The 57,671-nt window shown below is 57.0% G+C and carries 52 protein-coding genes and 1 pseudogene (1 of these 53 running past the window's edge); 32 read left to right on the top strand and 21 right to left on the bottom strand.

All coding sequences use genetic code 11. The features are described 5' to 3' along the window. On the top strand, window positions 1-53 hold the 3' end of the coding sequence (locus BN874_RS13955; RefSeq protein ID WP_081756405.1) for an adenosine kinase. 937 nt of this gene lie to the left of the window's left edge; the window shows 53 of its 990 coding nt (coding positions 938-990); its start codon lies beyond the left edge, outside the window; its stop codon occupies window positions 51-53. Window positions 54-156: 103 nt separating this feature from the next. On the opposite strand, the gene BN874_RS13950 is transcribed toward BN874_RS13955, so the two are convergent. Beyond that, the gene (locus BN874_RS13950; protein WP_034434535.1) at window positions 157-453 is read right to left on the bottom strand and encodes a hypothetical protein; all 297 of its coding nucleotides are present in this window, start codon (window positions 451-453) and stop codon (window positions 157-159) included. Here BN874_RS13950 and BN874_RS13945 point away from each other — a divergent pair. The 4 genes from BN874_RS13945 to BN874_RS13930 all read left to right on the top strand — a co-directional run bounded on the left by BN874_RS13945 (window position 433) and on the right by BN874_RS13930 (window position 6,696). After that, entirely contained in the window at window positions 433-2,463 is a 2,031-nt protein-coding gene (locus BN874_RS13945) for an acyl CoA:acetate/3-ketoacid CoA transferase (RefSeq protein WP_051497856.1), read from the top strand. The genes BN874_RS13950 and BN874_RS13945 overlap by 21 nt on opposite strands. A gap of 136 nt (window positions 2,464-2,599) precedes the next feature. Further along, on the top strand, window positions 2,600-3,997 hold the full coding sequence (locus BN874_RS13940; RefSeq protein ID WP_034434533.1) for a sigma-54-dependent Fis family transcriptional regulator: 1,398 nt from the start codon (window positions 2,600-2,602) through the stop codon (window positions 3,995-3,997). Between the two features lie 128 nt (window positions 3,998-4,125). Beyond that, entirely contained in the window at window positions 4,126-5,625 is a 1,500-nt protein-coding gene (locus BN874_RS13935) for an MBOAT family O-acyltransferase (protein WP_034434531.1), read from the top strand. A gap of 6 nt (window positions 5,626-5,631) precedes the next feature. Beyond that, window positions 5,632-6,696, top strand: a complete 1,065-nt coding sequence (locus tag BN874_RS13930; RefSeq protein WP_034434529.1) for a hypothetical protein — start codon at window positions 5,632-5,634, stop codon at window positions 6,694-6,696. Between the two features lie 20 nt (window positions 6,697-6,716). On the opposite strand, the gene queG is transcribed toward BN874_RS13930, so the two are convergent. After that, complete coding sequence (queG, locus tag BN874_RS13925) at window positions 6,717-7,802, bottom strand: tRNA epoxyqueuosine(34) reductase QueG (RefSeq protein WP_034434527.1); 1,086 nt, start codon at window positions 7,800-7,802, stop codon at window positions 6,717-6,719. Window positions 7,803-7,885: 83 nt separating this feature from the next. Then, window positions 7,886-9,046, bottom strand: a complete 1,161-nt coding sequence (hemW, locus tag BN874_RS13920; RefSeq protein WP_034434525.1) for a radical SAM family heme chaperone HemW — start codon at window positions 9,044-9,046, stop codon at window positions 7,886-7,888. 112 nt (window positions 9,047-9,158) lie between these two features. On the opposite strand from hemW, the gene BN874_RS22720 reads away from it, so the two are divergent. Next, complete coding sequence (locus BN874_RS22720; RefSeq protein ID WP_051497855.1) at window positions 9,159-9,995, top strand: hypothetical protein; 837 nt, start codon at window positions 9,159-9,161, stop codon at window positions 9,993-9,995. Window positions 9,996-10,029: 34 nt separating this feature from the next. Here BN874_RS22720 and rdgB read toward each other — a convergent pair whose 3' ends face one another. Together rdgB and rph are read right to left on the bottom strand one after the other, a co-directional pair. After that, window positions 10,030-10,662, bottom strand: a complete 633-nt coding sequence (gene rdgB, locus BN874_RS13905) for an RdgB/HAM1 family non-canonical purine NTP pyrophosphatase (protein WP_051497854.1) — start codon at window positions 10,660-10,662, stop codon at window positions 10,030-10,032. A 4-nt stretch (window positions 10,663-10,666) separates the two neighbouring features. After that, window positions 10,667-11,389 (bottom strand): ribonuclease PH, encoded by a 723-nt coding sequence (gene rph, locus BN874_RS13900; protein WP_034434523.1) that lies wholly within the window; start codon window positions 11,387-11,389, stop codon window positions 10,667-10,669. Between the two features lie 179 nt (window positions 11,390-11,568). On the opposite strand from rph, the gene BN874_RS13895 reads away from it, so the two are divergent. After that, complete coding sequence (locus tag BN874_RS13895) at window positions 11,569-12,435, top strand: YicC/YloC family endoribonuclease (protein WP_034434520.1); 867 nt, start codon at window positions 11,569-11,571, stop codon at window positions 12,433-12,435. A gap of 230 nt (window positions 12,436-12,665) precedes the next feature. Here BN874_RS13895 and BN874_RS13890 read toward each other — a convergent pair whose 3' ends face one another. From BN874_RS13890 to BN874_RS13850, 9 genes are all read right to left on the bottom strand, one after another. Further along, entirely contained in the window at window positions 12,666-15,641 is a 2,976-nt protein-coding gene (locus BN874_RS13890) for a type III restriction-modification system endonuclease (RefSeq protein WP_034434519.1), read from the bottom strand. Then, the gene (locus BN874_RS22715; protein WP_081756404.1) at window positions 15,625-16,293 is read right to left on the bottom strand and encodes a retron system putative HNH endonuclease; all 669 of its coding nucleotides are present in this window, start codon (window positions 16,291-16,293) and stop codon (window positions 15,625-15,627) included. The genes BN874_RS13890 and BN874_RS22715 overlap by 17 nt, the downstream gene beginning before the upstream one ends. Window positions 16,294-16,358: 65 nt before the next feature. Continuing rightward, entirely contained in the window at window positions 16,359-17,717 is a 1,359-nt protein-coding gene (locus BN874_RS13880; protein WP_034434517.1) for an AAA family ATPase, read from the bottom strand. A 37-nt stretch (window positions 17,718-17,754) separates the two neighbouring features. Then, window positions 17,755-19,782: a site-specific DNA-methyltransferase gene (locus BN874_RS13875; RefSeq protein ID WP_420886137.1), complete on the bottom strand. Its 2,028-nt coding sequence runs from the start codon at window positions 19,780-19,782 to the stop codon at window positions 17,755-17,757. Between the two features lie 109 nt (window positions 19,783-19,891). Beyond that, the gene (locus tag BN874_RS13870; RefSeq protein WP_034434514.1) at window positions 19,892-20,110 is read right to left on the bottom strand and encodes a hypothetical protein; all 219 of its coding nucleotides are present in this window, start codon (window positions 20,108-20,110) and stop codon (window positions 19,892-19,894) included. After that, complete coding sequence (locus BN874_RS13865; protein WP_034434512.1) at window positions 20,100-20,624, bottom strand: ATPase; 525 nt, start codon at window positions 20,622-20,624, stop codon at window positions 20,100-20,102. The genes BN874_RS13870 and BN874_RS13865 overlap by 11 nt, the downstream gene beginning before the upstream one ends. A 9-nt stretch (window positions 20,625-20,633) precedes the next feature. Beyond that, a complete protein-coding gene (locus tag BN874_RS13860) occupies window positions 20,634-21,407 on the bottom strand; it encodes a DUF4391 domain-containing protein (RefSeq protein WP_034434511.1) in 774 nt (257 codons plus the stop codon). Further along, window positions 21,404-24,613: a helicase-related protein gene (locus tag BN874_RS13855; protein ID WP_034434509.1), complete on the bottom strand. Its 3,210-nt coding sequence runs from the start codon at window positions 24,611-24,613 to the stop codon at window positions 21,404-21,406. The genes BN874_RS13860 and BN874_RS13855 overlap by 4 nt, the downstream gene beginning before the upstream one ends. Before the next feature lie 468 nt (window positions 24,614-25,081). After that, entirely contained in the window at window positions 25,082-25,459 is a 378-nt protein-coding gene (locus tag BN874_RS13850; RefSeq protein ID WP_034434507.1) for a hypothetical protein, read from the bottom strand. A 240-nt stretch (window positions 25,460-25,699) separates the two neighbouring features. Here BN874_RS13850 and BN874_RS13845 point away from each other — a divergent pair, with 240 nt between their 5' ends. Next, entirely contained in the window at window positions 25,700-25,924 is a 225-nt protein-coding gene (locus tag BN874_RS13845) for a hypothetical protein (protein WP_034434505.1), read from the top strand. A gap of 36 nt (window positions 25,925-25,960) precedes the next feature. On the opposite strand, the gene BN874_RS13840 is transcribed toward BN874_RS13845, so the two are convergent. Further along, window positions 25,961-26,278 carry a hypothetical protein gene (locus BN874_RS13840; RefSeq protein WP_034434503.1) on the bottom strand — a complete coding sequence of 106 codons (318 nt, stop codon included), beginning with the start codon at window positions 26,276-26,278 and terminating at the stop codon, window positions 25,961-25,963. Between the two features lie 9 nt (window positions 26,279-26,287). Continuing rightward, window positions 26,288-26,584 (bottom strand): hypothetical protein, encoded by a 297-nt coding sequence (locus BN874_RS13835; RefSeq protein ID WP_034434502.1) that lies wholly within the window; start codon window positions 26,582-26,584, stop codon window positions 26,288-26,290. 385 nt (window positions 26,585-26,969) lie between these two features. On the opposite strand from BN874_RS13835, the gene BN874_RS13830 reads away from it, so the two are divergent. After that, entirely contained in the window at window positions 26,970-28,370 is a 1,401-nt protein-coding gene (locus BN874_RS13830; protein WP_230314444.1) for a class II 3-deoxy-7-phosphoheptulonate synthase, read from the top strand. Next, window positions 28,360-29,055, top strand: coding sequence for a glutamine amidotransferase-related protein (locus BN874_RS13825; RefSeq protein ID WP_034434500.1), 696 nt, complete (start codon window positions 28,360-28,362; stop codon window positions 29,053-29,055). Before BN874_RS13830 ends, BN874_RS13825 begins: the two co-directional genes overlap by 11 nt. On the opposite strand, the gene BN874_RS13820 is transcribed toward BN874_RS13825, so the two are convergent. Beyond that, a complete protein-coding gene (locus BN874_RS13820; protein ID WP_034434495.1) occupies window positions 29,052-29,855 on the bottom strand; it encodes a HalD/BesD family halogenase in 804 nt (267 codons plus the stop codon). The genes BN874_RS13825 and BN874_RS13820 overlap by 4 nt on opposite strands. A 300-nt stretch (window positions 29,856-30,155) precedes the next feature. Between BN874_RS13820 and cysM the strand changes: the two genes are divergently transcribed. From cysM to rlmD, 3 genes are read left to right on the top strand one after another with little or no spacing between them, the layout of a single operon-like run. Next, window positions 30,156-31,055: a cysteine synthase CysM gene (cysM, locus tag BN874_RS13815; protein ID WP_034434493.1), complete on the top strand. Its 900-nt coding sequence runs from the start codon at window positions 30,156-30,158 to the stop codon at window positions 31,053-31,055. Between the two features lie 2 nt (window positions 31,056-31,057). Beyond that, window positions 31,058-31,891, top strand: a complete 834-nt coding sequence (locus tag BN874_RS13810; RefSeq protein ID WP_051497852.1) for a 3'-5' exonuclease — start codon at window positions 31,058-31,060, stop codon at window positions 31,889-31,891. Next, window positions 31,891-33,231 (top strand): 23S rRNA (uracil(1939)-C(5))-methyltransferase RlmD, encoded by a 1,341-nt coding sequence (gene rlmD, locus BN874_RS13805; RefSeq protein ID WP_034434492.1) that lies wholly within the window; start codon window positions 31,891-31,893, stop codon window positions 33,229-33,231. The genes BN874_RS13810 and rlmD overlap by 1 nt, the downstream gene beginning before the upstream one ends. Window positions 33,232-33,524: 293 nt before the next feature. Here rlmD and BN874_RS13800 read toward each other — a convergent pair whose 3' ends face one another. The 3 genes from BN874_RS13800 to map are packed head-to-tail and all read right to left on the bottom strand — an operon-like array spanning window position 33,525 to window position 37,342. Next, a complete protein-coding gene (locus BN874_RS13800) occupies window positions 33,525-33,764 on the bottom strand; it encodes a hypothetical protein (protein ID WP_051497851.1) in 240 nt (79 codons plus the stop codon). Window positions 33,765-33,769: 5 nt separating this feature from the next. Then, window positions 33,770-36,520 (bottom strand): [protein-PII] uridylyltransferase, encoded by a 2,751-nt coding sequence (gene glnD / locus BN874_RS13795; RefSeq protein WP_081756403.1) that lies wholly within the window; start codon window positions 36,518-36,520, stop codon window positions 33,770-33,772. 24 nt (window positions 36,521-36,544) lie between these two features. After that, window positions 36,545-37,342: a type I methionyl aminopeptidase gene (gene map / locus BN874_RS13790; protein WP_051497850.1), complete on the bottom strand. Its 798-nt coding sequence runs from the start codon at window positions 37,340-37,342 to the stop codon at window positions 36,545-36,547. Window positions 37,343-37,634: 292 nt separating this feature from the next. Here map and rpsB point away from each other — a divergent pair, with 292 nt between their 5' ends. The 19 genes from rpsB (at window position 37,635) to secF (ending at window position 57,372) form a co-directional block, all read left to right on the top strand. Continuing rightward, window positions 37,635-38,387: a 30S ribosomal protein S2 gene (gene rpsB, locus BN874_RS13785; protein WP_034434490.1), complete on the top strand. Its 753-nt coding sequence runs from the start codon at window positions 37,635-37,637 to the stop codon at window positions 38,385-38,387. Between the two features lie 130 nt (window positions 38,388-38,517). Continuing rightward, on the top strand, window positions 38,518-39,417 hold the full coding sequence (gene tsf / locus BN874_RS13780; protein ID WP_034434488.1) for a translation elongation factor Ts: 900 nt from the start codon (window positions 38,518-38,520) through the stop codon (window positions 39,415-39,417). A gap of 94 nt (window positions 39,418-39,511) precedes the next feature. Continuing rightward, window positions 39,512-40,243: a UMP kinase gene (pyrH, locus tag BN874_RS13775; RefSeq protein WP_230314443.1), complete on the top strand. Its 732-nt coding sequence runs from the start codon at window positions 39,512-39,514 to the stop codon at window positions 40,241-40,243. Window positions 40,244-40,247: 4 nt separating this feature from the next. Continuing rightward, window positions 40,248-40,805, top strand: coding sequence for a ribosome recycling factor (gene frr, locus BN874_RS13770; RefSeq protein WP_034434486.1), 558 nt, complete (start codon window positions 40,248-40,250; stop codon window positions 40,803-40,805). Between the two features lie 52 nt (window positions 40,806-40,857). Beyond that, on the top strand, window positions 40,858-41,622 hold the full coding sequence (gene uppS / locus BN874_RS13765) for an undecaprenyl pyrophosphate synthase (protein ID WP_034434484.1): 765 nt from the start codon (window positions 40,858-40,860) through the stop codon (window positions 41,620-41,622). Continuing rightward, window positions 41,615-42,424, top strand: coding sequence for a phosphatidate cytidylyltransferase (locus BN874_RS13760; protein ID WP_034434481.1), 810 nt, complete (start codon window positions 41,615-41,617; stop codon window positions 42,422-42,424). The genes uppS and BN874_RS13760 overlap by 8 nt, the downstream gene beginning before the upstream one ends. Beyond that, a complete protein-coding gene (ispC, locus tag BN874_RS13755) occupies window positions 42,421-43,620 on the top strand; it encodes a 1-deoxy-D-xylulose-5-phosphate reductoisomerase (RefSeq protein WP_034434477.1) in 1,200 nt (399 codons plus the stop codon). The genes BN874_RS13760 and ispC overlap by 4 nt, the downstream gene beginning before the upstream one ends. Before the next feature lies 1 nt (window position 43,621). Further along, window positions 43,622-44,986, top strand: coding sequence for a sigma E protease regulator RseP (gene rseP / locus BN874_RS13750; RefSeq protein ID WP_034434475.1), 1,365 nt, complete (start codon window positions 43,622-43,624; stop codon window positions 44,984-44,986). 36 nt (window positions 44,987-45,022) lie between these two features. Then, on the top strand, window positions 45,023-47,311 hold the full coding sequence (gene bamA, locus BN874_RS13745; protein ID WP_154724942.1) for an outer membrane protein assembly factor BamA: 2,289 nt from the start codon (window positions 45,023-45,025) through the stop codon (window positions 47,309-47,311). Between the two features lie 198 nt (window positions 47,312-47,509). After that, window positions 47,510-48,007: an OmpH/Skp family outer membrane protein gene (locus tag BN874_RS13740; RefSeq protein ID WP_051497861.1), complete on the top strand. Its 498-nt coding sequence runs from the start codon at window positions 47,510-47,512 to the stop codon at window positions 48,005-48,007. A 5-nt stretch (window positions 48,008-48,012) separates the two neighbouring features. Then, window positions 48,013-49,044 (top strand): UDP-3-O-(3-hydroxymyristoyl)glucosamine N-acyltransferase, encoded by a 1,032-nt coding sequence (gene lpxD / locus BN874_RS13735; protein WP_034434469.1) that lies wholly within the window; start codon window positions 48,013-48,015, stop codon window positions 49,042-49,044. A gap of 21 nt (window positions 49,045-49,065) precedes the next feature. Then, window positions 49,066-49,506, top strand: coding sequence for a 3-hydroxyacyl-ACP dehydratase FabZ (fabZ, locus tag BN874_RS13730; protein WP_034434467.1), 441 nt, complete (start codon window positions 49,066-49,068; stop codon window positions 49,504-49,506). After that, the gene (gene lpxA / locus BN874_RS13725) at window positions 49,503-50,276 is read left to right on the top strand and encodes an acyl-ACP--UDP-N-acetylglucosamine O-acyltransferase (protein ID WP_034434466.1); all 774 of its coding nucleotides are present in this window, start codon (window positions 49,503-49,505) and stop codon (window positions 50,274-50,276) included. Before fabZ ends, lpxA begins: the two co-directional genes overlap by 4 nt. 13 nt (window positions 50,277-50,289) lie before the next feature. Further along, a complete protein-coding gene (gene lpxB, locus BN874_RS13720; RefSeq protein ID WP_034434464.1) occupies window positions 50,290-51,432 on the top strand; it encodes a lipid-A-disaccharide synthase in 1,143 nt (380 codons plus the stop codon). A gap of 101 nt (window positions 51,433-51,533) precedes the next feature. Continuing rightward, complete coding sequence (argH, locus tag BN874_RS13715; protein WP_034434462.1) at window positions 51,534-52,934, top strand: argininosuccinate lyase; 1,401 nt, start codon at window positions 51,534-51,536, stop codon at window positions 52,932-52,934. An 11-nt stretch (window positions 52,935-52,945) separates the two neighbouring features. Continuing rightward, on the top strand, window positions 52,946-54,073 hold the full coding sequence (gene tgt, locus BN874_RS13710) for a tRNA guanosine(34) transglycosylase Tgt (RefSeq protein ID WP_034434460.1): 1,128 nt from the start codon (window positions 52,946-52,948) through the stop codon (window positions 54,071-54,073). A 74-nt stretch (window positions 54,074-54,147) separates the two neighbouring features. Next, complete coding sequence (gene yajC, locus BN874_RS13705) at window positions 54,148-54,495, top strand: preprotein translocase subunit YajC (protein ID WP_034434457.1); 348 nt, start codon at window positions 54,148-54,150, stop codon at window positions 54,493-54,495. A 46-nt stretch (window positions 54,496-54,541) separates the two neighbouring features. After that, window positions 54,542-56,413, top strand: coding sequence for a protein translocase subunit SecD (gene secD / locus BN874_RS13700; RefSeq protein WP_230314442.1), 1,872 nt, complete (start codon window positions 54,542-54,544; stop codon window positions 56,411-56,413). A 14-nt stretch (window positions 56,414-56,427) separates the two neighbouring features. After that, entirely contained in the window at window positions 56,428-57,372 is a 945-nt protein-coding gene (gene secF, locus BN874_RS13695) for a protein translocase subunit SecF (RefSeq protein WP_034434454.1), read from the top strand. 57 nt (window positions 57,373-57,429) lie between these two features. Here secF and BN874_RS25155 read toward each other — a convergent pair. Next, a pseudogene (locus tag BN874_RS25155) lies at window positions 57,430-57,671 on the bottom strand (hypothetical protein); the annotation flags it as partial.

Below are 57,671 nucleotides of genomic sequence, written 5' to 3'. Positions count from 1 at the left end.
GGCCACGCCTGTCAGCGACGGAGACCCAGGCGATTCTACAAAGCATCCTGTGATGGCAATATGGAACAGTGGTGTGCAGCGATTGTGGCAATGACCTGAGCGTGTTCGCCATGCTTTAATTATCCTGGAAGATTTGCCATGTCCGGTCCCCGTCACTTAATCAGTTTTGATTGGGCTATCAAGCGCCTGCTGCGGAGCAAGGCCCATTTCGGAATTATTGTCCTTGCAATTGATTCTTCGAGGGTTCTTATGGAAACCGGGGCTTAATGTCTCATAGATAAGACTATCAGTGGATCGCTCATCAGGAATAGATTGATTTTCATCGGTATCCACCCCGCCACGAGCCGGCGCAGCGGGCCACAATCGGTATTGAGAGACCCGCTCCATAGCAACCCTCGAAGAACCCTCTTTTTTATCGGAGTCTCTGTATTCATGCCTGTCCAGCACCCCCATCCTATCCTCTCCTCCCAGCCGTTCACCAGCAAGGGCAAGATCGTCAGCGCCGAAGAAGCGGTACGGCTGATCCGCGACGGCGACACCGTCGCCACCGGCGGCTTCGTCGGCATCGGCTTCGCCGAGCATCTCGCTGTGGCGCTGGAGGATTATTTTCTGGAAACTGGCCGGCCGCGTGGCTTGACTCTGGTGTATGCCGCCGGTCAGGGCGACGGTAAGGACCGTGGCTTGAACCATCTCGGCCATGAAGGACTGGTGCGGCGGGTGATCGGGGGTCATTGGGGACTGGTGCCCAAGTTGGGCCAATTGGCCATCGCCGGCAAGATCGAAGCCTACAACTTGCCGCAGGGCGTTATTTCTCATCTGTTCCGCGACATTGCCGCGCACAAACCCGGTACCCTCAGTTCGGTCGGGCTGGGCACTTTCGTAGACCCGCGCTTCGGCGGTGGCAAGATGAACGCTATCACCACCGAAGAAATCGTCGAACTCATGCCCATCAGTGGACATGAATATCTGTTTTACAAGGCATTTCCGATCCATGTCGCCCTGATTCGCGGCACCACCGCCGACCCTGACGGCAATATCTCGATGGAACGGGAAGCCTTGATCCTGGAAGTGCTGGCGATTGCCACTGCCGTTCACAACTCCGGCGGCGTGGTCATCGTTCAGGTCGAGCGCCTGGCCGAGCGCGGCAACCTGCACCCGCGCAGTGTCAAGATTCCCGGCGTACTGGTGGATTGCGTGGTGATTGCACCGCCCGAACATCACTGGCAAACCTTTGCCACCCCCTATAACCCGGCGTTCAGCGGCGAAATCCGGGTGCCGCTGCAATCCATCGACCCGATGCCGATGAGCGAGCGCAAGCTGATCGCTCGCCGCGCCGCCTTCGAGATTCTGCCCAACAGTGTGGTCAACCTCGGCATCGGGATGCCGGAGGGTATCGCCAACATCGCCAACGAGGAAAAGATCATCAGCCTGATGACCCTGACCGCCGAGCCGGGGGTGCTGGGCGGGATTCCGGCGGGCGGACTCAACTTCGGCGCGGCCAGCAACACCCAAGCGATCATCGATCAGCCCTCGCAGTTCGATTTTTACGATGGCGGCGGGCTGGACATCGCCTTTCTCGGCATGGCTCAAGTGGATCAGCAGGGCAACGTCAACGTCAGCAAATTCGGCAATAAGCTGGCGGGTGCGGGCGGCTTCATCAACATCAGCCAGAACGCCAAGCGGGTGGTGTTCGTCGGCACTTTCCTGGCCGGCGGCGCGGTCGCGGTCGAACACGGCCAGCTTAAAATCATCAACCCGGGTGCGGGCCGCAAGTTCATTGCCGAAGTGGAGCATCGCACTTTCAGTGGCTCGCATGCGGTCGCCAAGGGCCAGTCGGTACTCTATGTCACCGAACGCTGCGTGTTCCAATTGACCCGCGATGGCATGGAATTGATCGAAATCGCGCCGGGCATGGATTTGCAGCAGGATATTCTGGCGCAGATGGACTTTCAGCCGGTGCTGAAACAGTCGCCACGGCTGATGGATCAACGCATCTTCCAGACCGAGCCGATGGGTTTGCGCCGCGCCTTGCTGCGACTGCCGGTCGAGCAGCGCTTCACCTACGATGCCGAGGAAGATTTATTCTTCGTCAATCTGGAAAACTATGAAATCAAAACCCTGGCTGACGCCGAGGCGATCCGGCAGCAGGTGGAGCGCAATCTGGCGGGGCTGGGCCACAAGACTTACGCGGTGGTCAACTACGATAATTTCACCATTGACCCGGATTTGCTGGACCCGTACACCGACATCATCAAGGATTTGATGGATCGCTTCTATTCCGGTGTGACCCGTTACACCACCAGCGCCTTCCTGCGGATGAAACTGGGCGATGCTCTGGAGCAGCGCGCCGTAGCGCCGTACATCTACGAGAGCGTCGGCGAGGCCCGCCGCCATGTCCGCGAAGCCCAATCGGGTTTGACCGAGGAAGATTTGGAGATCGCCAGCTACGGCGGTACCCACTGATCCCCATCAGGCATCGAACGGGCATCCTGCCGGTTCACAATTCAACCTCCCCACGATTGTTCTGCTAGGCAAAGAGGTCATTGCCGACGACAATTAGACTACTATGAACAAGTCAACAATTCCTCCGGTGGTTGAAATGTCCTCATTCGTTCCGGCCAGCGATGGCACCGAAATCATCGTTGCTTCCTCCCAGTCCCAGTTACGGGTTCAGTTTGAAGCGATTGAGCTGCGCGCAATCACTGGGCCAGACGCCGGTCTGGAAGCCAGCTTCGGTCTACCCACCGTGCGCATCGGCACCGCGCCAGACAACGATGTGGTACTCACCGACCGTGCGGTTTCGCGGCGGCATGCTGAAATCCACATGACCCCGAACGGATTGCTGCTGCGCGATCTGGGCTCCACCAATGGCACCTTCATCAATGATGTACGCATCACCGAAGCCTATGTGCCGGCGGATGCCGAATGCCGGCTCGGTTATTCGCACTTGCTGATTCGCCAGCACACCGAAGAGCGAAAGGTGGCGGTGCCACGTCAGGATCACTTGGGCGAACTGGTGGGATCGAGCGAACGGATGCGCGAATTGTACGGTCTGATCCGAGCGGTGGCGCCCACCCCGACCACGGTGCATTTGCATGGGGAATCCGGCGCCGGCAAGGAATTGGTCGCCCGCACGCTGCATACCTTTTCCGGCAGAACCGGACCGCTGGTGGTATTCGACGCCTCGGTGGCCGATCCGGAAATGGTGCGCAACGACCTGTTCGGCCACATCAAAGGCGCGTTCACCGGCGCGACCGGTTCACGTGAGGGGGCGTTCCGTCAGGCGCACACCGGCACGCTGTTTATTGATGAAATCGGTGAACTGCCGCTGGATTTGCAACCGCGCCTGCTGCGGGTGCTGGAAACCCGCGAGGTAACGCCAATCGGTTCCGACAAGGCGATCCGGGTGGATGTGCGGGTCATTACCGCTACCCACCGCGATCTGGAAGCCATGGTCAAGGCCAACACCTTCCGCGCTGACTTGTTCTATCGGCTGTCGGTGGTACCGATTGATGTGCCAGCGTTGCGGGAGATGCGCGAGGATATTCCACTGATCGCCCGCAATCTGTGCCAGCGGTTGCAACTGAATTGCCGGATGTCGGCTGCGGCCATCAGCGCATTGCAGAGCTATGCGTGGCCTGGCAACGTGCGGGAACTGCGCAACGTGCTGGAACGGGCGGCAGTAATGTGCGGCGATAGGGAAATTCAGCCAGAAGATTTGCGGCTGCCCAAGGAACCACGAGGGATCGGAGAATCGGTGCCGGTTCCAGCGCCCGCGTTCACTGCCGCGCCAACGCCCAAGCCCGCCGCGCCGGCCACCACCGCGACCAACACGGCGGACGCCCGCACCCATCTCAAGGACATGGAGCGGCAGATGATTCTGGACGCTTTGGCGCGAACTCAAAATAACAAGGCCGCCGTCGCCCGCGAGCTGGGGATTCCGCTGTCCACCTTGAAGCGCCGCCTCAAGGAATATCGGATCGGCGACGAGGATTAAATGGGGGGGTCTCCTGCACCCCGTCCTCTTGAGAGAGCGTGGGGCTGAAAAGCCCGGCATACGCTGTAATGCCGGTTAGGCGATGGAACGTTCCAAGAATCACGAACCATATTGATTGCTAAACTCACATGCTTTTTACCAGTGCTCTTTTCGCATTCCTTTATCTGCCCGTAGTGTTTGCAGGTTTTTTCGCCTTGGGGCGGCGCTCAGAGAGTGGCGCGGCAGCGTGGCTTTTCCTAGCTTCGACCGTGTTCTATGGCTATTGGATGCCGGAATTTACTCTTTTGCTATTCAGCTCCGTCGGCTGGAATTTCTGGGTGGGAACACGCATCAGCAACGTGTTACAAGCCAATATTGCGGGGGGTAGAATAATCGCCAGACGCTGGCTCATCGCCGGCATCACCGTAAATCTTTTACTGCTGGCCTATTTTAAGTACGCGAATTTCCTTGTTGACAACCTGAACGTGCTTTTCGGCCAGCGCTGGAGCTTCGATAAAGTTATCCTGCCCATTGGTATTTCTTTTTTCACCTTCACCCAAATTGCCTTTTTGGCCGATACTTTCCAAAAGGGTGTGCGTGACTACGCTTTTATAAATTACGGCTTATTCGTCACCTATTTTCCACATTTGATCGCAGGCCCGGTGTTGCATCACGCTCAAATGATGCCGCAATTCGGAAAATCAAAGACTTATCGGATCGACTTGGCTAATGTTGCTGGCGGTCTGACCATTTTCTGCATCGGGCTGTTCAAAAAAATCATTCTAGCGGATGGGATTAGTCCCTACGCTGATGCTGTGTTTAATGCCGCAGAGACAGGCGTAATGCCAAATTTTACCGAGGCTTGGATTGGCGCGCTCGCTTATACCTTTCAGTTATATTTTGATTTTTCTGGCTATTCTGATATGGCTATTGGATTGTCGTGGATGTTCAATATCCGCATACCTTTCAATTTTAACTCACCATATCGGGCAACAAACATTACCGATTTCTGGCGTCGATGGCACATGACGTTATCAGCATTCTTGCGCGACTATCTGTATATCCCACTCGGAGGAAACCGCAAGGGATCGATCCGCCGCTACGCCAATCTTCTTATTACCATGCTGCTAGGTGGTCTCTGGCATGGGGCGAACTGGACCTTTGTGTTTTGGGGCGGATTGCATGGGTTTTATCTGATAGTGAATCACGCTTTTGATGCGCTTATTAGTATGTACGGCTCCAGATGGATGGCAAACCCGCTATTCAAATTTTTGGGTTGGGCGCTGACATTTTTGGCGGTCATCGTCGCTTGGGTCTTCTTCCGTGCAACCAGTTTTAGCACTGCACTACGGATATTGGAGGCGATAGCAATGCCAGGACTTGCGCTACCGCTCGATGCAATCCATCCACTGCTGTGGAACCAGGGCTTACATCCACAGACCGGTTTGCTGCTTTGCGCGGGGCTTGGCGCTGTCGCGGTCTTAGCGCCGAACAGCAACCATATCGGCGAACACATCCTGATTCTTTCCCACAAGTATGCTTTTCTGCGCTCGATGCTCATTGGCGCAGCGCTGACGCTAGGGGTATTGCTGGTCGTCATCAACAGCGCCCGCGATGCAGCCAGCGCCTTTATCTACTTCAATTTTTGAACCACGATGATCCGATCTTTGATCCACAGTCTATTCGGCGTTCTGCTCGCCCTGTTAGCGGTTGAAGCGGTGTTGCGCCTGCTGCCGGTGTCAACATCCACCAAAACGGGTTACTACATCCATCCGCTGATCCTGAATTATCCGCCCTATCATGAATTTATCGTCTCGACCGGTTGGAATTTGCGCAACGCACAGCGGCATCGAGCAAATAATTATGGGTTTCTAACCCATCGTGACTTCGTGCCTGATCCACAGGCGGTTGCGCTGATTGGCGACAGCTTTGTCGAGGCCAACATGCTGGCGGAGGGAGATCGACTGAGTGGGCAATTGCAGTCCCAGTTGGCACCACGACCTGTGTTTGCGCTTGGTGAACCAGGAACAAGCCTGCTGGACTATGCGGTACGGGCGCGTTTCGCGCGCGAGCACTTTGGTGTACGCGATTTTGTCTTCGTAATTGAACGCGGCGATGTGCGTGAAACTCTTTGTGGCTCGGGCAATATCCACGGACCTTGCCTCGATCCCGATACGCTCGAACCTCGTACTGAGCTTCAACCTCCTGCTGGGTTAACAAAGCGCATCCTCCGTGAATCGGCGCTGGCGCAATACCTATTCTCCCAAATCAAGATTGACCCCGCCGCCCTGCTCCGACCGCTGCGAACCGTACCGCTACCGCAAATCAATTCCTACCGACCCAACGGCCCAGAGGATGTGCCGCTTGAGAAGGTGGATCGGATAGTTGAGAGGTTTTTCTCCAGCTTGCCGCGCGGTAGCGGCGAGCGCCTATTGCTGGTATTCGATAGCGACCGTGACCATTTGCTCGAGACGCCAACTATTGGCGCACCAGTACGCAATCGCTTCATGCAGCTTGCTCAACAAACTGGCATTGAGATTGTCGACACTGCACCCTTATTCCGCGATTTTCTACGCAAAACAGGCCTCAGCTTAAATGTTGGTCCTTTTGACAAACATTGGAATCGAGAAGCAAATCGCCTGGTGGCTGAAGCGGTTGCGATCAAGATTGAAGCTATCAAGGGAGCGTCTGGCGTCGTTATGATTTCTCACCCTCATTGAAAGCAGAGTAGGCGTCTCGCTCACACTAATTCCAGCGACTTGTCGACCTTTTCCGCCAGCGCCCATTCCACATGCTCCCGCACCAGTGCGGAAGGATGTTCCTGCCGCATCCGCAACGCATCAATGACAGCCGGTGCCGGCGGTGCGTTGCCCAAAGCCACGGCGACATTGCGCAACCAGCGTTCATGGCCGATCCGGCGGATGGCGCTGCCTTCAGTCCGCTGTAGAAACTCCGCCTCATCCCAGCCAAACAGATCAATCAATCCTGGCGCATCCAATCCATGCCGGGCGCGGAAATCCGGCTCGGCAGTCATTGTTGCAAAATGGTTCCACGGACAGACCAGTTGGCAGTCGTCGCAGCCATAAATCCGGTTGCCGATGGCGCGGCGAAATTGCAGCGGAATCGGCCCGTGTAACTCGATGGTGTGATAGGAAATGCAGCGACGGGCATCCACTTGGTACGGCGCGACGATGGCCTGAGTCGGGCAGATCTCCAGACAGGCGTTGCAGCGCCCGCAATGAGCAGTCACCGGCGCATCCACCGGCAGCGGCAAATCCACATAAATCTCGCCAAGGAAAAACCACGAACCCGCTTTTCGGTCCAGTAGCGTACTGTGTTTGCCAATCCAGCCCAAGCCGGCTTTTGCTGCCAGCGCCTTTTCCAGCACCGGGGCGCTGTCCACGAATACCCGATAACCGAATGGGCCAATCGCGGCGGTAATCCGCTCGGCCAGTCGTTGCAGGCGTTGCCGTAAAACCTTGTGATAATCCCGGCCCAGTGCATAACGCGACACATAACCAAGTTCCGGGCGGTTCAACACACTCCACGGTTCAGCAGCGTCCGGTGGTCCATAATCCATCCGTGCCGCGATCACCCGAACCGTGCCGGGCACCAGTTCCGCCGGTCGGCTGCGCTTGACCCCGTGCCGCGCCATGTACTCCATCTCACCGTGAAATCCCGCCGCCAGCCAGTCGAATAACCATGCCTCGGGTTCGCCGAGATCAAGATCAGCGATGCCGACCTGCTGGAATCCCAATTCCCGCCCCCACGTTTTAATAGTGGCAGCGAGTTCGGCGAGTTTGGAAGTGGAAAGGGCAACGGTCATAGCGATGGGTATCAAGCGGCTAATGGCATAAAATCCATGCAGGACTGGTATGAATCTGCGCATTTCGCTGCAATCCGATTGCGCTATTCCGACATGAATCCTTGCAGCAGATCGTTCAGGAACCGCAGACCGTGGTCGGTGGCTTGCAAGCGTTCGCGGTCCACTTCCAGCAACCCGCGTTCCCGCGATTGGCTTAATGCCGGTTCCAGCGCGGCCAGCGGTAACCCGGTGCGCTCGGTAAACAGCGCCGCCGGTACTCCTTCGATCAGCCGCAGCGCGTTCATCAGGAACTCCACCGGCAGGTCAGCCTCGCCGATCACCGCGTCGCCACCGATACCGGCCCGCATTCCGGCAGACGCCAGATAATCGCGGGGCTGTTTCAGTTTCCACAGCCGATGGATTTGTCCAGCAGCGGGATCCGTCAACTTGCCGTGCGCGCCCGCACCGATGCCCAGATAGTCGCCGAATTCCCAGTAGTTCAAATTGTGCTGGCAGCGCCAACCTTCGCGGGCATAGGCCGACACTTCATATTGCCGATAACCGTGCCGAGCCAGTTCCGCTCGCGCCCGATCCTGAATGACGTCGCTCACTTCATCATCCGGCAATACCGGCGGCGCGTGGTGAAACGCGGTGTTTGGTTCGATAGTGAGCTGATAATAAGAAAGATGGGTTGGTCGCAAAGCCACCGCATTGGCAATATCGGCCAGGGCTTGGTCTACCGTCTGTCCTGGCAGGCCGAACATCAGGTCCAGATTGAAGTTCTCCAGCCCAGCGGCATGAGCGGCTTCGGCGGCGGCGAACGCGGCGCGGCGGTCGTGAATCCGTCCCAACTGCTGCAACTGTCCGTCGTTGAAGCTCTGCACTCCGATGGACAGCCGGTTGATACCGATGGCACGAAATTCAGCGAACCGGTTTTGTTCCACCGTGCCAGGATTGGCTTCCAGGGTGATTTCCAGATCCGGGCGCAACGGCAAGCGGGCACGCAAGCCCGACAGCAGCCGATCCAGCGCCTCGGCGGAGAACAGGCTGGGGGTACCACCGCCAATGAACAGGCTGCTAATCCGCCGCCCCCATACTCGTGGTAAATCCTGCTCCAAGTCCCTCAGCAGCGCATCGACATAAGCCGATTCCGGTAACGGGCTGTGCGCCTGATGGGAATTGAAATCGCAGTATGGACACTTGCGGACACACCACGGGATGTGGAGGTATAACGCCAGCGGAATCGGGGAGAAAAATGCCAACATCACCTCTCTCGAACTAGAATTATGTTGACACCCATTAAAAATTTGCGAGTCATCCCTTCTCCTGACCGCAACCGGTTCACCGCAACGTTTTCCAACCTTCTATGGAAGCGATATGCAACTCAATAAAATTTACGCCAAAACTGCCAAGGGGCTTGAGGAAATCCAGACCCGCATCCATAAACTGCCAGCCAACCTGCGCCGGCTGCTGATCATGGTGGATGGGCATTCCACCGCTGCTGAGATGATCAATCGGCTGACCACCCTCGGCGAGGTCGAACTCGCGCTGGATCAATTGGCGACTGGTGGATTCATTGCGGTCCCTGCGTCCAAATCAGCGGCTCCCGATCCGGCGGCTCCACCTGCGCCACCCGAATTCGATCTTGACCAGGCTAAGAGCCTGATTCACTCCATCCTGCTGGCTGCCATGGGGCCTACCGCTGCCCACCGGATCGAGTGTGTCGAAGCCACCACTACACCTGAGCAGCTCCGCATCGAACTCGAGGTGATCCGCGACATTCTGTCCAAGGTACTTTCCCAGTCGCAGGCCGAACAGGTTTGGCAACAGTTGGCACCGATCATGCCCCCGCTGGAACAGCCGGCATCGATCCCCACTCAGAGTACAACACCCGTAGCGACGGCTGTACCCACCTTCAATCTCGATAAAGCCAAAGGCTTCATCCGCTCCATTTTGCTGGGCGCCATGGGTCCCACGGCGGCGCGTCGGATCGAGCGGATCGAAGCGACCACCACGCCCGAGCATCTCCGGGTCGAACTCGACGCCATCCGTGACATGTTGCCCAAAGTGATCTCCAAACGGCAGGCCGAACAGACCTGGCGGCAACTGGAACCGATCATGATTTCGCTCGGCGCACCAGCGCCTGCTCCCGATGCGAAGACATCAGCGTCAGCGCCAGTGCCAGTGGTACCCCATACCTATATCGGGCCATAAACCGACGGGATACCGCTCTAATTTTGCGCTTTGCTCAATGCGCCGTTGCTGTAGCCCGCACCCAAAAATCCGGATCATTCCGCAACTGTCGGCACAGTAGCACTAACGCCTGGCCGCGATGGCTCAGACGATTCTTGGTCACCAACTCTAATTCAGCCGCAGTCTTCCCCGCCTGATCGGGCGGCAGAAATACCGGGTCGTAGCCAAAGCCGTGAGTACCGTGCGGCTCAAGCGTGATCACGCCCTCCCAACTTCCCTGGCAGATCAGCGGTGTCGGATCAGTGGGATGGCGCAACAACGCCAGTACACACTGAAAGCGGGCGGTGCGCCGTTCTTTGGGCACTTCGCGCAATTCAGCCAGCAGTTGAGCGAGATTGGCGCGGTCGCTGGCTCCAGGCCCAGCGTAACGGGCGGAGTAAATGCCCGGCGCTCCACCCAGCGCATCCACCATCAGCCCGGAATCGTCGGCCAACGCCGATAATCCGCTATGCAAGGCCGCGTTGCGGGCTTTGAGAATAGCGTTCTCGACAAAGCTCAGTCCGGTTTCCGCCACTTCCGGCACGTTGAAAGCCGACTGCGGCACGACCTCCACCGCCAGATTCGCCAGCAGGGCGGCGAATTCCCGCGCCTTGCCGGGATTGTTAGTGGCCAGAACGATTTTAGGCATGGTTTCAGCCCGGCAATCCCAGCACGTCCCGCTGCTTGCGTAACAGGTGCTCAATCCCGCCCCGCGCCAGATCCAGCATCGCCTGCAATTCCTCGATGCGGAAGGCGTGACCCTCAGCGGTGCCTTGGAGTTCGACGAACGCGCCGGCGTCGTTCATCACTACGTTCATATCAGTTTCCGCCTCCGAATCCTCAGCGTAATCCAGATCCAGCACCGGAACGCCCTGATAGATACCCACTGATATTGAGGCCACCTGCCCGTGCAGCGGATTCTTTCTGACTTTCTTGCGCTCCAGCAGATAACGCACGGCATCGGCCAGTGCGACGAAACTGCCGGTGATCGCCGCAGTGCGGGTGCCGCCGTCAGCTTGGATCACGTCGCAATCCAGCGTCACGGTGCGCTCGCCCAGCGCTTCCAGATCCACCACCGAGCGTAGCGCCCGCCCGATCAGTCGCTGGATTTCCATGGTCCGTCCATCCTGGCGGCCACGGCTGGCCTCACGGCTGGAACGGGTATGGGTAGCGCGGGGCAACATGCCATATTCTGCGGTCACCCAGCCTCGCCCCTTGCCCTTGAGAAAGGGCGGTACCCGCTCCTCCACGCTGGCAGTACAGATCACCCGGGTATCGCCGAACTCTACCAGCACTGAACCTTCGGCGTGCTTGGTAAATTGGCGGGTGATCTGAATCGAGCGTGTTTCATCGGCGGCGCGGTGGCTGGGACGCATGGGCAGTTCCTGTGGGCTAAATCGGGATGAAATGATAGGGCGCGGAACTATAACAGAACCGGTGAGCGCCACGAGAGTACCCCCGCAGGTTCGGCGCCGGACGAAAAAATGGCGTGGTATCGCGCTAATACGGCGAATACCACCTAAGATAAAAAAACACTGAAAATGAGGATAGACCCATGTTACGCAGCATGACCGCCTTTGCGCGCCAGGAACAGTCCAGCGCGTGGGGCACGATTACCTGGGAGTTGCGGTCGGTGAACCACCGCTATCTGGAAACTGCCCTGCGCCTGCCGGAAGCGCTGCGAGGCTTGGAAACCCTGGTGCGCGAGCGGATTGGCGCGGCGCTCAGCCGTGGCAAGGTCGAAGCCACACTCAAGCTACAAGCCGCCAGCGCCGCCCCGTCCGCCATTGCCTTGAATTTGCCGGTCGTTGAGCGGTTGCTCGAAGTGGCGGCGGAACTGGAACACATGATCGGGCCGGGCACGGGTCTACGGCTGATCGACGTGCTGCGCTGGCCGGGGGCGCTTAACGAAGCGGAACCCAACCTCGATGACATCCGCGCCGCTGTTCTCAGTGGTCTGGACGCGGCGCTGGCGGAATTGATTGCGACGCGGGAACGGGAAGGTCAGCGCACCGCCGAACTGCTGCAACAACGCTGCGAGGCAATTCGGGTTCAGGTCACGCGGGTACGCACCCGCCGCCCCGAAGTGTTGTCCCGCTGGCGTGACCGGTTGCTCAGCCGGTTGGCGGACATTTCGACCGATAGCGATCCCGGTCGGTTGGAACAGGAGCTGGTTTTGATCGCCCAACGGCTGGATGTGGATGAAGAGCTTGACCGGCTCGACACCCATCTTGACGAGATTCAGGCGGTGTTTGCCCGTCCCGAACCGGTTGGGCGCCGGCTGGATTTTCTAATGCAGGAACTTAATCGCGAAGCCAATACCCTGTCCTCAAAATCTGCCGATACCGATACCACTCGCGCTGCGGTTGAACTCAAGGTGCTGATTGAACAGATGCGCGAACAGATTCAGAATATCGAGTAGATTTTCACCGGGTTTCACCTCATCTTATGCGTCTATTTAAGCCGCTATTTCAGCGGCTTTTTTAGTGTCTTACGGCTGCATTGCATATCTTGAAGTCGCGTAATGTTCGTGTACCCAACAGTGTACCCATAGTTATAGCACTTCTATACAGCTTGTGGAATTTATAAACACCATTTTAATTTACTAAAATCAAGAATTTTCATCACCTATATCTTTTCCTGATTGCCCCATCAACAATGCGCGACGAGATCATTGATATTTCTGGCAACGATGTATTGAGCAGACGTAGCATCCACTCGCAACGCCTCGAAATGAGCTTTACCACACTCGATTTTTGCGCTTTCCTTATCGCGCAAGTCGTCAGTAAACAGGCCACCCTTGGTCTCTACCACGAAGTAAAGCCGTTCCGCGCCGTCCTTCTCGATGAGTACCGCCCAATCCGGGTTATAACTGCCCAAGGGCGTCGGGACTTTGAACCAGCCAGGGAGTTTTGCGTATACCTTGACGGATTCGTTCTTCTCCAACTGTTCGGCAAAGGTGCGCTCGACTCCGGCTGAATCGTAAACGATGTGTTCGTAGACCGATTTCTTAACCGCTAACATGTTTTTCAGGTAGCCGGTTAATTCCTCTTGCTCAAAGAGTTCCTGGGCGTAATAGCATTCGTCGCCGAGGCGCTGGTATTTGATGCCGTCCACTAGGGCCAGCCGTTTACTGCGGTTGATAACCTCAGTGGTGAGTTCGATAAACTGCTGCGGATTACGGCTAAAGTCATTCAGTCGCCCGCTGTCATTGAGAATCCGTACCAAACTGCGGCGAGTGAGTTGGGTCTTGTCCTGCAAGTCGGTGAGCAGATCGGGTAATACGATGTCGCGTTCATCCAGGGTGATGCCAAAAGCGGTCGCGGTCTCTGCGGCACTGACTCCGCCCCGCCCGATGGTGAGATCGGCTTTGCGGATATTGACCCGCGTTTTGCTGATCGGTGGCGCGTCCTGTAGCGCCTTGGCGCAATCCGTCAGTAGCTTGTCGTTATCGAACTGCACCCGATAGGTCGTCTTGTGCTTGATGCGATCCCACAGCGCCTTGAATTCAGCACTGTGCAAAATCGCCTGCCGGGTCTTGATCGGCTGTCGTTCATTGGCGTCCTTGATGTCCAGTTTGCCCGCGAGCTTGTGCAGGATCGCCTGCACTTGGGGAAGCTGGGCCTGGAATGATTCAGGCAAGTGCAACGTCCCGTCCTTGAGCGCCCGCCGTAGCGAATCCTGCACCTTGCCGTTTTTGTCCACATAGCCTGCTTTCTGGAGATGGTTCCACAGGGCTTCGGACTGAACGACGCCTAATGCGGTGGTGCGTCCGGTCGCATCCATGACCGGGATGGCCGCGAATTGGTGTTTTTCGACGATGCCGAAGCGAATGCCGGTGTCGGTTTCAATCTCTTTCTGCAAGTTCTCGGCGAATTGTTCGTAGCTCTCGGTGGCGATGACGGTCAGGGTGTTAATGGCAAAGCCGCGCAGCCGTTCGCCCTGCTGGTTCACGCACAAGCGCAGGCCGCGCCCGATAGTCTGGCGGCGTTCGCGTTCACTGCCGATGTCGCGCAGGGCGCAAATCTGGAAGACGTTGGGATTGTCCCAGCCTTCGCGTAGCGCCGAGTGAGAGAAGATGAATTTCAGAGGGGTGTCGAAACTGAGGAGCTTCTCTTTTTCCTTCATGATCAGGCTGTAAGCGCGTTCGGCACTGTCGCGGTTGCCCTGATTATTCTCGGCGGTATCCGTCCATGCGCCTTTCTTGTCGATGGAAAAATAGCCGTCGTGGACTGCGGAAGCCTCTATGGTCAGGTCGATTTCTTTGAACAGGCTTTGATAATCGGGATGGTTCGCCCAGCGCCGATATTCTTCCTCGAACATCAGCGCATATTTTCCCTTCTGTGGTTGGCCGCTGGCGTCGTACTGGCGGTAATGCGCCACAGTGTCGATGAAAAACAAGGACAGCACCTTGATCCCTTGCGGGCGCAAGCGCAGTTCCTTGTCCAGATGCTCCTTGATGGTGCGGCGGATCATCAGCCGTTTGAGCGCATCGCCGTCTACGTCGCCAATCGCCTGACCGAGGGACAGCCAGTGTTCGCCGCCGGGGACTTTGACTTCGACCAATTCCTGACCTTTGGCGCAGCGAATTTCGCCGATCCGGCAATCGGCGTACAGGGCGCGTCTGGTGGTCTGCTCCAGATCATCGCCGTCCTGCACTGTCATGGTTTGGCGGTGAATGGTGGAGCCGCGCTGCACATCCAGTTCGACTTTCGCGGTAATGGTTCCACGCTGATTCTGTGTCGCCAGCAGTTTCACATACGCTTTGTTGTGACCGCCTTGCACATCCAGGGAAGCGACTTCAATCTGCTTCACCAGTTTGCGTTCGTAGGCGTCCACCGCATCGAGCCGATAGAGCATGTGGTGTTTGTCGGCATGGGTTGCGGAGTAACGCAAGGTGCAGAGTGGATTCATCTCGCCGAGGGCTTTCCTGCCATGCCCTTCCAAGCCGCCATCAACGCTTTGCGGTTCATCCACAATGACGATAGGTTGCGTGGCGCGAATCAGGTCAATCGGTTTCTCACCGCCGGTTTTCTCAGTGTCCTTGTAGAGATTATTCACATCCTTTTTGTTAATCGCCCCGACCGTGACCACCATGATTTGAATATGCGGGCTGGTGGCGAAGTTGCGCACTTGGCCGAGTTTGGCGGAATCGTAGAGGAAGAACTCGAAAGGGGTGTTGGCGTAGAGAGGCCGGAAGTGGTCTTCGGTGATCTGGAGGGTTTTGTAGACGCCTTCCTTAATCGCGACCGAGGGCACGACAATGACGAATTTGGTAAAGCCGTAGCCTTTGTTGAGTTCAAAGATCGTGCGCAGATAGACGTAGGTTTTGCCGGTGCCGGTTTCCATCTCGACGGTGAAATCGCCGGACGCGAGGGATGCAGAAGGTTTCAGACCGTTGCGGAGTTGAATGTCGTTGAGGTTGGTGTGGAGTTCATCATCGAGCAGGTGCAGGCGATTACCGATGCCCAGGTCGCTTTGGGCGAAGGTCAGGGTTTGTTGCGCGTCGGGATCGTTATGGGTAACGGTGAACTCGGAGCGGCAAATTTCCTGACCACGAAACAGGTCGCAGACGGATTCGATAGCGGTGCGCTGGTAATCAAGATTGGGTTCAAAGTGGAGTTTCATGGTCGCTCGTAATGTGGATGCAATGCTGCCGGATGACCCGTTCGCCCAGTGCGCCGAATCGTTCCCGCACGGCGCTATGGAATGGACGCAGTTTATTGTTAGTCAGGCACAGCTCCGCCTCGGCAAAATTTTCCAGCGCAGCAGGCATTTCCAGCAGTTGATCGATTTCCTCTTCAAGTGTTTCAAGCCAGCGCCGACGACTGTTAATCAATAATGGCGCATTGAGATTCAATATCGCAATCGTATAAACCGCTTTGCGCTTATTGCTTTCAGAAAGGGTCAACGCCGGTTCAATTCGACCATCACTGGCATAGTGAAAGAAACGCTGACAATCGGGCCGGATTGGGTGAATAAAATCTGATTTTGAATAGTGATTGCTACGCGCATGTCCGCCAAATACATCCCGCTTGATCAGTTTGCGAAAACTAATATCATCAATGGCTGACAGCAACAGGTTATGGTGATCAAAAGTATCGGCAGGAAACTTCGATCTAGGGCGTACATGATCAAGATGCATCCCTAGATCATTAGCATCGAGCAGAGTTTCGCTGTAAGCGCATAAACCAAATTGCTCAAGTAAGCATAGGTCGCGAGTGTCTCGGTTAGCGCGAAAATTTTCCCATGCTTTCGGTGATGCCGTTCCATCGCGCAATTCCTACTGATGCCGAATCTGGCGCTGATTCAATGAGTAGTGTCCACTGGTTTTCTGTATGGCCCTCATTGCCCCAGCGCCTCACGACGGCGCATGATCAGTTCAGCGCGACGAAGCAGGGGATGGTCATTACCCAACGCATCGGTCAATTTGGATCGCAATGCCTGTATCTCTTCAGTGCGCCAATCTCCTTGTTCCACAACCGCTAAATAGTTGCGCAAATCTTTGCTTTCATGAATTTCCGGTTCTGGGGAAACGCCCATCACGGATTGCATGACGTCGGCATTGCTACGGCCATAGGTACGAGCCGGAGGGATCGCGGCAATGGCATCACCTTCCTGGTTTTCACTCAATACGCGCACATGTTCCCGTTTTACTGTTGAAATTACTTGTGGGCTGTGAGTCGTCACGACAAACTGTATTTGCGGAAACGCAAAGGTCAGGTCTTGTAGTACCACTTGTTGCCATTCTGGATGCAGGTGCATATCGACTTCATCAATAAGAATCAGGCCAGGTGTTTGTTTTGCAGCGTTGCGGCCAAAATCAGAATTAAGTCGCGCCATTCGATAAGCAATATCGGCGACTAATGCGATCATATTTCGCACCCCGTCTGAAAGCTGATTAACTTCCAGGACGCCCGATTCCGGGTGTTCCATCACGACCGTTTGGTGCGTAAAGCTGTAGCGCAGATTGCGCCAGCCGGTGGTGGTCATCAGGCATTCATCGACGGCTTGGCGGACAGCGGCGATCAAGGGGGTGTAAGGCGTATCCGTTTCAGCATGGTTATTTCCTAAACGCTCGCGTTGCTGATGGCGCCAATCGAAATCTGCTTGTGCGGTATAGCGAAGCCAATCTTCAAAAAACTTGTAGCTTGAGGCCGGATCAAGGCAGTCCTGATAACCCACTGTTCGCGAATAAAATTCGCTCTCGAATACCTTTTTTTCAGTCTTTTTCTTCTGGTTCCACAGTCTTCCAGTGCCATAATAAGCAACCAGTGGTAATACAACAGATTGTTTTTGCGTTACTGCGTACTGCATTCGTTCGCCAATAGCGGTTAATGGTTTAGCTTCCTTGATCGTTGTACCCGATTTTGGGGTATTGAGCCAACGCGCCCATTCGATAGACTCGCTATTTACTTCACCGCGTGCGTTGATAACTACTGGAAACTGTGGCTCCATCTCGCGCAATTCAATCTGGGTCATTCGTAGCCGTACATCCTCACTATTGATACCGGTGCGTTTCCCCGTATAAAAGCTACCGACAAAGGTGCCTAACGCGACGGCTAGAGCGTCCAGCACTGTTGTTTTGCCGGCGCCGTTGTGGGCAATGAGTACCGTCAACCGCTCATCAAAATCGATGGTCAGATGAGCAAAGCAGCGATAATTTTTTAGCTCCAGTCGTTTAATCCAAGTGCGGTGAGGCATGATCACGCTCTCCGTCAGTAATTGGGATCATGGATTTTTACAGGCTCCGCACGTTATCCAGCCCGTGCTGCTGGAGAATGGCGGTGAGGTTGGTCTTGGCGACATCATCGGCAAAGGCGCTATCGCGAAACACGAGTTGAGAATCGCCAACCGGGGCCAGTTGTTGATGCCAGTCCACCAGCCCCAGGGCCAGCGGTTCGACTTCGGCAGCGGTAATCTGCGGGGCCAAGCAGACCAGCAATACACCCGCGCCGATGTTGTGAACGGTCTTACCCGCGATGGTTTTTTGCTCAATGGGAATGGTGAGGTCGAGGCCGAGCTTGAGCAGCAATTCAAACAGGATGTCCTGTTCGCTGCGGTCGGTTTTCAGGTGGTCGGTAGCGTCGAACAGGGATTGTGGAAGGTTATCGCGGTCGGGTTCCCAGGCGCGGATGTTGGAGGAGTCGAGTTTAAATACGCGGAAGCCGAGATCAAGATTATTTGAACCACGAAAATCACGAAGATCACGAAAAGAATCTTTATCAGCATTACTCAATAAATCTTCGCTTATCTTTTCTTTCGTGCTTTTCGTGTCTTTCGTGGTTAATTCGTTTTTGATTTTAGCAGCAGCACGGCGCAGGCGTTCTTTAGTCAGTTCGGCAATGGTGGAATGATCTATTCGTCCAGTTGGTTCTGGAAGTTGAATAATAACAAAGCGGCGGGTTCCATTATCTTTTGCATTTTGCGCTATTACTGCATTTCCGGTTGTCCCGCTACCGGCAAAAAAATCTACAATAATACTTTCTTTATTAGAACCAATTTTAATAATTTCTTCGATCAATCCACACGGCTTAGGATTTTCAAAAGCCGTCATGCTACCTAGTAGTTCTGCCATTTCAGATGAGCCTTCAGTATTCAAAGGTACAAAATCCCAAATCGTTGGATAGGTAACACCATCTTTAACGTCAATCAAAAATCTTTTTAATTTTGGGCGTCCCTTTCCATTTTCTCCAAAGTAAATCTCATTATTTTCAAGTAACTCAGCTACACGATCTTTACTAAATCGCCAATTCCCGTTAGATGATGGATAGTGTTCTTCACCTGTATTAGGGTTGACAATTGGAAAATACAGGGAAGTCACATAACGACCACCTTTTACATTAGCCATAAGGTCGCCAGGAGTCCAATCACCTTTTACATGATTATCAGGATTTCTGTATCGCTCAATTTGCTCCTGAGACCGTTCACGCAAATTTAATTGTAGTGTTTCAATATTTTTAGAAAACCCAAGTATATAATCATGATTAGCACCAATTATCTTATCGTTTGGTGGTGTACTTCTTTTTTTCCAAATGATCTGCTCAATAAAGTTTTCTTCTCCAAAAATCTCGTTACAAAGCATACGCAAATTTTCAACTTCATTATTATCAATTGAAATAAAAATCACTCCATCATCCCTTAATAAATTCCTCGCCAGTTTCAACCTCGGATACATCATATTCAGCCAATCGGTATGAAACCGCCCACTGGCTTCAGTATTACTGCTAATTTTCCTGCCGCCTTCGACTTGCCCGGTTAGTTCCAGATAATTCCTGATATTGTCCCGGTAATCATCCGGGTAAACGAAATCCTTGCCGGTGTTATAAGGCGGATCGATATAAATGAGCTTCACCTTTCCGGCGTAACTCTTTTGCAGCAACTTCAACACTTCCAGATTGTCGCCCTCAATCATCAGATTCCGAGTCGTATCCCAATCCACGCTGTCCTCCGGGCAAGGGCGCAAGGTGCCGGTCGAGGGCGTCAATGCCAGTTGCCGGGCGCGGCGCTTGCCATGCCAGTTCAGGCCGTATTTCTCCTCGCGTTCTTCCACCGCCCCGCCCAACAGTTGCTTCAACACCTCGAAATCAATCTTGCCCTCGGTGCAGGCTTCCGGGAACAGCGCCTTGAGTTGCTGAAGGTTGTCAGCGATCAAATCAGCGGATTGGGCTTCGGGATCGTGGGCGGTGAGCTTGTGCATGGTGGTTGCAGGCGTTCCAGTCAAATAGCCGTCAAATAAGCCAGAGTTTGAGAAAATGAGCCAAGCCAATGAAAATCATGGGGTTCTGTGAACAGCGATAAGGCAAAAGGTCTTCGCTGGGCATCGCCAGTCAAATAACCATCAAATAAGAAATTCATCGGGTTCCGATCCTCAACACTCAACATAATTTTCTATCTGCGTCATCTGCGTCATCTGCGGAAAATAATTGATCAGTAAACGCTATTTGCTCCCTCACCATTTGCCCATCACGCATCACGATAATCGCGGTTTGCGTTTGGGCAGCGATCTGTCTCGCCCGTTGCGCTGCTCGTTGTAAGGCCGGTATCGCATTGCGCAGGTCTTCATCCTTTGCTTCTTGTAGTGATTTAGCGTTCATTTTCGCTCCAATCAATCAAAGTGATTTCATCCCCGGAACTATCAAAATGCAGCCAAGAATCGACCAAGGTTTTATAGAAAAAATGGAAATTATTGAGTCCTGCTGCAAATCGCCGCCGTATGGTCAATTCAGGAACATCATGTCCTCCTTGACGCACGCGCTCCGCCACTCGCGCAATGGCGATTTCAGCATTAGGCAATTCCAGAAAAACCAGTTTGACCCGATAGCCTTGCGCTTGCCATTCAGGAATAGCACGAGCATAAGCAATGCCGCTCAACGTCGTTTCAAACGCGAAACTTTCTCCATGAGAGACGGCCTCTTTCATCGCTTGCACCATCAACCGCCCCGCTTTCACCGCCGCCCGTTCAGGGGCAAAAGGCGATAAACCCGCAGCGATTAGATCAGCATTGATAAACGTCAAACAATGCGCTTCATTCGGCAAAAACTCGCGGGCAAAAGTGGTCTTTCCTGCACCATTTGGCCCGGCAATCATGACAATCTTCTTTTGCTCCATCGTAGACGCCTATGATTCTTTATAACCCAAGCCACGCACGACCACCGCCCGCTCAGATTCCAACTGTTTAATTTCCAGATTCAGTTCCACCCGTCGCCCCATTTGTTTCTCTTTCGCCGCCTGAACGCGCAACGCCGCTAATTTACATTGAAGCCGGGCATGATTTCCTAATCCCTCCCGCAACGCCTGCGAATGCTCGGCACCATCAGGGAGGACGAACTGTCCGGTGATCCGCGCCGCCTCCAGCGCCACCGCTCGATCCAGCCAGCCCTGATAGAGCGTCCACAAATCGCCACAGGGCAGTCCTGAGAGCGCCAAGCTATCCAGGAACGCCGTTTCTTCCTTCGTGGGCGCATCCGGGCGAAACGATGCCGTTCGGCGCAAGTCTTCAATGACCACCTTGCCCGTTTCACCCTGCGAACCGCGCAGATGCGCCAATGACAGGCTGACCGTTTCCCCGTGTCCCGTCACCAGCACCAGCGGATAGGGAATCGCCCGATGGATCAACTCCACCAGTCGCGCCGTCTTCGCTGCCGGACGCAACACCACGGTCAACACCGCGATTTCCAGATACTCCCGCACCTCGTCTCGAAACGCTGGAACTCCTACCCCACTTGGCTTGAGCGCCGCGATCCAGAACAACTCATCAATGCCCTCCTGAATCTGGCGTTTATCGGCAGTCGTCGGCGCGCCCTGTTCCAACAACAATTTCTTCGGCACTCGCTGATCAACGCGGGCATTGACCGGCAATGCCAAGGCATCAATGACCGGAGCAAACCTCACGCGCCTGCGGCCTCCGGCAACACCACCAGAAAGGCGACCACCTCAAAGTCATTGATTCCCGCAAACTCGCCTTTCAGCGCATGAGTCCCGCCCGCACTGAACAGGCTGGCTACCGCCCGTTCTTCTTTCTTGCCGACGATAGAAGCAATGGCCTTGGCGAGAAGGTCTTGCACCGCCCGCATCTCCTGACCGTCGCGGGTGGCTTTATCGAAGCGGGCGCAGGCCCCAGCATCGGGCAGATCGCGGCCCATACCGAGTTTCTTCAAACAGTCGAGCGCCTGCTTGGCTTGGGTGAAGGATAGCAACACCGTACCCTCTTCACTGAGATGCACCAGATAATGCGGAGCGAGCGGATAGCCCGGTTCACCGCTTTTAAGCGCCACATCCCCCACGGCACGCAGACAGAAGACCACCCCCGGTGGAATTGCAGCATCACCATTACCGGACGGGGTGGTGACGGCAAACGTGCCTAACGGCAGGGTATCCAGTTGGCCGGGATGTTCCCGGAGAAAGCCCGCCAAGTCCATCCGAAAGTCATTCAAGGTCAAATCCGCAATCGAAACGCCGCTACTCAGGTCTTCCAAATCAATCACGGCATCCTGGAGCTTGAGTAATTGCTGGCGGCGGTATTCCAGATCATTCATCGGATCGCCGGATTTCTGTTCAATCAGATTCTCTTCACCGGTGGCGGAAATATCCAGCAACACCATTCGCCCACTGACCCGCTGTTCGAGGTTAATATATTCCTCCAACTCCAGATTAGGCCAGAAGTTAATCAATTGAATTTGGGCATTCGGCGAACCAATGCGATCAATTCGCCCAAACCGCTGAATAATCCGTACTGGATTCCAGTGAATATCATAGTTAGTCAGCGCATCGCAATCCTGCAAATTCTGGCCTTCGCTAATGCAATCCGTAGCAATGAGTAAATCCAATTCCCCTTCATCCGCGCACTCAACCGGGCGTTCCTTGGATTGCGGTGAAAAGGCAGTCAGGATACTGGCAAGGTCTTTACGCAAGTTGGGTAATGTAGTCTGGTTGCGGCCAGCCCCGGTGACCAGCGCGGTGTGTAATCCCAGTTGTTGCAATGCCCACGGATTCAACTGCTGATAAAGATACTGAGCCGTATCCGCAAATGCAGTGAAGATAATCATTTTACGATTGCCGGGGTTAATCGGCTGGTGACACTTACGCTCAATGACTTCTCGCAACTCGGCAAGTTTGGCATCACGGGCCGGATCAATATCCTTCGCCGCTGACAGCAGCGTCGCCAGCCGGTTGTGATCTTCCAGTAAATCCTGCCGCCAACGAACCCGGTCTACATCCTGAAGCAATACTTTAACCTTACGCCCCACCCATAAGCTTTCGAATGCAGGGTCTTCCGCATCCACTTCTTCAATATCGATCTCCTCCACTGCTTCCGCGTGGGTCTCAATCTTGGCAATCGTCGCATCTACATCAGCGAGTTGACGTTGAAGGGTCAATACAAAAGAAACCACTGAACTCTCCATTCGTTTCAGCAGATTCACTCGCAATAGATGGATCAGGCTTTCCTCACGATCCACCTGTCGAAAAATGGATTCACCGCCACGAATCCGAGTGCTGTATTTCTCATCATAAGCGCGTTGTTTATTCGGCAACACATAGCGCAATGGCGCATAGGCTGCGAGATTCAGACGGCGAATCTCATTGTTAATCGTGCGGATGGAGGGAAACTCTTCAGCCAGGTCTACATTTGACTTGATATTGATCGGCTTGAGGCGTTCCGGGAAGCGTCCAGTTTCGTGAATCCCATAATACTTTTCGATGTGTTTGCGCGAACGGGCGATAGTCAGCAAATCAAGCAGCTTGAAATAATCGAAGCCCAGCATATCCATCAATCGGGTGGGACGGCGTTGAACATCCTCCAAAGCGAGCCAGCGGTTAAACTGAAGCTGCGCTTGGCGAACGGTGGCTTCAATACTGGGTATGCCGTGCGCCGCCAGCGCCAGATCATTGCCTTCTGTGACAAAGGAAATCTGATTCTTGAGGTCAGCCAAACGATTATTGACCGGCGTAGCGGAGAGCATCAAAACACGAGTCTTGACTCCATCCTGAATAATTCGCCGCATCAACCGGTCATAGCGAGTTTCATGATCCTTATGCGTTGCTTTATTACGAAAGTTATGCGACTCATCGATCACCACCAGATCGTAGTTGCCCCAATGAATATGCGAGAGATCAATATCGCCGGACAAGCCATTATCACGAGATAAATCCGTATGATTGAGTACATCATAATGAAAACGGTCGGCGGCGAGGATATTGCGCCGGTCATTGGCTTTATAAATCGTCCAATTATCCCGCAAGCGCTTCGGGACTAAGACCAGCACTCGATCATTACGCAATTCGTAATACTTGATAATTGCCAGCGCCTCAAAAGTCTTACCGAGACCCACGCTATCGGCAATGATGCAGCCGCCGAGCCGCTCCAGCTTATCAATCGCGCCGATCACACCATCGCGCTGGAACTTAAACAGCTTCTTCCAAACTGTCGTTGTGCGAATACCGGTCGCAGATTTAACAATTTGCTCTTCATCCAATGAATCTCCCAAGTCCTTGAACAGGTGATAGAGAATGAGGAAATAGATCAATGATGGTGCATGGTGCGCGGTTAGTTCCTGAAGTCTCGACAGCAGAATCCGCTTCGGTTCGGGAGAGCTGGGCAGGCTGTGCCAAAGGTCGTTGAACCACCCACCCAGCAGGACACACTCTTCGTTGCTCTCCGCTGCCTGGATCAGACTGAATGGATGGGCCGGAGTGATTCCCAACCCCTCGGTAGTCAATGGACAATGCCCGGTAATCACCCGGTTCAAGATCGCCTTCGCATCGCTAACCATCAGGGCTGCCTGCGGAATGATGCCCGGAGCGTTCTTGACCTCCACTCGTGCCTCAAGCCAAGCGGCACACTGCCGGGCCAACCCACGAACCTGTAGTTGATTCCGGTAGAGACGATCCGTATCGGCACCGAGTAACGCCAGATCGTTCGTCGCAACGTCAGGAATGACCAAGCGGCATTTCGCCAACTGAGCCAGCCGCTCCTGAAGTTCGCCAAAAGCGAAGAGCGAAAATTTCGGTGTGGCTATGTCCAAAGTCCCCTGCGGGGTTAAGCATCGCCGTAGTTCATCAACGACTCGGTCGCTGCCACTGTTCCTGATGAGCTTCATCGAGTACCCATACTTTGTTAATTTTTATGGGGATATTGCTTAATTACTATAGCGCATTTGAGACCAATTTCTTTAGAGGTGTGGCTCCAGGAGGGGTCCAAATCGGGAGCAAAAACCGCTAAGTTAATTCACTGAAAAGACAACTTATAATATATAATCAACAAGTTAAAGATATTCATTCCAATTCAAGAGTCTCAACAAATGGTTGCCACAAGGAGCGTGTCAGTACCAAGCCACATTATTTCGACAAAAAGGACGAATCATGGGCGGAATCGGTAGCGGCTGGTATGAACATCAGCGCACGAAGGGGACGGTGACGAGCGACCGGGCGTTGGATATCCGATACTGGCAACGCGAAGGCGTGATGAAGCCTGGGCTGTGCTTCGAGGTGCGGTGGGGACAGCAAGACGCATTGACCCTCGGTGTTGCGGTACGGGTCGAAGAACAGCAGGTGGTGCTGACTTACCGTCATTCACGAAGCGATGGCTCCCTGACGCGGGTGGAATACCCCAAACCAAGCGCGTTCAGCGGCGCGATGAAATCCTGAAGGATGCCCGCGCCATCGCGGTGATCGTCGCCGTAGCGAATCCAGCCGCCTTTCCGCGCCGCATCGTCGAGCGCGATGGTCTGCCGGTCATAGGGCGGATTGCCCAGACAGACCAGCACCGCCGTATCCGCCTTCACTTTTTGCGCCCGTCGATGCTCCTCGCCCAGCACCCTGTAGGCCAACGGCAAATGGCCGGGCGGCGCGGCGTTGGGCGGCTCCAGCGTGTTGCTGCAATTGACCTTGAACGGGACGGCGGGGGATTTGTGTGCGAATGAACCGATTGTCGATGAATTGCTCACCGATAGTTATTCTGCACGGGCACGAGCGGAAACGGAATTGGCCAGCGCCGGGCCTGGATTTCAGGTGACGGTGGAAACGATGCTGGGGGGAAGTGCTTCAGTCCCGCTGATTCGACCGGGCTATCTGTGCAGTTTCGCCGGGATTCGGGGATTGGTGCGGTCGTGCAGTGTCAGTGCCAATCGCAGCGGTGATGGTCTTGCAGTACGGCAATCCCTTACTTTAGAAAGGAGAATCGGGCCATGGCTGTGAACTTGTGGCGACGTTGGAAGGATTTGCAGTCGGCTGATCCGATTCTGGTGGCCGACGTGGTGGCCCTAGACAGCGGACGGGTGTTAGTGGAGTTTCCGGGCGGATCAACGACGTGGATACTAGGAACGAGGACTATCGGAGGAAGGGTGTTCGTACAGGGCGGTAAGGTTCAAGGCGATGCGCCGTCCTTGGCGCTGGTGGTCGATACTGTTTAATCTATCTACCACACCGTGAAGGTTGTCTACTTATTTTTAGTCTAACTGTTCTAAACCAAATATCCTAACCACTTCACGATTGTTATTCATCATGCAGATGTATGATTTGTATCCTGTGTATCCGCCATAAGCATTCTTTGCATTGATAACGGCATACACATTTATTTCTTCACTATTCTTTTTTAGTACAGAAATATCTTTCATCTTGGCGGATTCTTCATCCCTCATTTTTGACTTGATTTGAGATAAACACGAATCAATAAAGGGTTTTGCAACCGATTCGTTGGTAATCAATTCCCCGCCCTGTGCAGACAGAGAAAGGGTCAGTAATGCAAGTACAGTGATTTGTTTCATGATGATTCCTTAAAACCCGTTTTGGATAGGGTGGTCACGAAAACGCTTTCGTGACCTGACGGTAAATGCCAATAAAATCAACATATATACCCTATGTTCACGAAACAGATTTCGGGAACATCGGCAATAAGCATGGGCCTGATGCCACGTCGTTTCCGTAACATCATTATTCTTGACGTTGTCACGGTAAACCTGGGACTCCGCTTCACGCAGTGCTTCCATTGGTGATGCGCCTAGGGAGAGAAAATAGGCTTCCGATTGCGCGACAAGCTGCGCGTATTTGCGATTGATTTCATTGAGTGTCATCTTTATTTATCCTCTTCAGGTCCATCCTTGGTCGCCCCACTGCCCGTTTCTCGGTGCCGTGCTGTTTAAGAGCGATTCGCAGAGTCCGGGACTGATGAAGCATCGCCGGAGTGCCTATCAATACCGCCCGAAGGCGGATTCACGGGTAACGTCTTGCCCTTTCGGGGGGCTGGTTGAGTCGCGCCGCCCAACAGTGCAGCGCCAATCAACGCTAGGCGTCATCATGGAGGATGACGATTCAGCGTTGAAGCCGGGGACTCAACTGGAGGATCAGGGTCAGCCTAATCGGTTATTCTAGGATCAAGCCCGCAGCATTGATTCTGTTAATTGTTCTCGAACCCCGTTGTCCGTTTGAAATCCTCCGCAATTTTTCCCGGATACCCCGATGTCACAACCCATGCAATACGCCACCGTCCCCTGGACGCCCAACAGTTGGCGACAACGACCAGCGGCGCAACTGCCGGTTTACGACGACCTGCCGGCGCTGGCTGAAGTAGAGGAACGGCTGGGCACCTCGCCGCCGCTGGTGTTCGCTGGCGAAATCCGCACCCTGCGCCAACAACTGGCCGAAGTCGCCGCCGGGCGGGCGTTCCTGCTGCAAGGCGGCGATTGCGCCGAGAGTTTTGCTGAGTTCCGCGACCACACCATCACCGACACCTTTCGGGTGCTGTTGCAAATGGCGGTGATTCTGACCTTTGCCGCCGCCTGTCCGGTGGTCAAGGTCGGACGGATGGCCGGCCAGTTCGCCAAGCCGCGCAGCGCGCCGATGGAAACCCGCGACGGGGTGGAACTGCCGAGCTATCGGGGCGACATCGTTAACGATCTCGATTTCACCCCGGAGGCCCGCCACCCCGATCCGCGTCGGCAACTGCGCGCCTATGCGCAATCGGCGGCGACGCTGAATTTGCTGCGGGCGCTGGCGCAAGGCGGCTTCGCTGATCTGCATCGGGTGCAGCAATGGAATCTGGACTTTTTGCAAGCCAGCCCGCAGAGCGCCCGCTATCACGATCTCGCCAATCGCATCAGCGAAACCCTGGGATTCATGCGCGCCTGTGGGCTGGATGCGGTGACCGATCCGCAAGTGCGGCAGGTGCAGTTCTACACCTCGCACGAGGCGCTGCTGCTGGGCTACGAGCAGGCGTTGACCCGGCGCGATCCAGCGACTGGCGACTGGTGCGACGGTTCGGCGCATTTGCTGTGGATCGGCGAGCGCACCCGGCAACTGAACGGCGCCCATGTCGAATTCCTGCGCGGCGTCGCCAATCCCATCGGCCTCAAGTTGGGGCCGACCGCCGACCCGGATACGGTGCTGCGCCTGCTGGACGCGCTGAACCCGGATGACCAGCCGGGCCGCTTGACCCTAATCAGCCGGATGGGCGCGGACAAAATTGAAGTCGCGCTGCCGCCGCTGATTCGGGCGGTGCAGCGGGAAGGCCGCCATGTGGTGTGGTCGTGCGATCCGATGCACGGCAACACCCAGGAAGCCAGCACCGGTTATAAAACCCGCCCCTTCACCCGCATTCTCGACGAGGTGCGGCGCTTCTTCGTCATCCATCGCGCCGAGGGCAGCATCCCCGGCGGAATGCACTTTGAACTGACCGGACAGGATGTCACCGAATGTCTGGGCGGCGCGCAGGCGATCACCGAACAGGGCTTGGCCGACCGCTATCACACCCGTTGCGATCCACGGCTGAACGCTTCACAAAGCCTGGAGCTGGCGTTTTTGATCGCCGAAACTTTGAAGGATTATCGGCAGGCAATGTTGGAGGATCGCCATGATGGATGAAGCGTCGCGTCTGTTGCTGGTGATGCAGACCCGCGACGCCAGCGCCGGACGCTGTGGCCGCAAGCTGCGCGAGCGTGGTTATGCGCTGGAAGTGTGCTGTCCGCTGGCCGGCGAGCCGTTGCCGGCGGCAATGGACGGCTACGCTGGGGCGGTGGTATTCGGCGGGCCGATGAGCGCCAACGACGACGCCAAACTGCCGGGACTCCGGGCGCAACTGGACTGGATTCCCCAGGCGCTGGACTCCGGGCGACCCTTTTTGGGAATTTGTCTGGGCGCGCAACTGCTGGCGCGGGCTTTGGGCGCGACAGTCCAGCCGCATCCGGCGGGGCTGGCGGAAATTGGTTATTTCGCGGTGCAACCGACCGAGGCTGGCCAAACCGTGTTTGAGAAACCGTTGCAGGTTTATCACTGGCACCGCGAAGGCTTTGCCTTGCCGGCGGGCGCAGAACTGCTGGCGACCGGCGCGAATTTTCCCCATCAAGCCTATCGTTACGGCGCGAATGCTTTCGGCTTGCAATTCCACCCGGAAGTGGATCAGGCCATTCTGGAAAACTGGCTGCTGGAAGGTGCGAAGGAATTGACCGCGCCCGGCGCGCAATCCGCCGCTGAACAGCGCGTGCGCCATGCCAATCATGATGCGGCGCTGGATCGCTGGTTCGATGGCTTTTTGGAACAGTGGATTTAGCTCCACAGCGCCCGGATACCGAAATAGGCGATGTCCTTGCAGCGACGGATAGCATCCTTGAGCAGCGAGGACTGGGGGTGGGTGCAAAACGTCATGCTCAGGATGACTCGCAGCTCATCCTCCTCCAGCCGGGTCACCTGGTGATAGACCCGCGCGCCCTCGAATGCGATGAGGGTATTGGGCGGGGTGGGGATGGCGACTTCCCGACCGTCCTGCTGGATCACCAGTTGCGCCGAGGACAGCCGGTTCGCATGAAGATGGCGGTTGACCAGCGGCAGCAATACGGTGAAATGGCGACCGTTATAAAAGTTGTAGTCGTAATGCCAGCCGATATGATCGCGGGGCCGGTCGTAGAACAGCAGTGAACAGGAACTCTGGTCATTGATCGGAGTGGGAACCACCGCTTCGCCGATGATCGCGGAACACAGTCGGCGCAGGTCATCCGACTGATAGAACGCGACGATCTCCGGGGCCGTCTGATGCAAGTCCTCATACGCAATCGTGCCACCCTGCTTGTGAGTCGGAAAATAGCTGCGCTCGGTGCGGCGATGACGCAACGCGGCTTCGCGCAACAGGGTGAAAGCGGTCTCCGGCAGCGGTTCCGGCATTACCGCAATGCGCCGGCTGAAGTCGGGCAGCGCATCTGGCGCTGGTTCGGACAGACGCAGCGCGGCACCATAGCGAGCGATGAAGTCGCGCTGGCGCATTTGCAGTTGGCGGTATTGGCGCTGCTTGCGCAGCTTGAGGCCGGTAAAAGCCAGCGCGCCAGCGGCGGGAATCAGCAGAATCTCCTGAAACATGAAGCGACCCGGTAGCAATGGAAGTGAAAGAGATACTCCGACTGGATAGCAGTCAGGGTTGATGCTCTCAGCCTAACCGGGTGTTGTTAAAAATGGATGAAGGGGCTAGAAACATAAGCAACCGGAATCCGTTGCGGCAAGAGGAAGCACGATGCAACGCCGGTGATTACTCCATCGCCGGTGGCAGGCGCGGTTACAGGTTGGGTAACAGCTATCATCGTTGGGAAGCCATTGAGTACACTTCGCCACTTTAGCAAATGCCCGAAAGCCGTAATTCCCAAAGACCGCCTGGATTTCACGATGCCGCATTCCGATACTCCCACCCTCGAAGCCTTCATCGGTAACACCCCGCTGGTGCGCCTGCAACGCCTGCCGGGCCACACCTCAAACCAGATTCTCGGCAAGCTGGAGGGCAATAATCCCGCCGGTTCGGTTAAGGATCGTCCTGCGCTGAGCATGATTCAGCAGGCGGAAGCAAGCGGAACCATCCAGCCCGGCGATGTACTGATCGAAGCGACCAGCGGCAACACCGGTATCGCTTTGGCAATGATCGCAGCGATAAAAGGCTACCGGATGGTGCTGATCATGCCGGAGAACCAGACGGCTGAACGCCGCGCCGCGATGCAGGCTTACGGTGCGGAACTGGTGTTGGTCAGCAAGGAGGAAGGTATGGAAGGCGCTCGCGATTTGGCGGCGCGGATGGAGCAGGAAGGGCGCGGTCGGGTGTTGGATCAGTTCGCCAATCCCGATAATCCGTTGGCACATTATGCAACCACTGGCCCGGAAATCTGGCGCGACACCCGCAGCAGCGTCACCCACTTCGTCAGCGCCATGGGCACTACCGGCACCATCATGGGCGTGTCGCGCTATCTCAAGGAACAAAATCCAGCCGTGCAAATTATCGGAGTGCAGCCGACCGAAGGTTCCTGCATTGCCGGGATTCGGCGCTGGCCGCTGGAGTATTTGCCTCGCATCTACGAACCGGCACGGGTAGACCGGATCATGGATGTGACTCAGGCCGAAGCCGAAACCATCACCCGCCGGCTGGCTCGCGAGGAAGGCATCTGTTGCGGCGTTTCAGCCGGGGGTGCGGCAGCGGCGGCGTTACGTTTGTCGCAGGAAGTTGAGAACGCGGTGATCGTCACCATCATCTGCGACCGGGGCGACCGTTATTTATCCACCGGGCTGTTTGCGGATTGAGCATGAGCGAAACCACCAAACCCTCCAGTTCGGCGCTGCCCGGCACCGTATTCGTATTCGACATTGAAACCGTGCCCGATATCACCGGGGGACGCCACTTGTTGGGGCTGGAAAATCTGGCCGATACCGAGGTTGCCGAAGCCCTGTTTTTCAAGCGCCGCCAGGAAAATGGCGGCGAACTGCTGCGGGCGCATTTGCAACGCATCGTCGCAATTTCGGTGGTGATGCGAACGGTGGATCGGCTCAAAGTGTGGTCGCTAGGCGGGCCGGAAGCACCGGAAGAAGAATTGATCCGCCGTTTTTTCGCCGGAATCGAGGAATATCGCCCGACCCTGGTGTCGTGGAACGGCGGCGGTTTCGACCTGCCGGTATTGCACTATCGCGCCCTGCTGCACGGGGTCAGCGCGCCGCGCTATTGGGATACCGGCGATCAGGATCAGAGTTCGCGCTGGAATAATTATCTGAGCCGGTTCCACTGGCGGCATCTGGATTTGATGGATGTGTTGTCCGCCTGGCAACCACGGATGGTTGCACCGCTGGCCGAAATCGCGGTGCTGCTGGGATTTCCCGGCAAACTGGGCATGGATGGTTCCAAGGTTTGGGCGGCCTTTCAGGCTGGCGATATTGCCGGCATCCGTCATTACTGCGAGACCGACGTGTTGAATACCTATCTGATTTATTTACGGTTTGAGCTGATTCGTGGCCGATTGAGCGCCGACGGTTATCAGCGTGAAGGCCAGCGCCTGCGCGAGCTGTTGACTACCGACAGCGCCACGAAACCGCACTTTGGCGAATTTCTGGCGGCATGGCGCCCAACAACAGGGGAAGACAACTAATGGGCAAGGCCCAGGCGAAAAGACAAAAACTGTTGGCAGAACCGCCTTTTACTGTCCGCATCGAGGATTTGAGCCACGAAGGGCGTGGTGTGGGACGGCGGGAGGGTAAAGCGGTGTTCGTCGAGGGCGCGTTGCCGGGTGAGGAGGTGCGCTGCGTCTATACCGCTCGCCGGGGTCGCCACGACGAGGCCCGCACTATTGAAGTATTGCAAGCTGCACCGGAACGGGTTGAACCGCGCTGCGCTCATTTCGAGATTTGCGGTGGCTGCGCCCTGCAACATCTGGATCCGACCGCCCAACTGGCGCTGAAGCAACGCGGGTTGCTGGACAGCCTGACCCACATTGGCAAAGTGCAACCGGAGCGGGTATTGGAACCGATGACCGGGCCGTTGTGGAGTTATCGGCGCCGGGCACGGCTGGGGGTGAAATGGGTGGCGAAAAAGGGTCGGGTGCTGGTGGGCTTCCGCGAGCGCCACAGCGCATTTTTAGCCGATTTACACCGCTGCGAGGTGCTGGATGAGCGCGTCGGCGGCTTGCTGGAAGCACTGGCGCAATTGATCGAAGCGCTGTCCATCCGCGACCGCATCCCGCAGATTGAAGTCGCTGGCGGCGACGAAGTAATGGGTTTGAATTTCCGGGTGCTGGCGCCGCCCAGCGCGACCGATTTGGTGCAATTGCAGGCATTCGGTGATCGGCATGGTCTGGCTCTCTATCTGCAATCGGGCGGACCGGACAGCGTTCGGCCACTGAGAGCGGAACCGCTGGAGCTGAGCTACCGCTTGCCGGACTTCGACCTGAATCTGGAATTTCAACCCTGGCATTTCATTCAGATTAACGCCGTGATCAATCGGCAACTGGTCGAACGCGCCGGTCAGTTACTGGAAATTGGGCCGGAGGATCGGGTGCTGGATTTATTCTGCGGGCTGGGCAATTTCACTCTAGCCTTGGCGCGGCGGGCGCGGGAAGTGGTCGGCGTGGAAGGCGATGCCAGCCTGGTGGAGTGGGCCAAGCGCAATGCCGCCCGCAACGGTATCGCCAATGCCGCTTTTTACGCTGCCGATTTGACCGGCGATTTGTCGGCGCAATCGTGGACAGCGGGCGGTTACGACCAGGTTCTGCTCGACCCGCCGCGCTCCGGCGCCTTGGAACTGATGCCGCAAATCGCCGCCTGGGGGGTGCAGCGGGTAGGGTACGTTTCCTGCCATCCTGCAACCTTGGCCCGTGATGTGGGCGAACTGGTGCATCGTTTCGGCTACCGGCTGCTCGGTGCCGGCGTACTGGATATGTTTCCGCATACCGCGCACGTTGAGTCGGTAGCAGTGCTGCAACGTCAGCGGTAAGCGATGCGGAAAAAAGAGGACAGCTATAGCAATTCCAGACCGGTTGTGGAGGTGGCACGGGCTTCCTGCCTGTGATACCAATTCTCAGTAGGTTTTCGCATTCAGGGTTCCCGTTTCCGTCATTCCCGCGAATGCGGGAATCCAGTAAGCCGCTGAAAAACTCGATACCCGCTTTCGCGGGTATGACGAACTGAGCGGCGGGTTGAGGATCGTATCGGCGATGCTCGACTACGGGAGCGCGTCATTCAGGCCGTGTTGGCACGAGGAGAAAATCCGCAGATCCCTTGCATGGCTCAAGGCCGATTGCCGACGCAATAACGCCCTTCAGTGTGATAACCGGTCGGGCAAGGTCCCTCTTTGGAAACAGCGGTCGGCGGATCGGCGCGATTGCCGACGCAATAACGCCCTTCAGTGTGATAACCAGTCGGACAAGCGCCCTCCTTGGGCAAAACCGGGGCGGCGGCAATCGCCGGGGCTGAAATAATGAGCGTCAGCAGCAAAACAGGCAGGACTCGATCAAGGTGTGCATTCAAGATTCCTACTCCTCCATCGAATCCAGTTGCCCGACCAGCGCGGCCCGCAGCGCGGCATATTTTTTGGGATCGTTCAGGGGCCGGTTTTCACGGTCGGTGACGAAAAACACGTCTTCGACCCGAGCGCCCACGGTAGCGATCTTGGCATTGTGCAATTGCACCCCGCATTCCATGAACGCCTGTCCGACCTGGCATAACAACCCTGGACGATCCCACGACACCAGTTCCACCACGGTTCGACTGTTGGTCTCGTCCTCGCGGAATGAGACCCAGGTTGGCATCTGGAATGCTCGCTGAATCCGCGAAATATGCCGGCTGGGTCGCAACAGCACGGCATCGGGTCGGCTCAGGGAATGCAGCAGAGTCGCCACGATCTCCTTGATCCGGCCGCGCTCGTGGATCGGCGCGCCGGAATCTTCCAGCACCGTGAAGCTGTCCAAAGTGAAACCACTATGGCCGGTAATGATGCGGGCATCGAGAATCGTCAGTCGCAATTGATCGAGGATGGAAGTAATCAGCGCAAACAGATTGTCCTGATCGCGGGTGTAGATGAAGATTTCAGTACCGCCCCGGCTGGGATCATCGCGAGCCATAACCAGCGGCCGTTCGTCATGCGCTTTTTTGAGAATCGCCCGACTGTGCCAGGCAATTTCGTCGGCGGAATGGCGCAGGAAATAATCGTCGCTGAAACCCTCCCACACCGGGTTGATGTGGTCTTCATCGATCCGGGTGACCTGTAACTGAAGGCGCGCCTGGATCTGCACCTCGCGGATGCGCTCTTCCTTATCAATCGGATTGTCCAGCCCGCGCCGCAGCGCCCGGCGGGTCGCTTCGTACAATTGCCACAACAGCGACGCCCGCCAGGTGTTCCACAGCTTGGGATTAGTGCCGCGAATATCGGCGACCGTCAGCAGATACAAATAATCCAGATGCATCTGATCGCCCATCAGTCGGGCAAAATCGTTAATGACCTCGGGATCATGAATATCCTTTTTCTGCGCGGTCAGCGACAGAGTCAGGTGATGCCGCACCAGCCAGGCTACCAATCGGGTGTCAAAGCTGCTCAACCCGTGCCGGCGGCAGAACCGCTCGGCCTCCTCCGCACCCAATTCAGAGTGGTCGCCGCCGCGACCCTTGGCGATGTCGTGATACAGGCCGGCCAGGTACAACAATTCCGGCTTGGGCAATCGTTCCATAATCGCGCTGCAATGCGGTAACTCTTGCGCAAACTGGGGCAGGAAAAACCGCCGCAAGTTACGCATCACAAACAAAATGTGCTGATCCACGGTGTAGGTGTGAAACAGGTCGTACTGCATCCGTCCGACGATATGGCCGAATTCCGGCAGATACGCCGGCAGCACCCCGTAAGCGTTCATCAACCGTAGCTGCTGCGTCACCCGGTGGGGCTGGCGCATGATCTCCATGAACAGGCTACGCGGACGCATGTCATTGCGGAACTTGTCGTCAATCAACGGGCGGTGATCGCGAATCAGCCGGATAGTAGACGCACGGATCCCTTTGACTTCCGGGTGTTGCTGCAACAGCAGGAAGATCTCCAGCAGGGCGAACGGGTAGCGCAAAAACACATTGGGCCGGGTTACTTCCAGATAGCCGCGCCGGGCCTGGAACCGGCGATTGATCGGTTGCGGCTCACCCGGATCGTCGGCCAGTAGAATAGCTTCCTCGAACAGTTGCAACAGCATCTCGTTCAGTTGGCTTAGCGCATTGACCGTGCGGTAGTAACGCTGCATGAACTGCTCAACCGCCAGATTTTGATCCAGATCCCGGTAGCCAAATAGCCGGGCGACGCGACGCTGATGATCAAACAGCAAATTATCCTCGCGGCGGCCAGTCAAGGTGTGCAGCGCAAAGCGCAACTGCCACAGGAAGTTGCGGCATTCGATCAACTCGTCGTATTCGCTCGGATTGAGAAAACCGTGGCCGACCAGCTCCTGCAAGGTGCTGGCACCAAAATGACGCTTGGCCACCCAGCCGATCATCTGCAAATCGCGCAGGCCCCCTGGCCCTTCCTTGATATTGGGTTCCAGATTGAAGGCCGTTTCGTTGTACTTGTGGCAGCGTTGGCAGCGTTCCCTCTGCTTGGATTCGAAAAAGGCAGCGTCTGGCCAGATGCGGTCGGAGCCGGTGACGGCGCGCATCCGCTCAAACAGCGCGGGGGGACCGATCAACAGTCGCGCTTCCATCAGACTGGTGGCAACGGTGATGTCGGCGGCACCCTCGTGGGCGCAATCCTCCACCGTGCGCACACTGTGGCCCACTTCCAACCCAACGTCCCACAGGAAGGCCAGAAAATCCTCCAGCCCGGAGCGGCGGACATCCAGCGCCACTTCATCAATCAGGATCATAAGATCCACATCTGAACCCGGATGCAATTCGCCACGGCCATAACCGCCTACTGCAACCAGCGCCAAATCCGGGGCGCCCGCTTCAAAAAACCGCAGCCAGATTCGCTGTAACAATTCGTCCATGAACCCGGCACGGGCCGGCACCAACTCATGCGCGGGGACGCCCTGCTCAAACAGTTCCTTCAGCCGGGCGTTGCTCTGGGTGAGCAAGACCCGAAACGGCATGACCGGATTGGCGGCAGCAACCAGTTCGTGTTCGAGCGCCGCCGTGTCGAAGGCCACCTTTTCGCTTCGCCGCCCGCTCTCGGCTTTGGGCAAGGGCCGGGTAGTAAAAGTGGGTGGAGTGAATGACAGCGTGGGCGGTAGTACTACAGGATGGGGAGTAGCCATGCGATCCTCGGAGCGGGGCGGCAGCTAGAGTGTTTCGTCATGCGGCAGGGTAAGAATTTCATGGCCGGTGTCGGTGACCAGTACCGTGTGTTCCCACTGCGCGGAGAAGCTGTGATCCTTGGTCACGACGGTCCAGCCATCCGGCAAGACTTTGACATGGCGCTTGCCGGCGTTAATCATCGGTTCGATGGTAAACACCATGCCCGGCACCAGTTCCACGCCCGTGCCCGGATTGCCGTAATGCAGCACCTGCGGTTCCTCGTGAAATTCCCGGCCGATGCCATGACCGCAATACTCGCGCACTACCGAGCAGTGCTGGGCTTCAGCGTATTTCTGGATGGCGTGACCGATGTCGCCGAGGCGGATCCCGGGCCGCACCATGCGCAGGCCAATACACATGCATTCATAGGACACCCGACTGACCCGCTGGGCGGCGATGGGCGCGGGACCAACGTGAAACATCCGGCTGGTGTCGCCGTGGTAGCCATCCTTGATCACGGTGATGTCAATGTTGAGTACATCGCCTTTTTTCAGGGTCTTCGGGCCGGGAATGCCATGGCAAACCACATGATTGACCGAGGTACAGATCGATTTGGGGAATCCGCGATAGTTGAGCGGAGCAGGAATCGCCTGCTGCACATTGACAATATGGTCATGGCAGAGCCGATCCAGGTATTCGGTGGTTACCCCCTCGCGCACATGCGGATGAATCATGCGCAGCACCTCTGCGGCCAAGCGGCCGGCCACCCGCATCTTTTCAATCTCTTCCGGCGTCTTGAAGGTGATGCTGCTGGTGGGTTTCTTGGGGCTTTTCTGGAACATGGTCGGGCTACGGATGCGTGGGTCGGCAATAAGGGGGCGGCTGACAATGGCATTCAGTCATTGGGACAGCAATCAGTCGGGTGGCGTTCGTTTGGTTTTTCTAAACAATCCATGGTATAAAGCGCGCGCCTTTTAGGCAAACTCTACCTGTTTTCCCTATTTCTCACATTCGCCGGCACGGGCGGCCGGGTGCCCAATATATCCTTGGATAGACTCCATTGGATAGATTAAAAAGGGTCGCCGCTCGGGGCGGATGGAGGCTTAACCCCCAATTTTAAGGAGAATATCCGCCATGGCGACTGTTTCCATGCGCCAGATGCTGGAAGCTGGTGTGCATTTCGGCCACCAGACCCGCTACTGGAATCCCAAAATGGCTCCGTATATCTTCGGAGCCCGTAGCAAAATTCACATCATCAACCTGGAAAAAACCCTGCCGCTGTATCTGGACGCGCTGAATTTTGCCGGGCGGATGGCCTCGCAGGGCGGCAAGATTCTGGTGGTGGGGACCAAGCGCTCGGCCCGTGAGGCCACCGCCGAGGCGGCGATCCGCTGCGGTATGCCCTACGTCAATCACCGCTGGCTGGGGGGGATGCTGACCAACTTCAAGACCGTTCGCCAATCGATCAAGCGGCTCAAGGATTTGGACCTGCAAGCCCAGGATGGCACCTTCGAACGACTGGGCAAAAAGGAAGTCATCGGTCTGCGGCGCGATATGGACAAGCTGGAACGCAGCCTGGGCGGCATTAAGGAGATGTCCAGTCTGCCGGATGCCCTGTTCGTGATTGATGTCGGCCACGAGAGCATCGCGATCCAGGAAGCCAACAAGCTGGGAATCCCGGTACTCGGCGTGGTGGATACCAACAACTCGCCGGATGGCGTGAATTATGTCATTCCCGGCAATGACGATGCGATTCGCTCCATTCAACTTTATCTCGGCGGTCTGGCCGAGGCGGTGCTGGAAGGACGAGCCGTGCTGACTTCGGGCCGCGCTGCAGAACCCTACATCGAGTATCAGGAAGAGTCGCCGAATATCCACGACCTCTGAACCCCAGCACTGGCTCTGTGTCCGATAGGCTCGTGCGCTTGGTGTGCGAGCCTTTTTGATGGAAGTGGTCGTTTGTCATCCCGTCTCACGATGATTTGAATGAATTTGTTTTTCCAAGAGGTAGGCAAGCATGGCGGAAATTACGGCGGCGCTGGTTAAAGAACTGCGTGAACGCACTGGCGCGGGAATGATGGAGTGCAAGCGAGCATTGCAGGAGATCGGAGGCGATATTGAGGCCGCAGTCGAACTGATGCGCAAAGCTGGTCAGGCCAAGGCCGACAAGAAGGCCAGTCGCATCGCTGCTGAAGGTCTGATCGTACTCAGGCAAGCGGCTGAGGCCGTCGCCATGGTCGAGATCAACTGTGAAACCGATTTCGTTACCAAAAACGAAGACTTCCGCGCCTTTGCTGCTGCCGTAGCCGAAGTGGCACTGTGCAACGCACCCGCTGATTTGGATGCACTGCTGGCGCTGAACATGGCGAATGGACACAGCATCGAGCAGAACCGGCGCGAGTGCATTGCCAAGATCGGCGAAAACGTCAATGTTCGTCGCTTCGCCCGTCTGGCGACGCCGACCGGGGTGCTGGGCAGTTACCTGCATGGCACCCGCATCGGGGTATTGGTGGAACTGGATGGCGGCGATGCCAATCTGGCCAAGGATATCGCTATGCACATCGCCGCCAGTCGGCCACTGTGCATCAGTTCCGATCAAATCTCGGCTGATCTGATTGCCAAGGAGAAGGAGATTTACGCGGCACAGGCTGCGGACGAGGCTAAGGATAAGCCGGCCAACGTCATCGAGAAAATCATCGATCAAATAGTCGAAGGGAAACTGCGCAAATATTTTGAAGCGGTGACTCTGTTAGGCCAGCCGTTTATTAAAGCCGAAGATAAGCAGAGTGTGGAAAAGCTGCTCAAGGCGCACCAAGCCAAGGTGATTCGCTTCGAGCGCTTTGAACTGGGCGAGGGCATCGAGAAGAAAGCTGATAACTTCGCTGCTGAAGTAATGGCGCAGGTGCGCGGCGACTAGCACAACTGCCATCGGCTCCGGCGTTGCCGGCTGACGCTGGAGCGGCGATACCCGTACAATCCGCCCATATTCGGCACGACCCTTCAGGTTTCGTATGCTCATGCAGGATCCCAAACCGGTGTTCAAGCGAATTCTCCTCAAACTCAGCGGTGAAGTGCTGATGGGCGAGGGCGAATACGGTATCGATACTGCGGTGCTGGCGCGTATCGCCGGCGAGGTGCAACAACTGCGTCAGATCAACGTGGAAGTCGGCATGGTCATCGGCGGTGGCAACCTGTTTCGAGGAGCGGGGCTGGCCAAAGCCGGGATGGATCGGGTTACGGCGGATCACATGGGCATGTTGGCCACGGTGATGAATTCACTGGCGATGCAGGACACTCTGGAGCGGATTGGCGTGTTCACCCGGGTGATGTCGGCGGTGCGCGTCAACCAGGTGTGCGAAGATTATATTCGCCGCCGTGCCGTCCGCCACTTGGAAAAGGGTCGGGTGGTGATCTTTGCTGCGGGTACCGGTAATCCCTTTTTTACTACCGACTCTGCGGCCAGCCTGCGAGCCATTGAAATCAACGCCGAGGTGATGCTCAAAGCCACTAAAGTGGACGGCATTTACTCGGCAGACCCCTTCAAAGACCCCGAAGCGGTGCGTTATGAGCGACTCACCTATGACGAGGCTCTGGCGCGCAAGCTGGGCGTAATGGATGCCACCGCTATCGTCATGTGCCGCGAGAACGACATCCCGCTGAAGGTTTTCAACATCAATCACCACGGTGACCTGGTGCGGGTCGTGTGTGGCGAGAATGTAGGCACCACCGTGGTGCGGGAATGACGCTATGACTGACAATCTCAAGAAAGAAGCGACCGCCCGCATGGCGAAAAGCATCGATAGCCTGAAGCAGGAATTGAGCAAACTGCGCACCGGTCGCGCTCATGCCAGCCTGTTGGATCATGTCATGGTCAGCTACTACGGCAACGAGATGCCGCTGAATCAGGTGGCTTCGGTGGGTATTGCCGATGCCCGCACCCTGCTGGTGACGCCGTGGGAAAGGAACATGGTTGGGCCCATTGAGAAGGCGATTCTAAAATCCGATTTGGGCCTGAATCCCGCTTCTGCCGGCACCACGATCCGGGTACCGTTGCCGCCGCTGACTGAGGAACGCCGTCGTGACATGGTAAAAATCGTCCGGCACGAAGGTGAGGGGGCAAAAGTAGCGATCCGCAATATCCGCCGCGATGCCAACAATCAGCTCAAAACACTGCTCAAGGATAAGAAGATTACTGAAGACGCCGAGCGGCAAACCCAGGATGAGGTTCAAAAACTGACCGACCGCCATATCCAGGACGTGGATAAGCTGCTCGCGGCCAAAGAAGCCGAGCTGATGGAAATCTGAGTTGTTGAGTCAAAGGCCTGGCGCAATGGCGATTCAGAGAGGCTCTCACTGAATGTCCGTTGACGTCCGTGATTCGCTGACGCCACCGGAGCAGTTACCCCGCCATGTCGCTATCATCATGGACGGTAACGGCCGCTGGGCGCAGCAACGCAGTCTGCCGCGCACGATGGGCCATCGCGAAGGGGCCAAGGCGGTACGACGGATTGTGCAAGCGTGCAGCGAGCGCGGCGTCACGGTGCTGACGCTATTTGCCTTCAGCACCGAGAACTGGCGGCGGCCACCGTGGGAAGTGGAAGTGCTAATGAAACTGTTTCTAGCCACCCTGCGCAACGAAATTCGCCGCCTGGATGAGGCCAATGTTCGGCTGCGTTTCATCGGCGATCGCAGCGCGTTTTCCGGGATCTTGCAGGATTACACCGCCAAGGCCGAACGGCGCACCGCCGCAAATACCGGTCTGATCCTGGTCATCGCCGCAAATTACGGTGGACGCTGGGACATGGCCCAGGCCGGGCGGAAACTGGCCGAGGAGGTGGCTGCGGGTCGATTGCAACCGGGCAGTATCACCGCCGATTTGTTTCATCACTACACCTGCCTGTCCGATCTGCCGGAACCAGATTTATTGATCCGTACCGGTGGCGAGCAACGCATCAGCAACTTTCTACTCTGGCAGATGGCCTATACCGAGTTGTACTTCACCGACCGCTTGTGGCCGGACTACGACGCCGACGATCTGGAATCCGCCTGCGCCGCATTCGCCAGTCGGCAGCGGCGTTTCGGCCAGACTGCTGATCAGATCGCGCGGAGCGCTCATGCTTAGACAGCGCGTTGTCACCGCCATCGTTCTGGCTCTGATCACCGTCTGGGTGGTATTGAAGTTGCCCGCCATCGGTTTTGGCGCAGTGCTCTTGGCGATCACGCTGCTGGGCGCTTGGGAATGGGCCAATCTGGCGGGAATGAACCAGACCCGCAGTCGTCTGGGGTACGGCGCGCTGATTTTGGCCCTGATCCTGGCCTTTTGGCCGCTGGTCGATAGCCCGATGTTGATGAACGGTCTGCTCATTCTGGTCTTCGCCGGTTGGTGTTATGTCCCGATCTGGCTGCGCCATTACGCCAGGCGGCCTGATCGCCCCGATCATCTGATGACCCTTGGCGCCGTCGGCATCGTCATCCTGGTGGGGCCTTGGGTGGCGCTGATGGGTTTGCGCGACAAGTTCGGGCCGGGCTATGTGCTGTTTCTGCTGCTGCTGATCTGGGTAGCCGATATTGGCGCCTACTTCGCTGGACGACGCTGGGGACGACGCAAGCTGGCCCCCGCCATCAGTCCTGGAAAAACCTGGGAAGGGGTGTGGGGCGCAGGCGCGGCGGCGCTCACTTTTGCGCTGATCGGCGCGGCGGTGCTGGGCATGGGATCGCGCTGGCTGTGGTTCGTGGCGGTTTGCATGGTGACCGTCGGTTTCTCCATTGTCGGGGATTTGTTTGAGAGCATGATCAAGCGCCAGCGTGGAGTGAAAGACAGCGGCGCGTTGTTGCCCGGTCATGGCGGGGTGCTGGATCGGATCGACAGCCTGACTGCCGCCGCGCCGGTGTTCCTGCTGGGCCTCTATGGAATGTACGGATGAGTGCGCGCATCGGCGTCACCCTGCTGGGTTCGACTGGATCGATTGGAGTCAGTACGCTCGACGTGCTGCGCCGCCATGCCGATGGTTTCCGGGTGGTGGCCCTGACCGCTCACCGTGATGTTGAGGGACTGTTTCAGCAGTGTGTGGAGTTTGATCCCGCTTATGCGGTGATGGCGGATGTGGATGCGGCTGAGCATCTACGCGACCGATTACAGGCGGCAGGGCGGGCGGTTGAAGTGCTGGCGGGCATGACCGGATTGGAACAGGTCGCAGCCTTGCCCGAAACCGGTTACGTCATGGCGGCGATTGTCGGGGCGGCGGGGCTGCTGCCGACTCTGGCGGCAGCGCGGGCGGGCAAACGGGTGCTGCTGGCCAATAAAGAAGCGCTGGTCATGGCGGGTCCGCTGTTCATGGCGGCGGTGCATGAGTACGGCGCGGAACTGTTGCCGATTGATAGCGAGCATAACGCGGTCTTTCAGTGCCTGCCGTCACACTTTATGACTGCCGGTCTCGATGCGGTGGGGGTCCGCCGGATTTTGCTGACCGGCTCCGGCGGACCGTTCCGTACTACACCGCTGGAATTTTTGTCTGCTGTAACCCTGGATCAAGCCTGCGCTCATCCGAACTGGCGGATGGGCCGGAAGATTTCGGTCGATTCCGCCACCATGATGAACAAGGGGTTGGAAGTCATTGAGGCGCATTGGCTGTTTGGAGCGCCACCCTCCCGGATCGAAGTGGTGGTGCATCCACAAAGTGTGATCCACTCCATGGTGGAATATGAAGATGGCTCGGTGCTGGCGCAACTCGGCAACCCGGATATGCGCACCCCGATTGCCCATGCTCTGGCTTGGCCGCAGCGGCTGGCGTCAGGAGTCGCATTCCTGGATTTCACCCGGCTGGCACCGTTGGAATTCCAGGAGCCGGATCTGGTCCGTTTTCCCTGCCTGCGGCTGGCGTTCGCCGCGCTGGAAGTGGGCGGGACCGCGCCGACGATCCTGAATGCGGCTAACGAGGTTGCGGTGCAGGCATTTCTGGAACAACGCATTCGCTTTACCGCCATTGCCGCCGTCGTTCGGCACACGCTGGAACAGGTTTCTACCCACGCCGTAGCCTCGCTGGAGGCAATTCTCGCTGCCGACGCTCTGGCGCGGGCGACAGCGACAGAGTGGATAATCGCGCAAACCTCGGAGGTCTGAGATGAGTGATTCGCTGATTTCGGTGCTGGCTTTGATCGTGACCTTGGGCGTACTGATCACCGTCCATGAGTTTGGCCATTTCTGGGTAGCCCGCCGGCTGGGGGTCAAGGTACTCAAGTTTTCCATCGGCTTCGGTCGCCCATTGTGGCAACGGCGTGGGCGGGATGGTACCGAGTATGTGATCGCCGCCTTGCCGCTGGGCGGCTATGTGAAGATGCTGGATGAACGTGAGGGCGAAGTGTCGCCGAACGAAGCGCATCGTGCCTTTGATCGCCAACCGATCGGTTCGCGCATTGCTATTGTATTAGCTGGGCCACTGAGTAATTTCCTGTTTGCCATTCTGGCCTACAGCTTGATGTTCATGATCGGCATTCCCGGCGCCAAGCCGCTGCTGGACGATCCGGTGCCCGGTTCACGGGCGGCGGCAGGCGGTTTTGGCAAGGGCGATTTGGTCGTTGCCATTGACGGCAAGCCCACTCCGACGCTTAGCGCGGTCATGCTGGAGCTGGTGGATCGCGCCATGGCCGGCGAGGTGATCCAGATCAAGGTGACGGACACCGAAGATCGGACACGGACTCGCACGCTGGATTTGCGCAACGCCCCGGACTTGAGCGATGCGGCGCAGGTATTCAGTCAGGTAGGATTAATCCCGTGGCAACCGGTATTGCCAGCAGTGATCGGGCAAGTGACCCGTGGTGGGGCAGCAGAGCGGGCCGGGTTGCAACCGGGCGATCAGATCCTGTTAGCCGAGAGTGAGCGAGTCAAGGATTGGCGGCATTGGCGCGACATCATTGAGCGGCACCCCGGCAAACCATTCAGCGTGCGGATTGATCGCAACGGTACCGAGCAGGTTCTGGAGTTGATTCCCGACCTGCGGGACAACCAGCGGGGCGCACACGTCGGCTTCATTGGCGCTATTGCCGATGTGCCTGATGATCTCGCCCAGAGCTTGCGGGTCGTGGTACGGTATGGGCCGCTGGATGCGGTAAGCGCGGCGTTGGGCAAGACTTGGGACATGTCGCTGCTGACGCTGCGGATGCTGGGCCGGATGTTGGTTGGCAGAGCCTCGCTGGACAATCTCAGTGGGCCGCTGACCATTGCACAATTCGCCGGTCAGGCCGCGACTGCCGGGCCTATAGCGTTTTTGTCGTTGCTGGCTTTAGTCAGTATCAGCCTGGGGGTCTTGAACCTGTTGCCAGTGCCGGTGCTGGACGGCGGTCATTTGCTGTACTACCTGATCGAGTTGTTCAAGGGCAGCCCGCTGTCGGAAGCGGTGCAGAATGTGGGACAGCGCGTAGGGATCGTGGTTTTGTTGCTATTGATGGGGCTGGCTCTGTTCAATGATTTCAATCGTCTGCTGGGATAAGAACTGCCAACCCTGGCTTGGGGTAAATAAATACCTATGAAATTATGTCGCTACCTGATTCTTTCTATTGGCCTGCTGGTCGCGGTATCCGGGGTATACGCCGCCGATTTCGTGGTGCGGGATATCCAGGTTGAGGGCTTGCAACGCATCTCCGCCGGCACTGTTTTTAATTATTTGCCGGTGCAAGTAGGTTCATCGATTTCGGAGAAGGATTACCCCGACATTATCCGCGCTCTGTTCAAAACCGGCTTCTTCACCGATGTCAATCTGGAGCGAAAGGGCAATGTGCTGGTAGTAACCGTGGTCGAACGTCCGGCTATTGCCGAAGTCAAGATCACCGGCAACAGCGACATCAGTACCGAGGATCTCCAGAAGTCACTGAAAGAAGTAGGCCTGGCCGAAGGGCGGGTATTCGACCGCGCCCTGCTCGACAAGGTAGAGCAGGAATTGTTGCGGCTATACTACAGTCGTGGCCGATACGCCGTGCAGGTGAAAAGCCAGGTGCAACCACTGGAACGCAACCGGGTCGCAGTGAACATCGATATTGCGGAAGGCGCAGTCGCCAGCATCAGCCAAATCAATATCGTCGGCAACAAGGCTTTCACTGAAAAAGAACTACTGGGTAAATTGCAATCATCCACCGGCGGCTGGTTCTCCTTCTTCTCCAAGGATGATCAGTATTCCAAACAAAAACTGGCTGCTGATATTGAAACCTTGCGTTCATTTTATCTGGATCGGGGCTATCTCAAATTCAATGTAGATTCCTCTCAGGTTTCTATCACTCCGGATAAAAAGGATGTTTATGTCACGATCAATATCACGGAGGGCGAGCCGTACATTATCCAGGATGTGCAATTGACTGGCGATTTTGGCGTGGTCCCGGAAGCGGACTTGCGCGCACTGATTACTCTTAAGCCAGGCGAGACTTTTTCCCGCGCCAAGGTCACTGAAACTGCCAAAGCGGTCGGCGAACGTTTGGGCCAGGAAGGTTATGCCTTCGCCAATGTCAACACGGTGCCGCAAGTAGACGATGCAACTCAGAAGGTCACCCTGAATTTTGTCGTAGACCCCGGCAAGCGGGTTTATGTCCGGCGCGTCAATTTTCAGGGCAACATCAAAACTCAGGATGAAGTATTGCGCCGCGAGATGCGCCAAATGGAGGGTTCGTGGTTCTCAACCAAGGATATCGACCGATCCAAGACCCGTCTGCAACGCCTGGAATATCTGGAAAGCGTCAATATCGAGACACCGGCTGTGCCCGGTGCCAGTGATCAGGTCGATGCTAACTTCACCGTGGTCGAACGCCCCTCCGGCAGTCTGATGTTTGGTATTGGCTACGGCCAGGAATCGGGGATATTGCTGAACGCCAGCGTGACGCAGAACAATTTTCTCGGCACGGGTAATCAACTGGGCTTGGTGCTGAACAACAGCCAGGCCGGCGATAACTACAGTTTCTCCTACACTAATCCCTATTACACCCCAGATGGTGTCAGTCTTGGCTTCAGGGCGTTTTACCAGACTATTGACGGCGCTCAGCTCAACACGGCCAACTATGTCCGAAATGCCGCTGGCGTTCTAGTCAATTTTGGATTCCCGCTGAACGAGTTCGATACCTTGCGGTTGAGTCCCGGATACCAGCATATCTGGATCGGTACGACGACGAATACACCAATTGAAATCTTCGAATATCTAAAGGAGAACGGCGATACCTATGACCAGCTTACACTGGACGCCAGTTGGGCGCGTGATAGCCGTAATCGGACTATCTTTCCAAGCAGTGGCAGTCTGAATCAGATCGCAGGGCAGTTTGCCTTGCCGGGGAGTACTGCGGAATTCTACAAATTGAATTACCGGAGTATTAACTACTTCCAACTGGCTAATTGGCTCACCTGGTCGGTCGGCGGTGAAATCGGCTATGGCGACGGTTACAGCAATACCGGTGGGTTGCCCTTTTTCGAGAACTTCTTTGCAGGTGGTCTGCGCTCGGTGCGGGGTTGGAAATCGAATACGCTGGGACCGCGCTATAGCAACGATGAACCCAGCGGTGGTGCGTTCAAAACTGTCGCTAATACTCAGTTGATTTTACCCGTACCGTTCATGGAAAAATCCGAAAATGTGCGGGTGGCAGCCTTTTTCGATATTGGCAACGTATTTGCGACTCCAAGTGCTTTCGAAGCCAACGAGCTGCGCTACTCGATTGGCATTTCCGGGCAATGGCTATCACCACTTGGCCCTATCGTGTTGAGTGTTGCCGCGCCGCTTAACGAGCAGTCCGGTGATGAAACGGAAGTGTTCCAGTTCTCCTTCGGGGTACCGTTTAACTGATCAGGACTTTCGCTAAACCGGTAAATTCGTCATACCCGCGAAAGCGGGTATCCAGGCTTTTCAGCGGCTTACTGGATTCCCGCCTAACGCGGGAATGACGGAAAGCGAAAGTCCTGCTGATTTCTGAAGTTGATTTGATTGTTTGTATGGGGTAATTTCTCGCACTCTTCTTCCGCTGGAGGTATGACATTGAAAATCATGCGTAATTTGTTGGTCGCGACCGCTTTGGTGCTGCCCGTTTCACTGGCGCAGGCGGCCGACGTAAAACTGGGTTTTGTCAGCATCGCCAAAATTCTCAATAGTGCCCCACAGGCCGAGGCAGCCAGCAAACGATTGGAGCAGGAGTTTGCGCCACGGCAGAAGGGTCTGGTCGAAGCACAGAAATCGCTACGCAAACAAGAGGAAAAACTCTCCAAGGATGGTGCGGTAATGAGCGAAAGCCAGCGCCGCAGCTTGGAAAATGAGATTCGCAATCAGGCTCGAGAGTTGAAGCGAACCAGTGACGAGTTCCGGGAAGATTTTAATCTGCGCCGCAATGAAGAACTGGGCAAATTCCAGAAGCAGGTACTGGAAGTTATCAATAGTGTTGCCAAGGAAGAAGGCTTTGACTTGGTGGTGAACGATAGCGCGACGCTGTATTTCAGTCCACAGGTGGATGCCACCGAAAAAGTACTCAAGCGCCTGACTACCAAATAAAGCCGATGACCACGCTGGGTGAAATCGCGGTGGTGGCGGGTGCATACCTGCGAGGATGCGATGCCGCAACGGTCATCGTCGGAGTAGCGCCTCTGCACCGTGCGGAACCCGGCTATCTCAGCTTCCTGACTCATCGCCGCTATCGTGCGTGTCTGGAGACCACCCGGGCCACTGCGGTGATTTTGTCACCCGAAGATGCCGCAAGTTGTTCAACACCAGCGGTAGTGGCTGCTAACCCCCATGTTGCTTATGCCCGAGCGGCGGCGCTGTTTGCGCCGGTCGCCGAATCACGGCGAGGTGTCCATTGCACCGCTTGGGTGAGCCCGGATTCCCATATTGCCGCCGATACCTGGATCGGGCCGCATTGCGTGGTGGAAGCAGGCGCTGTCATCGAAGCGGGGGTCGTCATCGGTCCGGGTTGCGTAATTGGCGAATACGCCATTATCGGGGCAAATAGCCGACTGGTAGCACAGGTGACGATTTGCCACCGGGTGCGGCTGGGTCAGCGGGTGCTAATACATCCGGGCGCAGTCATTGGCAGCGACGGTTTCGGCCTCGCCCTCGATAGTAAGGGCCGCTGGCTCAAGGTTCCCCAACTCGGTAGCGTTCTGATCGGGGATGAGGTCGAGATTGGGGCTAATACCACCATTGACCGGGGTGCGCTGGAAGATACCGTCATCGAGGACGGAGTTAAGCTGGACAACCAGATTCAAATTGCCCACAACGTCCATATCGGTGCCCACAGTGCGCTGGCGGGCTGTGTGGGTATTGCCGGCAGCGCCCGTATTGGCCGCCATTGCATGCTGGGTGGTGGTGTCGGAATCGCCGGTCATCTGGAAATTGTCGATCATGTACAAATCACTGGCATGTCGCTGGTGACCCAATCTATCACCGAGTCCGGGGTGTATTCCTCGGGGCTGGCGGTGGAGCCGAACCGGATCTGGAACAAGATCAGCGCCCGTCTGCGCCGGCTGGATGAAATATTCCGACGCTTGGCGGCACTGGAAAAAAAAAGCAACCGAGACGGCACCCTTTGAGAGGTTAAGGCTTTGGAACCGATGGATATTCAGGAAATTCTGGAATACCTGCCGCACCGCTATCCCTTTCTGCTGATTGATCGGGTGCTATCCATTGAGCCAGGACAGTCGTTAACGGGCCTTAAAAATGTCAGTTTCAACGAACCCTTTTTTTCCGGCCATTTTCCGCAACGGCCCATCATGCCTGGGGTGCTGATCCTGGAGGCGCTGGCGCAAGCGACCGGTATTCTCGCCTTCAAAAGCGAGGGGGAACGGCCGGACCATCGCTCCATGTATTACCTGGTGGGGGTGGATCATGCCCGCTTCAAACGGCCGGTCGGGCCGGGCGATCAGTTGATTCTGGAAGTGCGACTGGATCGGATCAAGCGGGGCATTGGTAAATTTTTCGGCGAGGCGAAGGTCGACGGGCAGTTGGTAGCAACGACGGAGCTGATGTGCGCCAAGCGGGATATTAATCCGTGATCGACTCGCGCGCCGTAGTAGACCCGTCAGCTCGACTGGCACCGGATGTGACGGTGGGGCCGTTTTCGGTGATCGGCGCAGACGTAGAGATCGAGGCGGGTACCTGGATCGGCCCGCATGTGGTGATTCAGGGACCGACCCGCATCGGCCACGACAACCGGATTTATCAGTTCAGCTCACTGGGTGAGAGGCCACAGGACAAGAAGTATGGCGGCGAGCCGACTCGGCTGGAAATCGGCGACCGCAACACCATCCGCGAGTTTGTGACGATCAATCGCGGCACCATGCAGGACGCTGGGCTGACTCGGCTGGGCGATGACAACTGGATCATGGCCTATGTCCACATCGCCCACGATTGCGTGATCGGTGACCGGACCATTTTTGCCAATGGGGCATCGCTAGCCGGCCATGTTCATATTGAGGATGATGTGGTGCTGGGCGGCTTCGCGCTGGTTTATCAGTTCACCCGTCTGGGGATGCACAGCTTTTGCGGGTTCGCCTGCGGGGTGAATCATGATGTGCCGCCTTATGTGACGGTGGCGGGCTACCGCGCTGAGCCGCACGGTATCAACGCTGAGGGTCTGCGCCGTCGTGATTTTTCCGATGAAGAGATCCAGGCGATCCGCCGTGCTTACAAGGCGATCTACCGTACCAATTTGCGTTTGGAAGAGGCTATCGAGAAAGTGCGGGAGATGACGGCAGAGTACCCGCGACTGCAAATTCTTGCCGATTTTCTGGCAGCGCCCTCCCGCAACGGGATCGTCCGCTAGAGCTGCGCCGACGGTGCAGATTGCTATCGTTGCGGGCGAACTGTCGGGTGATTTGCTCGGTGCCGGTCTCATCGCTGCCCTCAAGACCCGCTATCCCCACGCCCGTTTCACCGGTATCGGTGGTCCTGAAATGCTGGCCCAAGGGTTTTCGAGTGTGGTGCCCATGGAGCGGCTGGCGGTCATGGGGCTGGTCGAAGTGTTGCGCCATCTCCCGGAACTGCTCGGAATCCGCCACCAACTCTATCAACGCCTGCGATCCGATCCGCCAGCAGTGTTCATCGGCATTGACGCCCCGGATTTCAACCTGACGCTGGAACGGCGGTTGTGTACCTGCGGTATCCCCACTGTGCATTACGTCAGTCCTTCGGTCTGGGCATGGCGACCGTGGCGAGTACGAAAAATCGCCCGTTCCGTGGATTTAATGTTGACGCTGTTGCCGTTTGAGGCGGCGTTCTATCAGGATCACGGAGTGCCGGTGCGCTACGTGGGTCATCCGCTGGCGGATACTATTCCAATGCGTAGCGATGCCGTGGCCGCTCGACAAGCACTGGATCTGGTGTTGCCCGCAGCTACGCGCATCGTCGCTTTGCTACCGGGTAGCCGTATAGGTGAAGTCAGCCGGCTGGGCGCGCTGCTTCTGGACACGGCGATCTGGCTACACACGCAACGGCCTGATCTGCATTTCCTGATGCCGGCGGCGACGCCCCAGTTGCATGAAATGTTGCTGGGAATGAAGGCCGAACGCGCTCCGGCGTTGCCACTGACACTGATTCAGGGCCAATCCCGCAAAGCGATGACGGCGGCTGATACGGTGTTGCTGGCGTCCGGGACCGCAACTTTGGAGGCAATGCTGCTCAAGCGGCCGATGGTGGTGGCGTACCGGGTAGCCCCGGTAACAGCCTGGATCGCCCGGCGGCTGGTGACGATTTCCAACTTCGCCTTGCCCAATCTGCTGGCAGGGCGTGAGTTAGTCCCGGAATTTATTCAGGAAGTGGCAACGGTGGAGAATTTGGGTTTGGCGGTGTTGCACTGGCTGGATGATCCGGCGGCGGGTGGGCAGTTGGTGGCAGAGTTTGATGTGCTGCATCGCCTGTTGCGCCGTGATGCCAGCACTCAAGCGGCTGACGCTATCGGGGAGTTGCTGGACCAGCGGTGAGGTTGCATCGGTTTACTGCCGTTCATTTTAGGCGCACCTTGAAATTCATGGTTTTGACAAGCTATGGCGTCTTTTTCAGCCTACAGAGTAGTTGAGTTTTTATGAGCAGCGACACACAGACCAATCAAACATGGGGCGGGCGCTTCACCGAAAGCACCGACGCTTTTGTAGCGGCGTTCACCGCCTCGGTAGGATTCGACCGGCGCATGTACCAGCAGGATATTAACGGATCCATCGCCCACGCCCGGATGTTGCAACGGATCGGTGTGCTGTCCCCGGAGGACTGCGCGGCTATTGTGGGCGGGTTGGAGCAGATTCGCGCCGAAATCGAACGCGGCGAATTCGAGTGGTCGGTGGCGCTGGAAGATGTGCACATGAACATCGAAGCGCGGCTGACCGAGCGGATTGGCGATGCCGGTAAGCGGCTGCACACCGGACGCTCGCGCAATGATCAGGTGGCGACCGACATCCGCCTGTATTTGCGCGACGCCATTGACGCGATTTTGGTCGAACTCAAACGCTTACAGGGCGGACTGGCCGATTTGGCGTTGCGCGAGGCCGATACGATTATGCCCGGTTTCACTCACCTGCAAGTCGCGCAACCGGTAACGTTGGGTCATCACCTGCTGGCCTGGTTCGAGATGCTCAAGCGCGATTACGAGCGGCTGGTAGACTGTCGCAAGCGAGTCAACATCATGCCGCTGGGCGCGGCGGCGCTGGCCGGCACCAGTTATCCGCTGGATCGCCACTACAGCGCGCGATTGCTGGATTTCGCCGCGCCGTGCGCCAACTCGCTGGATGCGGTCAGCGACCGTGATTTTGCTATTGAATTCACCGCCGCCGCCGCGATTCTGATGACCCATTTGTCGCGGATGTCGGAAGAACTGGTGCTGTGGTCTTCGGCCCAGTTTGATTTTATTGACCTGCCGGATCGGTTCTGCACCGGATCTTCGATTATGCCGCAGAAGAAAAATCCCGATGTGCCGGAACTGGTGCGCGGCAAAGTCGGGCGAGTCAACGGGCATTTGGTGGCGCTGCTGACCCTGATGAAGAGCCAGCCGCTGGCCTATAACAAGGACAATCAGGAAGACAAGGAGCCGCTGTTCGATACGGTGGACACGGTGCAAGGTTGCCTGCGCGCCTTTGCTGACATGATCCCGGCGTTGCGCCCCAAGCGCGACACCATGCTTCAGGCCACCCGGCGCGGTTTCGCCACTGCAACCGATTTGGCCGATTATCTGGTGCGCAAGGGCGTCGCGTTCCGCGATGCGCATGAAATTGTCGGTAAAGCCGTGCGTTTGGGAATAGAAACCGGGCGGGATTTGGCCGAGATGGCGCTGGCGGAATTGCAGGCGTTCTCGCCGCTGATTCAGGATGATGTGTTCGCCGTGCTGTCGCTGGAAGGGTCGGTAGCGGCTCGCAATGTTTTAGGCGGCACCGCGCCGGTGCGGGTTCGGGAAGCAGCAGCGTTGGCGCAAATTTGGGTAACGGAAGGGAGTTGAGCGCAACCCCCATGCATTTCCAACGCACCCACACCGACGGCGCCGCCCGCCGTGGCCGACTGAATTTTGAGCGAGGCACGGTGGAAACACCGGCCTTTATGCCGGTCGGCACCTATGGCACGGTCAAGGCCATGACCCCGGAGGAACTGCGCGCCAGTGGTGCCGAAATCATCCTCGGCAACACCTTTCACCTGATGCTGCGGCCCGGCACCGCGATTATCAAGCAGCACGGCGATCTGCATGGCTTCATGCACTGGGACGGGCCGATTCTCACCGATTCCGGCGGCTTCCAGGTATTCAGCCTGGCGGCCATTCGCAAAATTACCGAAGCCGGAGTGAAATTCCAGTCGCCGGTGGATGGGGGTGCGGTGTTTCTGGGGCCGGAAGAATCCATGGCGGTACAGCAGGCGCTGGGTGCCGATATCGTGATGATCTTCGACGAATGCACCCCCTACCCGGCCACTGAAACCGAAGCGCAACACTCCATGGAACGGTCGTTGCGCTGGGCGCGCCGCAGCAAAATCGCCCACGCCGATCATTCCGCCGCGCTGTTTGGCATCGTTCAAGGCGGCATGTATCCCGACTTGCGCCAGATTTCTGCCGCCGGACTGGGCGCGATTGGCTTCGACGGTTACGCCATTGGCGGGCTGGCGGTCGGCGAACCGCTGGCGGAACGGGTGCGGATGCTGGATTGCACCGCGCCGCTGCTGCCGGATACCGCGCCGCGCTATCTGATGGGCGTCGGCAAGCCGGAAGATATTGTTGAATCAGTGCGCCGGGGCATTGATATGTTCGATTGCGTGATGCCGACCCGCAACGCCCGCAACGGCCATCTGTTCACCCACCACGGCGATATCCGCATCCGTAACAGCCGCTACCGCACCGATACCCGGCCCTTGGACGAAGGCTGCGGCTGCTACACCTGCCAGCACTACAGCCGCGCCTACCTGCGCCACCTGGACCAGTGCCGCGAGATTCTCGGCGCCCGGCTCAACACTATTCATAACCTGTACTACTACCAGGATCTGATGCGCGAATTGCGAGCGGCTATTGCTGATCAACGATTTGCGGCATTTGCAGCAGCATTTTATGAAAATCGCGGGCAACTTCCGCCGCCTGTGTATAATGCCGCCTTTTGAAAAGGTGTGGCGACGCTAGGCCCATCGCAATCCGGGGCATAGCGACGAATCCGGTTTAATTCGAGGAATTCCCAATGGAAAATATCCTGAACTTCCTGATCCAGGACGCCATGGCTCAGACCGCCGGCGGCCCTTCGAGCGAAATGGGTCTGATGAACCTGCTGTTTCCGATTGTGCTGATCGTTGCTTTCTACTTCCTGTTGATCCGCCCGCAGACCAAGCGCGCCAAAGAACACAAGCAGATGGTGGATGCGGTCAAGAAGGGCGACGAGGTGGTTACCGGTGGCGGGGTGTTAGGCCGCGTCACCGACGTAGGCGAAAATTTCCTGCAAGTGGAAATCGCCGACGGCGTCCAGATCAAGATCCAGAAGCAGGCTTTAGGATCGCTGATGCCGAAAGGCACCTACAAAGGCACTCTCTAATCCAACGCCGGCGCGCCGCTGGGCGCGCTGCGGAAAATGCTGCGTCATGTCCACTCCGTACACTCTGAATCAATACCCTTTGTGGAAATACCTGCTGATCAGTCTGGTGATGTTGTGGGGGCTGATTTTCGCCCTGCCCAACCTGTTCGGCGAAGATCCGGCGGTGCAAATCTCCGGGGCGAGAGCCAATATCGTGGTTGATTCGGCCTTCCAAAACCGAGTAGCCGCTCTGCTTGACGCCGAAAAACTGCCTATCAAGCGCCTGGAACTGCAAGAAGGCCGTCTGCTGGTTCGCTTTGCCGACCCGGAGACACAACTCAAGGCGGCCGACATCCTCAAGGATCAATTAGGCCGCGATTATATTGTGGCGCTCAATCTGGCCTCAGCGGCGCCGGGGTTCATGCGGGCACTCGGGCTGAATCCGATGTATCTCGGTCTGGACCTGCGCGGCGGGGTGCATTTCCTGATGCAGGTGGATATGGACGCCACCATCAAGCAGATCGAAGACAGTTATGTCGACGAAGTCCGTGCCCAGTTGCGCAGCGAAAAAGTGCTGTATACCTCGGTCGGGCGAGTGGCGACCGGCGGGGTGCAGGTGGAATTCAAGGACGCGGCGGAACGCGACAAGGCCGCGCCCGCACTGCGGAAGAACCTGTCGGGCCTGCAACAGAGCCAACCCGGGCCGCTCAGTCTCAAGCTGACGCTCGGCGAGCGCGAGATTAAGGAAAAGCGCGATTTCGCCCTGCAACAGAACATCACCACCCTGCGTAACCGGGTGAATGAATTAGGTGTGGCGGAGCCGATCATCCAGCAGCAGGGCAGCGACCGCATTGTGGTGCAACTGCCGGGGGTGCAGGACACTGCGCGCGCCAAGGAAATTCTCGGCGCCACCGCCACCCTGGAATTCCGGCTGGCGGATGAGGAAAACGACTGGAATCAGGCCGCGACCAGCGGTCATGTTCCGCTCAATTCGCGGCTGTACAAGGATCGCAATGGTCGCCCAGTGCTGCTGCAAAAGCGGGTGATGCTGACCGGTGATGCCATTGTGGATGCCTCCTCCGGCCTCGACCCGCAAAATGGCGGGGCCACGGTCTACGTTACCCTGGATGGCAAGGGCGCCAAGCGCTTTGAGGACGCCACCAAGGACAATATCGGCAAACGCATGGGCGTGGTGTTCATCGAGAACAAGACCGAAACCAAGCGGGTGAACGGTGATCTGAAGAAGACCGCGTTTACCGTCGAGGAAGTGATCAATGTCGCTACCATCCGCGACCGGCTGAGCCGGCGCTTCCAGATCACCGGGCTGGAGAGTACCCGCGAAGCCCGCGATCTGGCGCTGCTGCTACGGGCGGGCGCCTTGGTCAGCCCCATCGAGATTATCGAGGAGCGCACCGTCGGACCCAGCGCCGGCAAGGAAAACATCGCCCAGGGTTTTCGCGCCGCCTTCATCTCTTTCCTGGTGATCGGCGCGTTCATGGTGTTGCGTTACAAACGATTCGGCATGATTGCCAACGCGGCACTGGCCGCCAACGTAGTGCTGATCATCGCCGCGCTGTCCACGCTGCAAGCCACCCTCAGCCTGCCCGGCATCGCCGGTATCGTGCTGACTATGGGCATGGCGGTAGACGCCAACGTGCTGATCTATGAACGCATCCGCGAAGAGTTGCGCAACGGCACCACCCCGCAAGCCGCGATTCACGCTGGCTTTGATCGGGCCTTCGACACCATTCTCGACTCCAACATCACCACCCTGATTGCGGCGATCATGCTGTTCGGCTTCGGCTCCGGCCCAATCAAGGGTTTCGCAGTGACGCTCAGCATCGGTATTCTGACCTCGATGTTTACGGCGGTCACCGGCTCGCGGGCGTTGGTTAATCTCATCTATGGCGGCCGCAAGCTGACCACGCTGTCGGTCTGAGTGCGCACGGGAAAATGGCTATGTGGCGATTTGATTTTTACAACACCCATATTGATTTTCTGCGCTGGAGCAAGCTGGCGATGGGCTGGTCCATCGCGGTGCTGCTGATTGCGGTCGGCTCGCTGCTGTTCCGGGGGATGAATCTGGGACTGGATTTCACCGGTGGCACCGTGATTGAGGTGCAGTATCCCAATCCGGCGGATCCCACCCAAATCCGGGCCACCTTGGCCAAAGCCGGCTTTGGCGACGCCCAGGCCCAGCATTTCGGCACGGCGAGAGATGTGCTGATCCGCATCCCGCCCCGGGCGCAGACCAACGCCGCTACCCTGAGCAACGACGTGCTGCATACCCTGCAAGGCGTCGAGGGCGGCGCTAACGTCACTCTGGTGCGGGCGGAGTTCGTCGGGCCGCAGGTTGGCCAGGAACTGGTGGAACAGGGTGGGCTGGCGGCGCTGGGTGCGCTGCTGGGGATTCTGGTCTATGTGATGTTCCGTTTTGAATGGCGGCTGGCAATCGGTACCGTCGCCGCCACTGTCCACGATGTGATCTTCACCGTCGGCTGGTTTTCGCTGTTCCAGATCGAATTCGACCTGACGGTGCTGGCAGCGGTGCTGGCGGTGATCGGCTACTCGGTCAACGACACCGTCGTAGTGCTGGACCGCATCCGCGAGAATTTTCGCAAACGGCGCAAGGGCACGGCCATCGAGATCATGAACCTCTCGATCAACGAAACGCTGTCGCGCACCACCATGACCAGCTTCGTCACCCTGTTGTCGGTCATCGTGATGTATTTTTTCGGCGGCACCGTGATGCGCGGGTTCTCCATCGCCATGATCGTTGGCATCGTGGTGGGCACCTACTCATCGATCTACGTCGCCAGCGCCACCGCGTTGTACCTGGGCATCAGTCGTGAAGATTTGTTGCCACGGGCCAAAGAGACCGCAGATGAGCGGCCCTGAAACGAAGCAGGGAGGCTGCTTCTGCCTCCCCTGCATGTTTGGCGGCGTGCCGTGTGCTTAGAGATCGCTGCGCAACTGGCTGAACGGGTCGGTTTCATCGGCTTGCGGCGTCACCAGACGAGCGCGGGTGCTATCCTTCCTGTGGAGTTGGTCGCTCTCCACCGCGCGCATCACCAAGCGCGCCCATGCGGTGGCAATCAGCCACAGCAGGACGCTGGCGGCCACCAGCCCGGCTGATCCCAGCAGGTTGCCGAGGGTACCGCCAGCGAGGCCGTAGCCGATGCCGGCCAGGCTGGCCA

Source organism: Candidatus Contendobacter odensis Run_B_J11 (assembly GCF_000531125.1).
GTDB lineage: Bacteria > Pseudomonadota > Gammaproteobacteria > Competibacterales > Competibacteraceae > Contendibacter > Contendibacter odensensis.
Note: the sequence above shows the minus strand (reverse complement) of the source record. Positions and strands in the feature narration are given on the sequence as shown.

Bases quoted from the DNA above. Each gene is read 5' to 3' on its own strand.
- BN874_RS13945 (WP_051497856.1), top strand. From the start codon at position 433: ATGCCTGTCCAGCACCCCCATCCTATCCTCTCCTCCCAGCCGTTCACC.
- BN874_RS13950 (WP_034434535.1), bottom strand. From the start codon at position 453: ATGGGGGTGCTGGACAGGCATGAATACAGAGACTCCGATAAAAAAGAG.
- BN874_RS13940 (WP_034434533.1), top strand. From the start codon at position 2,600: ATGTCCTCATTCGTTCCGGCCAGCGATGGCACCGAAATCATCGTTGCT.
- BN874_RS13935 (WP_034434531.1), top strand. From the start codon at position 4,126: ATGCTTTTTACCAGTGCTCTTTTCGCATTCCTTTATCTGCCCGTAGTG.
- BN874_RS13930 (WP_034434529.1), top strand. From the start codon at position 5,632: ATGATCCGATCTTTGATCCACAGTCTATTCGGCGTTCTGCTCGCCCTG.
- queG (WP_034434527.1), bottom strand. From the start codon at position 7,802: ATGACCGTTGCCCTTTCCACTTCCAAACTCGCCGAACTCGCTGCCACT.
- hemW (WP_034434525.1), bottom strand. From the start codon at position 9,046: ATGTTGGCATTTTTCTCCCCGATTCCGCTGGCGTTATACCTCCACATC.
- BN874_RS22720 (WP_051497855.1), top strand. From the start codon at position 9,159: ATGCAACTCAATAAAATTTACGCCAAAACTGCCAAGGGGCTTGAGGAA.
- rdgB (WP_051497854.1), bottom strand. From the start codon at position 10,662: ATGCCTAAAATCGTTCTGGCCACTAACAATCCCGGCAAGGCGCGGGAA.
- rph (WP_034434523.1), bottom strand. From the start codon at position 11,389: ATGCGTCCCAGCCACCGCGCCGCCGATGAAACACGCTCGATTCAGATC.
- BN874_RS13895 (WP_034434520.1), top strand. From the start codon at position 11,569: ATGTTACGCAGCATGACCGCCTTTGCGCGCCAGGAACAGTCCAGCGCG.
- BN874_RS13890 (WP_034434519.1), bottom strand. From the start codon at position 15,641: ATGAAACTCCACTTTGAACCCAATCTTGATTACCAGCGCACCGCTATC.
- BN874_RS13880 (WP_034434517.1), bottom strand. From the start codon at position 17,717: ATGCCTCACCGCACTTGGATTAAACGACTGGAGCTAAAAAATTATCGC.
- BN874_RS13870 (WP_034434514.1), bottom strand. From the start codon at position 20,110: ATGAACGCTAAATCACTACAAGAAGCAAAGGATGAAGACCTGCGCAAT.
- BN874_RS13865 (WP_034434512.1), bottom strand. From the start codon at position 20,624: ATGGAGCAAAAGAAGATTGTCATGATTGCCGGGCCAAATGGTGCAGGA.
- BN874_RS13855 (WP_034434509.1), bottom strand. From the start codon at position 24,613: ATGAAGCTCATCAGGAACAGTGGCAGCGACCGAGTCGTTGATGAACTA.
- BN874_RS13845 (WP_034434505.1), top strand. From the start codon at position 25,700: ATGGCTGTGAACTTGTGGCGACGTTGGAAGGATTTGCAGTCGGCTGAT.
- BN874_RS13840 (WP_034434503.1), bottom strand. From the start codon at position 26,278: ATGAAACAAATCACTGTACTTGCATTACTGACCCTTTCTCTGTCTGCA.
- BN874_RS13835 (WP_034434502.1), bottom strand. From the start codon at position 26,584: ATGACACTCAATGAAATCAATCGCAAATACGCGCAGCTTGTCGCGCAA.
- BN874_RS13830 (WP_230314444.1), top strand. From the start codon at position 26,970: ATGTCACAACCCATGCAATACGCCACCGTCCCCTGGACGCCCAACAGT.
- BN874_RS13825 (WP_034434500.1), top strand. From the start codon at position 28,360: ATGATGGATGAAGCGTCGCGTCTGTTGCTGGTGATGCAGACCCGCGAC.
- BN874_RS13820 (WP_034434495.1), bottom strand. From the start codon at position 29,855: ATGTTTCAGGAGATTCTGCTGATTCCCGCCGCTGGCGCGCTGGCTTTT.
- cysM (WP_034434493.1), top strand. From the start codon at position 30,156: ATGCCGCATTCCGATACTCCCACCCTCGAAGCCTTCATCGGTAACACC.
- BN874_RS13810 (WP_051497852.1), top strand. From the start codon at position 31,058: ATGAGCGAAACCACCAAACCCTCCAGTTCGGCGCTGCCCGGCACCGTA.
- rlmD (WP_034434492.1), top strand. From the start codon at position 31,891: ATGGGCAAGGCCCAGGCGAAAAGACAAAAACTGTTGGCAGAACCGCCT.
- glnD (WP_081756403.1), bottom strand. From the start codon at position 36,520: ATGGCTACTCCCCATCCTGTAGTACTACCGCCCACGCTGTCATTCACT.
- map (WP_051497850.1), bottom strand. From the start codon at position 37,342: ATGTTCCAGAAAAGCCCCAAGAAACCCACCAGCAGCATCACCTTCAAG.
- rpsB (WP_034434490.1), top strand. From the start codon at position 37,635: ATGGCGACTGTTTCCATGCGCCAGATGCTGGAAGCTGGTGTGCATTTC.
- tsf (WP_034434488.1), top strand. From the start codon at position 38,518: ATGGCGGAAATTACGGCGGCGCTGGTTAAAGAACTGCGTGAACGCACT.
- pyrH (WP_230314443.1), top strand. From the start codon at position 39,512: ATGCTCATGCAGGATCCCAAACCGGTGTTCAAGCGAATTCTCCTCAAA.
- frr (WP_034434486.1), top strand. From the start codon at position 40,248: ATGACTGACAATCTCAAGAAAGAAGCGACCGCCCGCATGGCGAAAAGC.
- uppS (WP_034434484.1), top strand. From the start codon at position 40,858: ATGTCCGTTGACGTCCGTGATTCGCTGACGCCACCGGAGCAGTTACCC.
- BN874_RS13760 (WP_034434481.1), top strand. From the start codon at position 41,615: ATGCTTAGACAGCGCGTTGTCACCGCCATCGTTCTGGCTCTGATCACC.
- ispC (WP_034434477.1), top strand. From the start codon at position 42,421: ATGAGTGCGCGCATCGGCGTCACCCTGCTGGGTTCGACTGGATCGATT.
- rseP (WP_034434475.1), top strand. From the start codon at position 43,622: ATGAGTGATTCGCTGATTTCGGTGCTGGCTTTGATCGTGACCTTGGGC.
- bamA (WP_154724942.1), top strand. From the start codon at position 45,023: ATGAAATTATGTCGCTACCTGATTCTTTCTATTGGCCTGCTGGTCGCG.
- BN874_RS13740 (WP_051497861.1), top strand. From the start codon at position 47,510: ATGCGTAATTTGTTGGTCGCGACCGCTTTGGTGCTGCCCGTTTCACTG.
- lpxD (WP_034434469.1), top strand. From the start codon at position 48,013: ATGACCACGCTGGGTGAAATCGCGGTGGTGGCGGGTGCATACCTGCGA.
- fabZ (WP_034434467.1), top strand. From the start codon at position 49,066: ATGGATATTCAGGAAATTCTGGAATACCTGCCGCACCGCTATCCCTTT.
- argH (WP_034434462.1), top strand. From the start codon at position 51,534: ATGAGCAGCGACACACAGACCAATCAAACATGGGGCGGGCGCTTCACC.
- tgt (WP_034434460.1), top strand. From the start codon at position 52,946: ATGCATTTCCAACGCACCCACACCGACGGCGCCGCCCGCCGTGGCCGA.
- yajC (WP_034434457.1), top strand. From the start codon at position 54,148: ATGGAAAATATCCTGAACTTCCTGATCCAGGACGCCATGGCTCAGACC.
- secD (WP_230314442.1), top strand. From the start codon at position 54,542: ATGTCCACTCCGTACACTCTGAATCAATACCCTTTGTGGAAATACCTG.
- secF (WP_034434454.1), top strand. From the start codon at position 56,428: ATGGCTATGTGGCGATTTGATTTTTACAACACCCATATTGATTTTCTG.